Source organism: Paenibacillus sp. TAF43_2 (genome assembly GCF_052113545.1).
Taxonomy (GTDB): domain Bacteria; phylum Bacillota; class Bacilli; order Paenibacillales; family Paenibacillaceae; genus Pristimantibacillus.
The window spans coordinates 1-44,549 of the sequence record NZ_JBFRDK010000095.1 but is presented as its reverse complement, the minus strand read 5'-3'; the positions used below and the strand labels follow the sequence as shown (position 1 = coordinate 44,549).

The 44,549-nt window shown below is 47.2% G+C and carries 36 protein-coding genes and 2 pseudogenes; 4 read left to right on the top strand and 34 right to left on the bottom strand.

Annotation, left to right across the window (positions count from 1 at the left end; translation table 11 throughout):
- The 7 genes and pseudogenes from AB4Z17_RS19840 to AB4Z17_RS19810 all read right to left on the bottom strand — a co-directional run.
- Positions 1 to 1,476, bottom strand: a pseudogene (locus AB4Z17_RS19840) (hypothetical protein); the annotation flags it as partial.
- 184 nt (positions 1,477 to 1,660) lie between these two features.
- Complete coding sequence (locus AB4Z17_RS19835; protein WP_441961572.1) at positions 1,661 to 3,940, bottom strand: GH32 C-terminal domain-containing protein; 2,280 nt, start codon at positions 3,938 to 3,940, stop codon at positions 1,661 to 1,663.
- A complete protein-coding gene (locus tag AB4Z17_RS19830) occupies positions 3,937 to 6,405 on the bottom strand; it encodes a PfkB family carbohydrate kinase (RefSeq protein WP_441961570.1) in 2,469 nt (822 codons plus the stop codon). Before AB4Z17_RS19830 ends, AB4Z17_RS19835 begins: the two co-directional genes overlap by 4 nt.
- A 28-nt stretch (positions 6,406 to 6,433) precedes the next feature.
- On the bottom strand, positions 6,434 to 8,059 hold the full coding sequence (locus tag AB4Z17_RS19825; protein ID WP_441912286.1) for an ABC transporter substrate-binding protein: 1,626 nt from the start codon (positions 8,057 to 8,059) through the stop codon (positions 6,434 to 6,436).
- A 107-nt stretch (positions 8,060 to 8,166) separates the two neighbouring features.
- Entirely contained in the window at positions 8,167 to 9,063 is an 897-nt protein-coding gene (locus tag AB4Z17_RS19820) for a carbohydrate ABC transporter permease (protein WP_141501059.1), read from the bottom strand.
- 12 nt (positions 9,064 to 9,075) lie between these two features.
- Complete coding sequence (locus AB4Z17_RS19815; RefSeq protein WP_441961568.1) at positions 9,076 to 9,993, bottom strand: ABC transporter permease; 918 nt, start codon at positions 9,991 to 9,993, stop codon at positions 9,076 to 9,078.
- 279 nt (positions 9,994 to 10,272) lie between these two features.
- Complete coding sequence (locus AB4Z17_RS19810; RefSeq protein WP_441961566.1) at positions 10,273 to 11,241, bottom strand: LacI family DNA-binding transcriptional regulator; 969 nt, start codon at positions 11,239 to 11,241, stop codon at positions 10,273 to 10,275.
- Between the two features lie 337 nt (positions 11,242 to 11,578).
- Here AB4Z17_RS19810 and AB4Z17_RS19805 point away from each other — a divergent pair.
- Positions 11,579 to 11,788, top strand: a pseudogene (locus AB4Z17_RS19805) (IS3 family transposase); the annotation flags it as partial.
- A gap of 67 nt (positions 11,789 to 11,855) precedes the next feature.
- On the opposite strand, the gene AB4Z17_RS19800 reads toward AB4Z17_RS19805, so the two are convergent.
- Positions 11,856 to 13,151 (bottom strand): DUF2515 domain-containing protein, encoded by a 1,296-nt coding sequence (locus AB4Z17_RS19800; protein ID WP_441961563.1) that lies wholly within the window; start codon positions 13,149 to 13,151, stop codon positions 11,856 to 11,858.
- A 156-nt stretch (positions 13,152 to 13,307) separates the two neighbouring features.
- Between AB4Z17_RS19800 and AB4Z17_RS19795 the strand changes: the two genes are divergently transcribed.
- Positions 13,308 to 14,003, top strand: coding sequence for an SOS response-associated peptidase (locus tag AB4Z17_RS19795; RefSeq protein ID WP_076268280.1), 696 nt, complete (start codon positions 13,308 to 13,310; stop codon positions 14,001 to 14,003).
- 62 nt (positions 14,004 to 14,065) lie between these two features.
- Here AB4Z17_RS19795 and AB4Z17_RS19790 read toward each other — a convergent pair whose 3' ends face one another.
- The 5 genes from AB4Z17_RS19790 to AB4Z17_RS19770 form a co-directional block, all read right to left on the bottom strand.
- A complete protein-coding gene (locus AB4Z17_RS19790) occupies positions 14,066 to 14,353 on the bottom strand; it encodes a stage VI sporulation protein F (protein ID WP_441912282.1) in 288 nt (95 codons plus the stop codon).
- 70 nt (positions 14,354 to 14,423) lie between these two features.
- A complete protein-coding gene (recG, locus tag AB4Z17_RS19785; RefSeq protein ID WP_441912281.1) occupies positions 14,424 to 16,475 on the bottom strand; it encodes an ATP-dependent DNA helicase RecG in 2,052 nt (683 codons plus the stop codon).
- A gap of 7 nt (positions 16,476 to 16,482) precedes the next feature.
- Positions 16,483 to 17,337 (bottom strand): DegV family protein, encoded by an 855-nt coding sequence (locus AB4Z17_RS19780; protein WP_441912278.1) that lies wholly within the window; start codon positions 17,335 to 17,337, stop codon positions 16,483 to 16,485.
- A 33-nt stretch (positions 17,338 to 17,370) separates the two neighbouring features.
- Complete coding sequence (locus AB4Z17_RS19775; RefSeq protein ID WP_441912313.1) at positions 17,371 to 19,098, bottom strand: DAK2 domain-containing protein; 1,728 nt, start codon at positions 19,096 to 19,098, stop codon at positions 17,371 to 17,373.
- A 56-nt stretch (positions 19,099 to 19,154) separates the two neighbouring features.
- Positions 19,155 to 19,514, bottom strand: coding sequence for an Asp23/Gls24 family envelope stress response protein (locus tag AB4Z17_RS19770; RefSeq protein ID WP_076268275.1), 360 nt, complete (start codon positions 19,512 to 19,514; stop codon positions 19,155 to 19,157).
- Between the two features lie 293 nt (positions 19,515 to 19,807).
- Here AB4Z17_RS19770 and rpmB point away from each other — a divergent pair, with 293 nt between their 5' ends.
- Positions 19,808 to 19,996 carry a 50S ribosomal protein L28 gene (gene rpmB, locus AB4Z17_RS19765; RefSeq protein WP_053375639.1) on the top strand — a complete coding sequence of 63 codons (189 nt, stop codon included), beginning with the start codon at positions 19,808 to 19,810 and terminating at the stop codon, positions 19,994 to 19,996.
- Positions 19,997 to 20,147: 151 nt separating this feature from the next.
- Here the strand turns inward: rpmB and AB4Z17_RS19760 are convergent, their stop codons facing one another.
- The 20 genes from AB4Z17_RS19760 to AB4Z17_RS19665 all read right to left on the bottom strand — a co-directional run bounded on the left by AB4Z17_RS19760 (position 20,148) and on the right by AB4Z17_RS19665 (position 41,834).
- Positions 20,148 to 20,423 carry a hypothetical protein gene (locus AB4Z17_RS19760; protein ID WP_441912277.1) on the bottom strand — a complete coding sequence of 92 codons (276 nt, stop codon included), beginning with the start codon at positions 20,421 to 20,423 and terminating at the stop codon, positions 20,148 to 20,150.
- An 11-nt stretch (positions 20,424 to 20,434) separates the two neighbouring features.
- Positions 20,435 to 21,079 (bottom strand): ribulose-phosphate 3-epimerase, encoded by a 645-nt coding sequence (rpe, locus tag AB4Z17_RS19755; protein WP_430055067.1) that lies wholly within the window; start codon positions 21,077 to 21,079, stop codon positions 20,435 to 20,437.
- A gap of 5 nt (positions 21,080 to 21,084) precedes the next feature.
- Entirely contained in the window at positions 21,085 to 22,059 is a 975-nt protein-coding gene (gene rsgA, locus AB4Z17_RS19750; RefSeq protein WP_256710896.1) for a ribosome small subunit-dependent GTPase A, read from the bottom strand.
- Positions 22,010 to 24,118, bottom strand: coding sequence for a Stk1 family PASTA domain-containing Ser/Thr kinase (gene pknB / locus AB4Z17_RS19745; RefSeq protein WP_441912274.1), 2,109 nt, complete (start codon positions 24,116 to 24,118; stop codon positions 22,010 to 22,012). The genes rsgA and pknB overlap by 50 nt, the downstream gene beginning before the upstream one ends.
- 5 nt (positions 24,119 to 24,123) lie before the next feature.
- On the bottom strand, positions 24,124 to 24,885 hold the full coding sequence (locus AB4Z17_RS19740; protein ID WP_076268271.1) for a Stp1/IreP family PP2C-type Ser/Thr phosphatase: 762 nt from the start codon (positions 24,883 to 24,885) through the stop codon (positions 24,124 to 24,126).
- A gap of 7 nt (positions 24,886 to 24,892) precedes the next feature.
- Positions 24,893 to 25,939, bottom strand: a complete 1,047-nt coding sequence (rlmN, locus tag AB4Z17_RS19735) for a 23S rRNA (adenine(2503)-C(2))-methyltransferase RlmN (RefSeq protein ID WP_076268270.1) — start codon at positions 25,937 to 25,939, stop codon at positions 24,893 to 24,895.
- Positions 25,940 to 26,040: 101 nt separating this feature from the next.
- The gene (gene rsmB, locus AB4Z17_RS19730) at positions 26,041 to 27,555 is read right to left on the bottom strand and encodes a 16S rRNA (cytosine(967)-C(5))-methyltransferase RsmB (protein WP_441912273.1); all 1,515 of its coding nucleotides are present in this window, start codon (positions 27,553 to 27,555) and stop codon (positions 26,041 to 26,043) included.
- A complete protein-coding gene (fmt, locus tag AB4Z17_RS19725; protein WP_441961561.1) occupies positions 27,552 to 28,508 on the bottom strand; it encodes a methionyl-tRNA formyltransferase in 957 nt (318 codons plus the stop codon). The genes rsmB and fmt overlap by 4 nt, the downstream gene beginning before the upstream one ends.
- 4 nt (positions 28,509 to 28,512) lie before the next feature.
- Entirely contained in the window at positions 28,513 to 28,998 is a 486-nt protein-coding gene (gene def / locus AB4Z17_RS19720; protein ID WP_218639590.1) for a peptide deformylase, read from the bottom strand.
- A gap of 42 nt (positions 28,999 to 29,040) precedes the next feature.
- Entirely contained in the window at positions 29,041 to 31,533 is a 2,493-nt protein-coding gene (gene priA / locus AB4Z17_RS19715) for a primosomal protein N' (protein ID WP_441912272.1), read from the bottom strand.
- The gene (gene coaBC / locus AB4Z17_RS19710) at positions 31,533 to 32,744 is read right to left on the bottom strand and encodes a bifunctional phosphopantothenoylcysteine decarboxylase/phosphopantothenate--cysteine ligase CoaBC (protein WP_441912271.1); all 1,212 of its coding nucleotides are present in this window, start codon (positions 32,742 to 32,744) and stop codon (positions 31,533 to 31,535) included. The genes priA and coaBC overlap by 1 nt, the downstream gene beginning before the upstream one ends.
- Before the next feature lie 256 nt (positions 32,745 to 33,000).
- A complete protein-coding gene (locus AB4Z17_RS19705; RefSeq protein WP_441912269.1) occupies positions 33,001 to 33,525 on the bottom strand; it encodes a YfiT family bacillithiol transferase in 525 nt (174 codons plus the stop codon).
- 111 nt (positions 33,526 to 33,636) lie between these two features.
- Positions 33,637 to 34,182, bottom strand: coding sequence for an NUDIX hydrolase (locus AB4Z17_RS19700; protein ID WP_441961559.1), 546 nt, complete (start codon positions 34,180 to 34,182; stop codon positions 33,637 to 33,639).
- A gap of 24 nt (positions 34,183 to 34,206) precedes the next feature.
- On the bottom strand, positions 34,207 to 34,407 hold the full coding sequence (locus tag AB4Z17_RS19695; RefSeq protein ID WP_441961557.1) for a hypothetical protein: 201 nt from the start codon (positions 34,405 to 34,407) through the stop codon (positions 34,207 to 34,209).
- A 327-nt stretch (positions 34,408 to 34,734) separates the two neighbouring features.
- Positions 34,735 to 34,944: a DNA-directed RNA polymerase subunit omega gene (rpoZ, locus tag AB4Z17_RS19690; protein WP_053375625.1), complete on the bottom strand. Its 210-nt coding sequence runs from the start codon at positions 34,942 to 34,944 to the stop codon at positions 34,735 to 34,737.
- Positions 34,945 to 34,960: 16 nt separating this feature from the next.
- Complete coding sequence (gmk, locus tag AB4Z17_RS19685; RefSeq protein WP_441886903.1) at positions 34,961 to 35,578, bottom strand: guanylate kinase; 618 nt, start codon at positions 35,576 to 35,578, stop codon at positions 34,961 to 34,963.
- A 13-nt stretch (positions 35,579 to 35,591) separates the two neighbouring features.
- A complete protein-coding gene (remA, locus tag AB4Z17_RS19680) occupies positions 35,592 to 35,852 on the bottom strand; it encodes an extracellular matrix/biofilm regulator RemA (protein WP_005548256.1) in 261 nt (86 codons plus the stop codon).
- A 326-nt stretch (positions 35,853 to 36,178) separates the two neighbouring features.
- Entirely contained in the window at positions 36,179 to 38,068 is a 1,890-nt protein-coding gene (locus tag AB4Z17_RS19675; protein ID WP_441961555.1) for a bifunctional homocysteine S-methyltransferase/methylenetetrahydrofolate reductase, read from the bottom strand.
- Positions 38,069 to 38,098: 30 nt separating this feature from the next.
- Entirely contained in the window at positions 38,099 to 38,929 is an 831-nt protein-coding gene (dapF, locus tag AB4Z17_RS19670; RefSeq protein ID WP_441961553.1) for a diaminopimelate epimerase, read from the bottom strand.
- A 121-nt stretch (positions 38,930 to 39,050) separates the two neighbouring features.
- Positions 39,051 to 41,834 (bottom strand): calcium-translocating P-type ATPase, SERCA-type, encoded by a 2,784-nt coding sequence (locus AB4Z17_RS19665; RefSeq protein WP_441961552.1) that lies wholly within the window; start codon positions 41,832 to 41,834, stop codon positions 39,051 to 39,053.
- Positions 41,835 to 42,012: 178 nt separating this feature from the next.
- Between AB4Z17_RS19665 and AB4Z17_RS19660 the strand changes: the two genes are divergently transcribed.
- Positions 42,013 to 43,776: an Rqc2 family fibronectin-binding protein gene (locus AB4Z17_RS19660; protein ID WP_441961551.1), complete on the top strand. Its 1,764-nt coding sequence runs from the start codon at positions 42,013 to 42,015 to the stop codon at positions 43,774 to 43,776.
- Positions 43,777 to 43,941: 165 nt separating this feature from the next.
- Here AB4Z17_RS19660 and AB4Z17_RS19655 read toward each other — a convergent pair.
- The coding region (locus AB4Z17_RS19655; RefSeq protein WP_441961549.1) for a glycoside hydrolase family 18 protein at positions 43,942 to 44,549 on the bottom strand (608 nt) is incomplete at its 5' end.

The window sequence follows — 44,549 nt, the reverse complement described above, 5'->3', positions numbered from 1 at the left end:
GTCAATACCTAAGACGGTGAAGTTAATCGTCCCGGTTCCCTGAAGCGTGAAGGTACCCGAAGTCAAGGAGCCCTGTCCTCCTTCAGAGGACTTGGCATAGAAGCTTCCTTCTTTACCGGCCATAGCTTCATCAGTCACCTGAAAAGCATCACCTTCAACGGTCCAGCCTTCAAAATCTCCGGTTTCAAAACTGCGATTCTGGATTTCAGTCGGTATTATGTTATCCGCCATGACCCCATCTTCCGGGACAAGTTCATTGAAGGTGTTGAAGGAGTCCGCAAATACCACTCCCCAATCCGAGAATCCATTATCAACGATCTCCAGATACATATTCTTGCCGATATACTTGGAAAGATCGGCTTTATATTGCTCCATATTCGCGAGTCTCAAGCCCTGTGCTGGATCAGGGAACCCAGACTCGTTAAATTCAGTGTTGCCGTACCTCGCAATCAAGTCTCCCGTATCCGCATTAATAACACTTAAATACACTTGATCTGTATGCTTGCCACCGCCCAACCTGAATGTAATCCAGCCTGTTCCTCCCAGCTCGAAGGTGCTGGAGCGAAGCTTACCTGTCGCTGTCTCGTTATACTTCCATCCGTTTAAATGATAATTTCCTTCCTGGTTGTACGGGATTTGTTCAACCCAATAGGTTGTTTCGTCCGACACGCTGTTCGGGCCGAACGCTTCACCTTCAACAACCGTCCAGCCTGTCATATCCCCGGTTTCAAAGCTTGGATTCTGGATTTGATAGCGTTCAAAATCGGGCTTGATATCTGTGGCAACAATGCCCTCCAATGGCTCTGATTCATGGTACATGAAAAACGCGTCAGCAAATACCACTCCCCAGTCCGTGGATGCATTATCCACGATTTCCACATACAGATCCTTGCCCAGATATTCGGAGAGGTTGGCCTTATATTGCTCCATATTAGCAAGGCGCATGCCCTGAGAAGGGTTTGGGAAGTTAACGTCTGCAAATGCGCTATTACCGTACCTAGCAATCACTTGACCCGAATTCGCTTCCACGATATTTACATATAACTTGCCAGAATTTTTTGCGCCGCCAAGCTTAAAGCTGATCCAACCGCTGCCCTTTAATTCAAAGGTGCTGGACCGGAGTACTCCAGTAGCAGCCTCATCATACTTCCAGCCGTTTAAATGATAAGCGCCTTCCTGGTTATACGGGATTTGTTCCGCCCACCAGGTGGATTCCCCTGATATGCTATTTGTACCAAATGCATTCCCCCTGATAACGGTCCAGCCCGTCATGTCACCCGTTTCAAAACCAGGATTCACAATTTGATATACTGCTTCCGTAACAGACAATCCCTTGTTTTCCTTGTGAAGAGGGGCATCTCCTGCGTTAGTCGCTGGATCAGCGCCTGCCGAAATTACGGGAGCAACAAGCTGGAGAAACATAACCAAAATCACTACTCTGGATATCCAAGGTTTTTTAGTCTTAATTTTTCTCATTCAAGAGCCTCCTACATAATTTTTCATTCGTGCAACTTTGACATCTAATTTCGAGATGCTCTCCTTGTACAAGGATGAATTGTAACGAATCATGAAAGGAGAACAACTAATTAAAGCGCTTTCAATTAGTAGGATACAAATCTTTATGTCTGAACAAAGCGGTAAGAAGCGCAAAGCGCTCCTGTTACCAAATGGACTGCATATTCCATATTTCAACGGATTTAATCAGTGGTTCGCCATCTCCCCATATCTCTAAACCTAAAGCATCCATTCGGCTCGGATATACCCGGGTCGTCAGGCTTTTCAAACCGTTGGCATAGGCTTCGACCATGGAACGATCCAAATAAATATGAAGCTTCAGATTCTCCCCTTGAAGTTCCAGTTTACCGCCTTGAATCCCTATACACTTTTCACCCGGATTCAGTGTCGTTTTTGTTCGGTCTACCAAGAGCTTAGCTTCATTAAAATCATAAAACAGCAGCGTTTCTTCTTCTCCATCCGACGTACACCGAACTTTAATTCCAAGTTGTGCAGAATTACAAGGTTCCAGTTCCACTTGAATCTCAAGCATGTCACCTCGAACATTCCTTACCGATAGATTTGCCTCAGCCAAAGATTTGTCACGAATCGATAGCAGTTTAGTACCACGCAAAGACTCTAATTCCTGAATCGGCTCTATTCCCAACCGCCCGTCATCCCTCAGAAACACACTTAACGGCAATCCACCATTATGGGCCCAGCCCGATTGGTATTCAAGCTCTGATGTCCGATCGCCTTGAGCTATCGTAAATATAATCTTTCTGCCTGTCTTCGGATCCACCATTCCACTCGGCCCTGTAAAATGGAAATCTCCGACATCAATCAGTTCTGGCTCTACTTGATCTGGAATAAATGAAAGATTGTGTTTATCGAGTTGTCCAATCCAATAGAATACTTCGACATCAGCTCCCTTTCCTACCGGACTAACCAATAGGAGATGTTTATTATGACCATGCTTATCAGTACCAAGAGGAAGAAGCACAGGAAGTTCCCAGATAGGCCCAAGATACGGGAATTTCTGAATATCTGCTTGATAAAATGGCCCTTTGTACGTCCAGGTCAGCATATCCTTAGAGGCAAACCCAAGCGCTGCTCCACCTTCGCCTTCGATTCCAGACCCGACCAAGGCATACCAACCGTCATCGTCCTTCCAGACAAAAGGATCACGAAAATCTCCGAATGCGCCCATTCCTTTCTCCTGTACGATGAGCGGATCCGGATGTTTAACCCACTTAACCAAATCCGGCTCTTTATCTTGGGAATAAGTGCTCCGGGCAAGCGCCACACTCTGATTCGGTGAAGCACTGTCATTGCCCGCTGTAAAGAACAAGACAGGCAAGCCATCTGCATCATAAGTCGCGCTTCCCGACCAAATTCCGTCAGGTGCTAAGTGATCCTTTTCAGGGGCCAAGGCTACGGGAATATCACGCCAATGTACCAAATCCTCACTTACCCAATGTCCCCAATGGATATGATAAAAGAACGGCCCCAATGGATTGTGCTGATAGAACAAATGATATTGCCCGTCAAAAAAGATCGGCGCATGAGGTTCATTCATCCAATGAGCAGGTGGGCTGACATGATATTGCGGTCTGTGCCGATCCAGCAACAGAGGTGACCGGTCCAGCTTGATCGTGTCATAATCCACATGCGGCTTGACGCCTCCGTGTGCGGAGTCCAGCACAAGCTGATACGAAGCCGCCACTTCTTCCCTGCTAAGGACTGTGTTATAAATCTTGAGCTCATCCATCATTCCGCTGAACATCTGAAGGCTGAACACGCCTGCCAGCATGCTGCTGTGATTATTCTTGCCAATGAGCAGTTCTGTCCCGACCGCCTCTGCCAACCGTGAACCGCGGGGTAAGCCCGTCGAAGCGATTTCATTACCGTTCAAATACAGCTTGAGTTCACCCCCGTTACCATCAAACACAGCATTCACATAAGACCACTGATTCTTGGGCAGTTCATAGCCGTCCGGCGACCAAATTTCCTTCCATTCCCCTCCTTCCAGCCCAACCTGAAAGGACCAGGCGCCGTGCCGGAACATACCCAGCAGATATCCCTGTTTGCGCTCCATATCATGGCGGTTTACAATGGCTGTCAGTTTGCCTTCATGACCCCAATCATAGAACCGCGGCGCCACCCATACTCCGATACTCAGTGCCGGAAGAGATACCGGCACTGGATTTCTCTCCTCACCGTGCATGGGATGGGCAATGTATGTTGAGTAACCATCGAAGAGGAGACTGCCTCCCGCCACTCCCTGTGTCCACTGCGGATTGCGCGGTTCGGTAAATTCGGCTTGATTAAATACATATTGAATTTCATTTCGGACTTGGGATACGCTCTCTAGAGCACTTGCTCCGTTTCCTTCGTCAAAAGCCCAATGCATCATCAACCCCAGGTCGTCAGCTTTGCGGCTCATGCCTCATTCCCCCCTACAGTATGCGCCGGTGTGCCAGCCGGATTATGAATGGAGTCAAGAGTATGGATCTGAAGTGAATCTAATACAATCTGCCTTGATTTCGTGCTAATCTCACACTTCTCAATTGGTGCGTCTGGGAATATCTGATCTGTCAGCACAACCTTCCCTTGATCCGCGTATACTTCCACCGAATTGCGGTCCAGCCAGATATGAAGCTTCAGTCTTCCATTCGCAGCAGCCACAACGGCACCGTGTTTACATCCAAATTGAGAGTGGAAGTCAGTTATGCCTGATTTTGAGCGGTCGATGAACAGCCACTGCTCAGCGGGGTCATATCCGATTATGATTTCGCTCTGACTAGAAGATTTCAGGTGAACTTGCACCTCGCCCCCCGACCGGACATCGATCTCAGCCTCAATCTCTAGCAGATCCATATTTGTCTGCTGCAAAAACGGGACATCCCGCGTAACGGTGACTGCCTGCCAACTCATGGAATCCTTGCGCAGCTGCGCTACTTCCCGCACAGGCATTTGGGTTAGAACTACCCCCTCATCCATGCTGGTTAACGACAAGGTGCGGGGCAGGGTCATTGCACCTCTCCATGAACCGGTAGGCGTCTCGTTGGCATACTTCCAATTACTCATCCACCCAATCATTACGCGCCGTCCATCTTGCTCAGGAATATCCGACCAAGTAACTCCCGCATAATTGTCTCTGCCATGATCCAGCCATAAGATTTTGTCAGCAGGATTGTCATTTATAAACTTATTTCCATCGAATTCTCCAATAAAATATTGTGTACGCGATCCTTCCGGACAATCAGGATGATCCCCGATACTTATAATAAGCACCCATTTAGATAGTCCAGTCTCATCAACTGGCAATGCAAACAGATCAGGACATTCCCAAACGCCGTCATGCGAGCCGTCACTACTGCCGAATTCACCGGTCAGCGACCATTCAAGCAAATTTGTGGATCCGTAGAACCTGGCGTGGTCTCCTGCTACAATAACCATAACCCACCGCTCACTTTGCGGATGCCAGAATACCTTCGGATCCCGGAAGTCTATCAGATCATCCTCTGCTAGGACTGGATTCCCTTCATACTTGTGCCAGGTTTGGCCGTTATCGCGACTGTAAGCCAAGCTTTGCCGCTGGCGAGGCTGACTCGTCACCGGATTGATATCCGCATGGGTAAAGATCGCAACAAGTCCATGGGAATCTTCGAATAAACCGCTACTATTCTTCCAATCCACTACACAGCATCCGGAAAAAATAGCCCCATGCTCATCCGGAAATAAAGCAATAGGTGCGTGCTCCCAGTGAACCAGGTCCTTACTTACAGCATGACCCCAGTGCATCGGCCCCCATTTATTGCTGTAAGGATGATTTTGGTAAAAGAGATGATAGCTTCCCTCATAATAAACTAATCCATTCGGATCATTCGCCCAGTTGGAGGGAGGCGAGAAATGAAACCCTGGTCTGAAACGCTCGGCATTATTCTGTTGATCGGACTCTATTTTCTGGTTAATCTCATCTGTCGTCGGCATAGATCCAAGAGCCCCTTTTCGTGTTGTAACTAACGCTCCTCCAGCATTGGCAAAGGTCAGCATGCTAATCATTTGCTGGTCGGTTAGATCATGCAAAGAACTTTCGTTTTCCAGGATTTTATATAACAAGCAGCCAAGAAAAGCATCGCCTGCTCCTGTCGTGTCGATAACATTGACCTCAAACCCCTGTACATATCCATCCTGGCCGCCCATACGGTAATAGCAGCCTTTTTCCGCTAGAGTGACGACAACAAGTTTAATATCAAATTGCTGCGCCAATTCCATTGAACCTTTTTCAACATCGCTGGTACCTGTGATAAAAGAAAGCTCTTCTTCCGATATTTTCAAAATATCGGCATAATTCATGCCCCAATAAATATTTTGTCTGGCTTCCTCCGTGCTCTCCCATAACGAAAAGCGGATATTCGGATCGAAAGAGAGCAACACTCCTGATTCCTTGGCTTTGAGAACTGCCGTTTTGGTTGCGCTGCGTGCCGGTTCATGTGTCATGGACAATGAGCCATAATGTAAAGCTTTGCAGGTTTCAATCCGGTCCAGCGGGACATCCGTAGGGTCCAAGAATGTATCTGCTCCCGGCTTACGGAAGAAGCTGAACGATCTGTCTCCTTTGTCATCCAGATGGACAAAGGCCAGCGTTGTGCTCACTTCATTTGTGAAGGATACTTCAGATACATCGACACCGCTGCTTTGCAGTGTTCGGTGCAGCAAGGAACCGAATTGATCCTCCCCGACCTTGCTGATTAATGCTGTTCTGGAGCCTAATCGGGATAGTGCAGCAACCACGTTAGCCGGAGCCCCTCCCGGATTGCATTCAAACTGCTCGTTCCCACCGGCTGAACGACCTGCCGGAGTAAAGTCTATCAATACTTCTCCTATGGCGATAACATCAAGCACAGTTTCTCCCCACCTATCATCTATTTATTTATTTTTTCAAATTTGCATTATAACGATCCAGACCGGTTTGATAGATTTCCAATAATTCTTTTAGGCCCATCTTGTCCAGTGTCTTCAGATAGTTGTCCCATTCCTTATCTGCGCCACCATCCACAATGAATCTTCCTCTTTGAGTATTTACGTACTTAATAAGTTCAGGCTCAATTTTGTTGATTTTATCCAGTTCCTCCGGCTCGAAGAAGATACCCGGATAGTTTTCCTTTTCCATATATGGATTGTAGTATTGCTCCAGATCCTCAGCTCGCTGCTGGGCACGAGGTTCCATATCTACAACTTTTCCGAAGTCTTCAAAAGCAATGACGCCAGGTGCGCCCGATCCCGGAGCAACCTTTTGACGGAATTCACCTGCAGATGTTCCCTCAGGAAGCGGCAGATTGACTAATTTCCCGTTTTGGTCCTTCTTGTACACGATATCCAGCGGACCCCAGTGGATTTGAGAAGCCATGTACGGTTCAAACTGCTGGTCGATCCAGCGCATCGTGATTTCCGGATTGCTGTTCCCTTTGGTAATTACAAAAGATCCGCGACCAGGGCCACCGCCATTGGCGCGTCCAATCGTTTGATCCCCATCCGGTCCTTTCAGCGGAGACAACAGAACATAATCCTTGGCGCGTTCGGTACCGACAACCTCTTCTACTTCCCACCAGACATAGGATCCGAGCGTTTCATCGGTAGTTTTACCTTTGGCCAGATACTGAGCTGCGTCCTGAGTGAAGGATTCTGGGTCAATCAAACCCTGCTTATACCATTTTTCGTGGAAATAGTTCACAGCTTCCTTATATTCAGGCTGTGTCGCGGTGAAAATAACTTTCCCGTCGCGGACGACCCTGTGTTCCAGATTATCCGGAAGTCCAAATGCTCCGAATAGTCCGGCAATATCCATACACCACTGCATATGCATGAAACTTAACGGGATTTCATCCTGCTTCCCATTACCGTTCGGATCCTGTGTTTTAAAAGCGAGCAGAGCTTCCGTGTATTCCTCCAGTGTCTGTGGCACCTTCAAGCCGAGCTTATCTAACCAAGCTTTATTTATAACGTGAAAGAAGGGATTTGTTCCAAGGTTATTTTCCTCCCATGAAGGCAGCCCGTAAATGTGCCCATCCGGTGCCGTGATCGATGATTTGATATCAGGCCGGCGATCGAGAAGCGCTTTCAAATTAGGAGCGTACTGATCAATTAAATTCTCAAGCGGAATAATGGTCCCGTCTTTACCGTAATTGATTAACTCGTAATCAGTGAATCCTGCTGCATAAAAGGCATCCGGCAAATCACCACTGGCGAGCAGCAGATTTTTCTTTTCTGCATAATCGGTGTCAGGAATATTCTCCCAATTAACTTTTACATTGGTATCCTTCTCCAGACGCCTGAAAATTTCCATTTCCGAGAACTCTGGTGCCAATGCTGCTTTCGGGGATACCATTCTTAATGACACTGCTTCGTTAACTATCGGAAGACCGGTTTGATTAAAATTCGCTTCCTGATTCTTACTTTCAGCCTGATTATTTGCCCCGTTACCATTTCCTGAGCACCCGCTTACCGCAAGGGCTCCAGCTAGCATTACAATTCCAGCACCTTTGAATAAAGATTTCATTTGTACATAACCTCCCCTTATTTCGTTCCGCAAGCGTAAATCTTATATTCCTTTTCCTCCGTATTCATCTGCTCTTGTGCATCCCCCCCTTCAAGATCCTGCAAGCATCAGCCTTTGATCGAGCCGATCATTACACCTTTAACAAAATACTTCTGCAGGAAAGGATACAATATGAGCAGCGGCAAACTGGATACCATAATGACACCGTATTTGATCAGTTCTGTAACACGCATCTTGGCTGCGTAGGATTCCACATCGATCATCATGCCGGAGTTCACCTGATTCTGGACAAGGATGTTGCGAAGCACCAGTTGTAGCGGATACTTGCTCTCATCGTTCAGGTAAATTAAAGCATCGAAGAACCCATTCCAGAAGCCAACAACATGATACAACACCATTACCGCCAGGATGGACTTGGACAAGGGTAAGACGATACTCCAAAAGAATCTAGTGTTGGAACACCCGTCAATTGAGGCTGCTTCCCACATCTCATCCGGGATAGATGACTGAAAAAAGGTTCTTACAATGATGATATTGAATACACCGCCTGCTCCGGGTATGACAAGTGCCCACATCGTATTCAGCAAATGCAGATCCTTAATCAGTAAATAAGTTGGAATTAACCCGCCGCTAAAGAACATGGTGACCAGCAAGAACCACATAATCGCTGATTTTCCCGCCAGATTTCTACGGGCTAACGGGTAGGCCGCAAACACAGTCACGGTTACTCCAATTAATGTTCCCAGCGTTGCATATAAAATCGAATTGGCATATCCGATCCATATGGAGGAATCGCTGAAGATCCGCTCATAACCGTCTAGCGTGAAGCCTTTCGGAAACAGCCAAACCTCACCTGAGTAGATATAATTGGGATCACTAAGTGATGCAACCAGCACAAAGTACAACGGATATAATACGAGCAGCATAATGATGGTCAACAGAAAGTAATTGATGATGTCAAACCATGCGTCTCCTCTGCTCTTTCGCTTCAATAATGAATTCAAAAGTATTCCTCCTTACCAGAGACTGGTTTCTGTCATTTTTTTGGCAATCCGGTTTACGGTGAAAATCAGAATAATATTAATTAAAGAGTTGAATAGGCCAACTGCCGTAGAAAAACTGTATTGAGCCTTCTGAATCCCCATTTCATATACATAGGTTGGGATAATATTGGAGGTAGCATAATTCAAATCGCTCTGCATAAGGAACGCTTTCTCAAAGCCGATGCTCATAATGTTGCCAAGTGCGAGAATCAGCAGAATAACGATCGTCGGCAGAATGCTTGGAATATCCACATACCATACACGCTTCCATTTACTCGCTCCATCCATAATCGCCGCTTCATGTAGTTCTGGATTGACACCGGCAAGAGCAGCAAGGTAGATAATTGTGGCAAATCCTGTTTCCTGCCAGATACCTGATAGTATATACAGAGGACGAAACCAGCCTGCATCGGCCATAAACAGAATTGGATCTCCTCCGAACAAGGTGATGACGTGATTCACAATTCCGCTATTTGGAGACAAAAAAACTTTAAGCATGCCGATTAGCACAACGGTAGATATAAAGTGCGGTGCATAAATCACTGTCTGTACAAATTTCTTGTACGTCTTACCCAGCATCTGATTCAGCATAATCGCGATTATGATTGGAGCCGGGAAGCCAAACAACAACGAAAGGAAACTGAGTGAGAGCGTATTCGTGATAATGGTCCAGAAGTTATAAGAATTGAAAAAATCTATAAAGTGCTGGAATCCAACCCACTCACTTCCCCAGACCCCCCGACTTGGTGAGAAATCTTTAAAAGCAATTTGCACCCCATACATCGGATAATATTTAAATACGAGGTACAGAATAATTACCGGCAATAAAAACAGGTACAACTCATAGTCACGTTTGAACCTGCTCCACATGTTATGTTTTGGTTTGATCATTGGATGATCCCCCCTACTGGTTGTTGAATTCACGATTATTCTCCCTTTCTTTTATAAGTAATCATTTTTGAAACGTTTCCAATTTAGATTTAGAGAAACCTGGGTTGGTAAATCTATATCAAGAATCAACCGATTAAGCTGATTTTTTTCAATCATTTATAAGATCTAGGTAATTTAAGTGTTTTTGAAACGTTTCCAATTTAGGGGGAAAAACTTCAGTAAGAATTTCATTACACAAATGCGCTGAAGTTTTCCAATCCAAATGGAATCCAAATGGAATCATGTAGTTTCACCTTGCTTGAAAATAACGGGGATATGATACACTTGCTTGTCTAAAGGTATACCTTCGATTTTGTTATAAAGTAGTCTGATTGTCATGCGTGCCATCTCTTCCACCGGCTGCCTGATCGTTGATAAGATAGGATGAAAATAAGGATTATCCTGAATTCCATCATAACCTACGACTTTTACATCTTCTGGAATGCGAATCCCCTGCCTTCGTGCTTTATCTATATAGTTGGCAGCCAGCATATCGGTAATCGCAAAAATACCATCTACATCGCCATGCTCGTTAAGGAACTCGTTAATAAAGGCATTCTCATCCACYATGGGATCTGGCTTCTCGTAGATGATATAATCAATCCCCAAAGCTTCCGCTTCGTGAATGAATCCTTGTCTACGGTTCATGGTTTCGCTAAAAACAGAAGTGACGCTTCCCATAAAAGCCGTCTTCCTTGCTCCCGCTTTCACAAGCTCCCTTAAAGCAAGACGTCCTCCCTCATAATTATCTGAAGTCACACAGGTAATACTTTTGTTAAAGTGTCTGTCGATGCTTACAATCGGAATGTCATTGCTCACATTATTCTCAATATCGTTGTAAGTTATGCCAACAATGCCAGCCACTTTGTTCTGCCGAAGCATTTCCAGATAATACAGCTCCTTCTCAGGCTTCCCGCCGCTGTTGCATAACATAAGCTTAAAGCCTTCTCGGTCCAATTCATCCTCAATGTAATAAGCCAATTCAGAAAAGAATGGATTCCAGATGCTTGGAAGTAGCAGAGCTACCATCTTAGATTTCTGCATCTTGAAATTCCGAGCTACTTCATTTGGGAAATAATTCAGTTCTTGAATGGCTTCCTCTACTTTTTTGCGTGTCTTGGGTTTTACAGCGCCAGAGCTGTTAATGACTCTTGATACCGTTCCTACAGCAACGCCGGCTAAGTTTGCTACATCTTTAATACTTGTCATTTTATACCCCCAAACTCTCTAGCAAATCTATAATAACACCAAAGTGGAAACGTTTCAATAATAATTTTGGAAACGTTTCAATATTTGTAGGCTATAGTGGAATTCATCACAGAATTCCGATAGCTTAATGAAGCATCGTCAGTTAAAGCTCAAAATATCCGCTCGATAATAAATATCAAGCCTGCGCAGCGACAAGCAATAGAAACTTTAATTCAATAAGAAAGAGTGTTTGCATGAGAATAGGGACTGACCCCTGAACGTGAGACAAATCAAAGCACCTTCAAGAAAATGCAACCATGTCGTAAGATATGGAGACAACCTTGGAGGTGTTTTTACGTTGGCAACAAGAGTAAGTTATCCAGTGGAAATAAAGGCAAAAGCAATTGAAATGAGAATAGCAGGCATACCGGTCAAGGAGGTAATGGAGCAACTCAAAATACGAAATGAAACGCAAGTGAAAACTTGGATGCGATGGTRTCGTAGCGGCGAGTTGAACCGTTTAGAGCAGCCTGTTGGCAAACAATACAGCTACGGTAAAGGACCTGAGCTGTATCGCCTCCCACTTCTCCCTCAATCTCGTCCGGCACCGCCAACAAGTGTCGAAGTCCAGGGCTTCACTTATTGCCACGCTGCACCGCAAGAACAGCGAGTTCTATCTTGTTAAGCATGAGCCCATATTCATTCGTAATTTCAAAAGAATGCGGCATTGGCAGCTTTTGAAAATAAGGCGAAATATCGGCAACGGACGTAAACCAATCTCCAGGCTCCGGCATTTCTATGGGCTGATCGTTCCACGCTGTACTAAGCTCTGGGCTGTAAAGCGGCTCAGCACCAGGCTTTAACCGTGCACCCAGCAGACGCTCCTTATAAATTGGCTGTGGAGGCTGCTGACGTACACGCGTAAATATATGCGGCGCGTAGTCGGCACGCGAGCCTGTATGCTTAACCGCAGCAGCGAAGGATCTAGCTCCTTCATAGACGCGCGGTACACCGAATAACATCGCATATAAACGTTTGCCGAATTCAATTCTCTCTTCTATATTTTCAAACCGCTCCAAAATAAGACCAGAGAGCCGCAGCGCAAACGCTCCTTCCCCTTTTCCCGGGCCATTGCCATAGGGGAAAATAACCCCGTTCAGCTGAAGCAGCGATTGCAGACCAAAAAATAACGTATGCAGCACCTTCTCTCGAAAAAAGGGAAGCTGTACAACACGCTGCTCGATATAATGCTGCTCATTAACGATTAATGCGATCGTTAGCGGCACCGCGTCGCGATCTCGCCAGTACTGCTTCCAGACCGGCGCCATAAACGAGGATACGCCAAAAGCAGGCAGCAGATGGAACAAGCTCCTCCCCTCGCGCCTGCTCCGTTCATACAAGAGCAGCTGCGGATAAGCATCTTGAAATATCAATGCATTCGCCTGCTCCAAAAAACGAAACACGGCCAACCGCTGTTCCGAGTTCAGCAGCCATGGAAGCCACTCGCCTTGCAAGTCAGTCATATTCCAGCCGCCATTACGGGACACCATATGCGCAAGCAGCGCCCAGTGCAGCTCCGGAGTGCGGAAATACAAAATACGATAGGCTTCCGTTCTCGTCACATTATTCCGATTGGCAGCAGCAGTCTCAGCGCGAATTCGTTCGATTAGCGCAAGCTCCTCTTCATTCCAGCTTGGCACCGCTGAAGCATCAGCAGATTCAAAATGCTTCGACCATGCATACTTCAATTTTGCAACGGAAGAAGCTGAAAGCTGCAGCGGTGTTGCTTCCGCAATCATCGCATCCGATGCGCTCATTGCCCCCCACTTGCCGACTGCATAGTCAAACGCAGCGCTGGGGAGCGCGAGCAGCTGCCCTAGCCAGTAACCGAATGTCCGGCGATAAGACCGTCCCTCATGCTTTTTGTCCATTGTCAGTGCTCCTCCTATCGCGTCGTTGACTATACATTGCTAAACCCTATAGTATCCAGTATCAGCCACAGAGCAGTTCGTCATACTGTGTATGCAACATATGCGATTCGAGCGCTCACGATGTATAATAAAAGCATTAGAAAGGAGATGACAGCCATGTGCGGAAGGTATACACTCACGGTTACGTTGGAAGAGCTGATGGTTAGGTATATGATCGAAGAAACGATGGTACCTTTTCACCGTCCGAAATATAATATAGCTCCGAGCCAGCAGGTGCTGACCATTATAAATGATGGCCAAAATAATCGGCTAGGCGAGCTGAAGTGGGGACTTGTGCCGCCATGGGCGGATGATCCAAAAATTGGTTTCCAGATGCTGAATGCTCGATCAGAGACAGCAGCGAGCAAACCTGCCTTTCAGGCCCCGCTGCAGCGCAAGCGCTGCCTCATCCCTGCCGATGGTTTCTATGAATGGAAAACGACAGCACAAGGCAAACAGCCGATGCGCTTCGTGCTTAAGAACCGCTCCTTATTCAGCATGGCCGGTCTGTACGAGACCTGGATTTCTCCTGAAGGGACCAAAATAAATAGCTGTACGATTCTAACAACTACGCCAAACGAGCTCGTTTCCGAGGTTCATGATCGCATGCCGGTCATTTTGCGGCCCGAGGCAGAGCAGCTGTGGCTGAACCGCGCGGTAACGGACGTTAAGATGATCACTCCACTCCTTAAGCCGTACTCATCGCATGAGCTTGAAGCTTACCCTGTCTCCCTTGCAGTCGGAAGCGTCCGTAACGACGACTCTTCTTTAATCGAGCGCATTGAAGTGGACGAGCAGCTCGAGCTATGGTAGCAGCAAACCAAGCGGAACGATATTCTCGTTGCCAAATAAAAAAAAATCGCTGACCAAAGCGGTCAGCGAAACATCCCCCACAGTTTCAGCAAATGAAACGTGTTGTTCGGGTCAATCTTTTGCGCCATAATGAAAGCAACAATCTGGTCTTCCTGTGTATCCGTAAGCTGCTCCTGCAAAATAACGGACGCCGCTTTCACAAGCCGTCTAACCTTTGGCCGGTCTTGCAAATCGTATTTGGTCACATTTCCTAGCAGGTCCTTAATCCGTTCCTTCACAGCAGGGTTTTTCATTTTGTATTTAACACGCTCGACCAGCTGAGGCTTAATCCCATAGTTTTGGTAACTCACTTCGTTGACACMTCCATCAGGCAATCCAGTCACATCGTTAAACTATATGCCGAAAGGAGGTGAATATTGCCTAGTCTAGCTGTTCTCCTTGAAAAAATTGATCCTGCTCCAGCAAGCTGCGCAATCTAACGAACGACTCATTCGTCCAAAAATCATCTCGTCCTGTTAATTCAGCGGCATCATCCCTAGCAAGCTCCAGCAGCTCATAGTCAGCGACCATGTCAGCCAAACGAAACTCTGGCAAGCCGCTTTGCTTCGTGCCAAAAAAATCGCCCGGACCACGAATCTCAAGATCCCGCTTAGACACTTCAAATCCGTCATCCGTGTCCGTCATGACCTTCATTCGCTCGCGTCCCGTTTCTGATTTCGGATCGGCTACTAATATACAATGCGATTGATGCTCTCCCCGCCCTACACGTCCTCGCAGCTGATGCAGCTGGGATAATCCGAATCTCTCCGAATCCATAATGATCATAAGTGTCGCATTAGGAACGTCGACGCCCACCTCAACGACCGTCGTCGCCACAATCACATGCGTTTCATTTGCGCCAAAAGCACCCATCACGCTTTCTTTCTCCGCAGCTGAAAGGCGTCCATGCAGCAGGCCCACCCGCAAATCAGGAAACGACTGCTGCGTTTGCACATACAGATCAATCGCATTTTGTACATCGAGCTTCTCCGACTCCTCGATCAGCGGGCAGATGATGTAAGCTTGACGCCCCTTGTTTACTTCTTTCCTTATAAAAGCGAGCACACGCTCCATCATGCTGTGCTTCACCCAATACGTCTTAATCGGCTTGCGCCCATGCGGCCGCTCGCGAATCGTCGACACGTCCATATCGCCGAATGCGGTAATCGCCATCGTTCTCGGAATCGGCGTTGCTGTCATCGTAAGCACATCGGGGTTCATCCCTTTGCGCCGCAGCACGCTCCGCTGATTGACACCGAAACGATGCTGTTCATCCACAACGACGAGCCCAAGGCTCCGAAAAAAAACATCGTCCTGAATTAGAGCATGCGTTCCAACGACGATATCAATCATGCCCATTTGAAGCCCCGCAAGCACATCCCTGCGTTTGCGCTCTGTTACACTTCCTGTTAGAAGAGCAACCTCAATTCCGAGCTCTGCGAACATTTTTGTAAGCGAGCGCATGTGCTGATCAGCCAGTATTTCTGTTGGCACCATCAAAGCCCCTTGATGACCTGATTTCACCGCAACATACAGTGCAATAGCTGCCACAACCGTTTTGCCGGAGCCAACGTCGCCTTGAAGCAGCCGATTCATACAGGACGGCCTTCTCATATCGACACAAATTTCATTAACGACCTTCTTCTGGGCATCTGTCAGCTCAAACGGAAGGGTTGCGGCAAATTGACGAATCGTCTCACTCTCAATTCGATGTGCGATGCCATCATTCCGCTTGCGATTAAGAGCCCGATAAGCTTGGAGCTTCAACTGAAACAGAAACAGCTCCTCGTATACCAATCGTTTGCGCGCCTGCAGTCCTTCCTTCGTATCATCCGGCAAATGAATGCGATGCACCGCGTCGCGTCTGGGCATCAAATGATGCTGCTCCACAAGCTCAAACGGCAAAATCTCTTCAATCATCGACCCATATTGCGTCAACGCTTGACGCACGGTCTTCCGCATCCAAGGCTGTGTGATGCTTCCGCCTACCGAATAAACCGGCTGCAGCGTTCCCGATTTGGCCGGTCCGCCGCTGCCAGGAAACTCTGAGTCCGATATCGTCATTTGCAAGCGCTGTTGCTCCCACTTGCCCGTAAGCATAATCTCACGGCCAATGACAAGCTGGTCCTGCAGAAAATGCCGATTAAACCAGACTGCCGTCACGAGCCACTGCCCAACCTCAACCTTGCATGTTAATCTTGATTTGCTTTTTCCATATCGCTGCAGCATAGGAATGCCTCGGACATGTCCTAGAACCGTCACCTTCTCGCCTTCCTTTACATCCGTCAGCTCACGAATGCGATAATCCTCATAGCGAAATGGAAAATAATCAAGTATATCCGCCACTGTTCTCACGCCAAAGGCGTGAAGCTCCAATTCCTTGGGAGCACTCACGCCTTTGATTTGCCGAACAGAAATTTGATCAAGTGTCATTTTACGATCACATCCTGTACATAAACACGGCCGATGTGCCAGGTCCCGTATGCGTGCCGATAACAGCACCTACCGTCGTCCAGTTCATTTCTTGTACATTGAACTGGGCTTTCAATAGCTCACACAAATCCTCAGCTGTGTCTTTACTGAAAGAATAAGCCATAGTCATACCGACCGGCTCATCGCCATACGTTTGTTTCAATAGTTCAATAATACGAGCCATCGCCTTCTTAGAGCCGCGCACTTTATCTACAGCTAGCACAACACCATCTTTGTCCAAAGATAAGATTGGCTTTATGTTAAGAATCGAACCGATCAGCGCTGATGCTTTGCCAATTCGACCGCCCTTTTGCAAATATTCCAGCGTGTCGACTAGAAAGTATAAATTAGTACTGCGCTCAAGACGCTCAATCTCTTCGATAATCCGTTCTTTCGATTCGCCTGCTTGTGCCATTTCGGCAGCTCTCACAACACGTAGTCCGAAACCGTATGAAGCAGATTTAGAATCGATTATCGTAATATCCGCTTCTTGCTCGAGCATGGATTGAGCAATGACAGCCGATTGATACGTACCGCTGAGCGCGGCCGACAAATGAATAGAAATAATAGGTGAATCAGCGTCCTCCGCAATCAAGCGCTCATATACTTCTGAGAACTCGTTTGGTGATGGCTGAGATGTTGTAGGAAGAACAGATGACTGCGCAAGCTTCTCGTAGAATTGTTCGGACGTAATCGTCACGGCATCTAGAAACGTCTCCTCGCCAAACAGCACCTTAAGGGGAACTACCGATATCCCCAAGCGCTTCTTGACCTCTTCCGGAATATCAGATGTGCTATCCGTTACTATTCGGACCTTTCCCATGGCCATTTCCTCCCATTGTTAGAACGATTACATTTACTCCAAAGCAAAAACATACGGATACAGCGGTTGTCCGCCTTTTTGCAATTCAAGCTCCAGATCAGGATACTGCTCTCCGATCCATTCGCATAACGACGCCGTTTCTGTCGCTTCCGCATCCTCACCTGACAAAATCGTCAGCAAATCTCCACCTGCATCGAGCATGTTAGCAATGAGCGATTGGCAGGCTTCGAGCAAGCTTGCTTTGGATACAACTATCGTCTTTTCTTTAATGCCGATGTAATCACCCTCGCGAATATCCACACCTTCAATGGTCGTATCTCGCACAGCCTTTGTTACTTGTCCCGATATAACCTGCTCAGCAGCGTTTTTCATCCATGCGCTATTTCGTTCAGCCGTCTCGTCTTCCTTAAAAGCAAGTACAGCGGCTAAACCCTGAGGTATCGTGCGAGTTGGGATAATCGTAACATTCCGCTCGCTAAGCTCAGCAGCTTGTTCAGCTGCCAAAATAATATTTCCGTTATTCGGTAATATATAGATATGCTCTGCTGACAGAGCCTCGATCGCCTTCACAAAATCTTCTGTGCTCGGATTCATCGTCTGACCGCCAGACAACACCGTATCCACTTCATTTTCGAGGAAAATGTTCGTAATCCCCTCGCCTAGAGCAACAGCAATAATTCCAAACGGCGCCCATTCAAATACTTGACCAGGCGGAACTCCCTGTACGGCCTGCCCTGCAAGCAGTTCTGCTGCAGAATAGTCAACAACGGCTGAATCCTCTGCCTCATGCTCAAGCAAATCACGATGCTGCTCGCGCATATTAAGAATATGAATATCGGTTAATTCTCCGTAAGGAAGCGATAGGTTCAGTACGTCTCCCGGTTTGCGAGAGTGTACATGAACTTTAATAATATCGTCTTCTGTTATGACCAATATAGAGTCTCCATCTTTCCCAAGAGCACGTTTGTAAGCGGATTCATCAAAAAACGCTCCCGCTTGTCCGCTTAGCTTGCGATTGATAAAAAATTCCATATCGTATAAAAATTCAATAGCTTCCGTCGCTAAGCGTGCTTGTGCCGAGATCGGCTCTTGCTTGCGAATTGGTGGCACGATAATAGGAACAGCCACTTCTTCAGGTGGAGCTGCTTCTGACGGCATCGAATAAGTATCAAGCTGGCCATCGATTTCTGCTAGGCTGCGTACGAAACCCTCATAAATAAACACGAGACCTTGTCCGCCAGAATCGACTACGCCAACCTGCTTTAGTACAGGCAATAAATCAGGCGTACGCTGCAAAGCTTCATATGCCTTCTGATGCACCTCGTGCATCAACTCAGCCACGTCACTCGTTCTACGGGCGTACTGAACGGCATGCTTCGCAGCTTCCTTGGCAACGGTAAGAATCGTTCCTTCTACAGGCTTTACGACAGCTTTATAAGCGAGGTCAACACCGTATTGCAAAGCAGCGGCTATTTGCACCGTTCCCGCTTCTTCAAGACCGGCAAGCGACCTGGAGAAACCTCTGAACAGCTGTGACAAGATAACGCCGGAATTGCCCCGAGCCCCCATCAGCAGCCCCTTAGATAAGGCTTCTGTCGTTTTTCCAATGCTGCTTGACGGCTTGCTGCGCAGCTCGCGAACGCCTGAGGACATCGTTAAGTTCATGTTTGTTCCCGTGTCGCCATCCGGCACTGGGAATACATTTAATGCATTAACGTGCTCTGCGTTTCGCTGTAAATAATCCGCGCCGAGCAGTGCCATTGCGGTAAAATCAGATCCGTTTATAAAGCGCTTACTCAACGAAATTTCCCTCCCTGTTACTTAAGTACCCTGACATCCTGCACAATTATATGGACTTCTTCCACTTGTAGACCGATTACGTCGTTCAGCACATATTTTACCTTGGATTGAATGTTATGCGCTACCTCGGAAATTTTTGTTCCATAGCTTACGATGATGTAGAGATCAATATGCAATTCTTCATTTACTCGTCTAACTTCAACGCCGCGAGTCAAATTGTCTCGTCCGAGCAACTCGGCAATTCCGTCCTTTAGCTGTTTGCGTGAAGCCATCCCGACAAGTCCATAACAATCCATGGCCGCAGAGCCCGCAATAATGGCTATGCAATGGTCTGAGACATGTATGGAACCTAATTCTGTGCTTAGCTGCATTGGCATGGAAATACACTCCCTTACTGTATGTATTATGGACTAAGTATTATTGTACTATAAACGGCTCCTTTATAGAAGTCTGTTCAATAAATCCAGTTATTCTGCATGGTTGCTCGCTTTAAAAGCGATAAAGAACATCCTTGTCCTTATATTTAGGTTGAACAGAACCAATGTTTGTGATACGATATTCAAGTGTGTTTAAATGTTATTTCGCTTACGAATGAATTTTTCCTCACGCATAACGAAGCCATATTAATGGAATCCGTTTTGTTCAAGCAAGATTTAAAGGAGGTGTAGTCATGTCCCGCAAATGTTTTCTTACAGGTAAAGCACCTGGTAAAGGTAACAACGTTTCCCACGCAAACAACAAAACTCGTCGTTCTTGGGGCGTAAACGTGCAAAAGGTTCGCATTTTGGTTGATGGTAAACCGAAACGTGTTTATGTTAGCACACGCGCACTTAAAGCTGGTAAAGTTACACGCGTATAATGATGGCAATGGCCATAGACAAAATTTCATGCCTCATCCCTCCTCAGACACGCTCATCGAATTTATCCGTGACAACATTACTACGCTCATGTAAACATCCTATGCGTCGTCAGTTTGTCCTATTCCATAGTGCGTCTGAGGGAAAAGCCTATTATGCGCCCGTTATTGGCATTGGATTATCTCTTATATATATAATAGCCGCTCCAACGACAGCAATTAGTAAATAAAATACGATCGATAGCGCGAAAAAAGCGATTCGTATTCCCAGCTTTTCAAATCTCCGGAAAAACCGAATGCCCACGTACAATGCGAGCAGCGAGAAGAGATACCGATAAAAATCCGATATCATCGAGAATAGCGCTAGCAGCAGTCCGGCAAGAAATGTATACATCAACAGCCAGAGTGTTGTTTTCAACCGTTCATTCATCGCAGTACCTCCTAGCGCAATACYGCGATTGCCGCGGCTCGGTCTACCTCTGAGAACACGGCGCTTCCTGCCACAAGCACATTAGCGCCAGCTTCACGAATGACTGCTGCCGTTGTTTGATTAACACCACCGTCAACCTGGACATGAACATCATCTAGTCCTTGCTCCTCCAGCATCGCACGAAGCTGGCGCAGCTTCACTAGCGAATAAGGAATGAACTTCTGTCCCCCGAATCCAGGGTTAACCGTCATAATAAGCACAAGATCAAGATCATGCAAAATAGGCTCCAGCACAGAAACAGGTGTTGCCGGATTAATCGCTACGCCAACAGGCAGCCCTTTTTCTCTTATGTAATGAACGGTTCTATGCAAATGCACGCAAGCTTCAGCATGAATAGTAATGCGGTCCGCGCCTGCTGCAATATAATCCTCAATTGAAAGTTCCGGACGTTCAATCATCAGATGCACATCAAAAGGAAGCTTCGTCACAGGCCTGATAGCTGAAATGACCGGCGGTCCAAAAGTTAGATTGGGGACAAAATGACCGTCCATCACGTCGATGTGAATCCAATCTGCTCCTGCCGCTTCGACAGCTTGAACTTCCTCTCCTAGCCTTGCAAAGTTGGCCGATAATATGGAAGGGGCAATAATCGTCATAATTGTTAGTACCTCCGTTTTTTCTCTCTCATCTCCGTCAAAAACAGCAAGTAGTGGTCATGCCTGCTTTTTTCTATTTTCCCGCTCTCAACCGCAGCAAGCACGGCGCAGCCTGGTTCGCTTACATGCGTGCACCCACGGAATTTACAATCGGGAGACAGCTCGCGCATTTCTACAAAACAATAACCTAAATCTTCGATTCCCAGCTCCTGAAAGTCCAGCTGGCTGAAACCTGGTGTATCAGCGACTAAGCCGCCTCCAATTTCAATAAGCTCCACATGCCTCGTTGTATGCTTGCCTCGTCCAAGACGATTGCTGATTTCATTTGTCTCCAGCTTAAGACCAGGAACAATCGCATTAAGCAGTGATGACTTGCCTACGCCTGATTGTCCGGCAAATACAGCCATATGGCCTTTCAGCTTTTCTTGAAATGGAGCAATGCCTTCTCCCAAACGAGAGCTTGTCCCGAACACTTCATATCCAAGTGCTCTGTATATACGATTAACGGAGGCAGCCGCAGCTTGCGCCTCCTCCGTTTCCAAACCGTCTTTCTCTAAGTCCTGCTTGCTTAAGCATAATACTGCTGGTATGCCAGCATGCTCGATATGCACAAGGAACTTATCCAGCAATTGCAAATTGAGAGCAGGCTCTGTAACCGAAAACACAAGAATCGCAAGATCGATATTCGCAACTGGCGGTCGAATAAGCTCTGATGTACGAGGCAGCAGCTCCTCGACGGTTCCTTCACCGTTCTCCGTCAAGCTATACATCACTGCATCGCCTACAAGCGGCGTTAAGCCCTTATTCTTAAAGACGCCTCTAGCGCGGCATTGGACTGTTGCCGAGTCCGACGCCGCATTCTCCGCTCTTACGTAGTAATAACCGCTGAGCGCTTTTACTATCGTGCCTTTGAGATGACCCTCTTTGCTATTATGGCTGTTGCTGCTCTTGCTGCTGCTCTTCTTCAATTGGCTCATCATTGTTTTGGGTAACCTCCGTTTGTGTCGGCGCTTCTGTTTCCTTCACTTCATTACCCGGAATAGTCAAATTGGATGAATTCGTGCCATTGACTATTTCTTTGTACGTAATTGTTTTGATATCAATAAACTGATTGTCTCGGAATACCGTTACTCTGGCTTCCGTATCCGGTGAGACAAGAACGGTAACTACGAAGGTTTCCATTCCTGTAATTTTACGTTTCTCTGATACAATATTTTCACCGCGTGCATCGGAGTATTCAATTCGAACTTCACTTGCTTTGCCTGCTTCCGCCGGTGAAATCATAATATTAAACTTATGCTCTTTCGCATCGGCTGGCGGCCCTGAGCTGACAGTGATTGTAATTTTTTCCCCTTTGGTTACTTTCTCATTAGGTTGGAATGGACTTTGGCTAATGACATGATCCTTCTCATGCAAATAACTCGGAGCATACAAAATATCAGCTTTGTCTAATGTAAGCTCGTATGCTTTGATCAAATCCTTGGCTACGTCAAGCGGCTTGTTAATTAAGTTAGGCATCTCAACGGTCTCGCGGCCTTTGCTGACTACGAATTTAAATTCAACCGATTCAGGATTGTAGGATTCACCCGGTTTTGGCGACTGCTGAATGATCGTATCTGGAGCTTCCTCACTGAAAACAGGATCTTCAATAACGATTTGATCCTCTGTTATCCCAAGTGCAATAAGCTCATCAATAGCGGTCTGCAGCGCTTTCCCAACATAATTATCAATTTCCTCTAGCTCAGGTCCGTCACTCACCGTTAATTGAATAAGGGAGCCTTCCTTCACTCGCATATTCATCTTTGATTGACTTATAACCTGATCCTTCGGAATTTCCTTGTTATGCTCGCGAATGGTTGGATCCTCTATCTTAAGCCCCGCGCCCTCAATCATTTGACGCGCTTCAATTTCGGTTTTGCCTACGACAGTAGGCACGTCTACTTCTGCAACATCAAGCACCCCAAGAAGTTTGATGAAGCCAAATATAATAATCGCCAGTATGAGCAGTGTAACACCTACGACAGTAAGCGGTTTTTTCCAGCTCTTGGACTTTGGCTGCAATTCAACTTCTTTTTGCTGCTCATCATTTGCCGAGCTGACAGGCCGCGCGATCTCTTGTGTTGTTTCTGCTGGCCGAATATCGCCGCGAATAGCAGGCATCACTCGCGTCTCTTCCAAATCATTAACATGTGCGAATGTGATTTTGGGTTCCTTCAACCGATCGGGACGAAGGCAGGTATCCAAATCCAGCAGCATTTCATGTGCTGAATTATAACGTTCACTTGGATTTTTACGCATCGCTTTGAGAATAACATTCTCAACGCTTTGCGGAATATGCGGATTAACGATTCGCGGCTCCTCGAAATTTTCTTGCAAATGCTTCAAAGCTACGCTGATTGGGCTCTCGCCAAGAAACGGCAGCTTAGCTGTCAGCATTTGATAGAGCACGATGCCAAGCGAATATAAGTCAGACTTTTCTCCGGTATTGATTCCTTTGGCATGCTCAGGGGAAAAATAGTGAACCGATCCGATAACCGAGCCTGTCTGTGTAATCGTGGATGAAGTAACCGCCCTTGCGATACCAAAATCCGTAACCTTTACACGACCATTTTTGCCAATTAATATATTATGCGGCTTAATATCACGATGAATAATGTGATTTTGATGCGCGTGATCAAGCGCATCTGCAATTTGCATAGCAATGCGCACCGCTTCATCTGGCTGCAACGGCGCTCGTTCTTGTATAATTTCATTCAAATTATGGCCTTCAATATATTCCATAACGATATAATGCGTATCTTCTTCTTGTCCTACATCATAAATGCTGACGACATTCGGATGAGATAGCGCAGCTGCTGACTGTGCTTCACGACGGAATCGGCGAATAAATTCTTCATCATGCACAAATTGCTGCCGCAGCACCTTCACTGCGACTTTTCTATTTAGCAGCACATCATGCGCTTTATACACAAGCGCCATCCCGCCGCCGCCTATGCGAGTCAATATTTCATAACGTCCGCCTAAATCCTGTCCAATCATCCTTGTCACCCCTCTCGATTCGTGCCAGCTGCTTCTTGGAGAAGTACGACAGTTATATTGTCGTCCCCGCCTGCTTGCAGCGCAAGCGAAATGAGATGATCAGCTTTTGCATCCAGCTCAAGTTGATCCGTCGTGACCGTTTGCAGCATTTCCTGATCGCTCACCATATTTGATAATCCATCGCTGCACAGCAGCAGCACGTCCTGTGCGGACCATTCTACCGCTTGAACATCGATTTCAACTTGAGAATCCGTACCAACTGCACGAGTCAGTACGTTGCGCCTTGGGTGGTGAGCAGCCTCCTCTGCGCTAAGCTGGCCAGACTTGACCAATTCATTCACAAGTGTATGATCATTCGTTAATTGTGTAATGACGCCCTCGGTAATCTTGTAAGCGCGACTGTCTCCCACATGGCCAATAATAGCGTTGTCCTGTTTCACTAAAGCGGCCACGATCGTAGTACCCATATTCCGATACTGCTCGTTCTGGGAAGCAAGCTCAAAGACAGCGTCATTCGCCTGCGAAATCGCTTGTCTTATGAGCATTTTTCCTTCTTGCAGAGACAAGTCCTCTTTAGCGGCGCTTTTCTCCAGCATGCTTCGGAAAGCGTCAACTGCCCTTTGGCTTGCAACGTCTCCAGCCTGATGGCCGCCCATGCCATCAGCTACGATGGCAAGCGTTACTCCATTATTCAGTTGACTTACCCATGATTGGTCTTCATTGACATGACGAACCCGTCCAATATCACTGCGGTTTGCCGTTAACAATCAATCATCACCTCGCCTGAGACTCCATATGTTTTGCTCTTAATTGGCCGCATGCAGCTGCAATGTCATGCCCTTGTTCCCTGCGGATCGTTACACTCACTTTATTTTTCTCAAGTACACGCTGGAATTCAAAGATGTCCTCGCGCGGAGTCCGAACATAATTGCGTTCAGGAACATGGTTTACAGGAATCAAGTTAACATGGCACAACATTCCTTGCAGCACATCTGCCAGCTCCTGCGCATGCTCAGCTTGATCATTAACACCGCCGATCAAGGCGTATTCAAATGTTATTCTCCGGCCAGTCTTCGCAATATAGTTATGGCAAGCTGCCATTACATCAGCAAAAGGAAAACGACGGTTAACCGGCATGAGCTTTGAGCGAAGCGCATCATTTGGCGCATGGATCGATAGCGCCAAGTTGATTTGTGTATTCTCCTCGGCAAACTTGTACATGCTCGGCACGATGCCGCTAGTCGAAACCGTAATGTGGCGCTGACCGATGTTAAGGCCTTTCTCGTGGATCATAATACGCAAGAAAGCCATCGTTGCATCATAGTTCTCGAACGGCTCCCCAGAACCCATAATAACGATGCTAGATACGCGTTCTCCGGTAGCATCAAGCATCATCTGAGCTGTAACAACCTGCGCTACGATCTCGCCCGCAGTCAAGTTGCGTTTCAAGCCGCCAAGCGTCGAAGCACAAAACGTACAGCCGATTCGGCAGCCGACCTGTGTCGTTACACAAATACTGTTGCCGTAGTTATGGCGCATAATAACAGTCTCAATCGCGTGGGCATCATGGAGTCCGAATAGAAACTTCACGGTTCCGTCCTTTGATTCAAACTTTGTAATCTCATTAAGCGTAATAATTTGGAAGTTCTCCTCCAGCTTATCGCGAAGGGCTTTCGATAGGTTGGACATATCTTCAAAGCTCTTTACCCGCTTCACATATAACCAATCAAACAGCTGTCCGCCGCGAAATGCCGGCTCACCATTATCTGTCATCCATTGTTGAAGCTGTTCGAGCGTGTAGTCATATATGCATGGTTTCATTTCATCACACCTGTACCTTTATAGTAGGACGGCTCATAGAAGCTGAACACCGCCATCGATTTATTTTACCACAAACGCCCATGTTCAGCCATAAGCAGCGATTATGGACGCTTTACCATCCTTGCTATGAAAAATCCGTCACTGTCAAAATGCTGCGGAAGCAACTGAGCTTGACCATTAAAATGCTCATCGATGGCTCCAGCTTTCATCAGCTGATCGACAATAGCCTCTGGCCAATTGCGATCCAATTCAAATTCAGGATGCTCCTGCAGAAACCGAGCTACTTGCTGCTCATTTTCTTCCTTCTCTATCGTACATGTACTATAAACAAGCACACCGCCAGGGCGCACTAAATCACATACTGAATGCAATAAACGCTGTTGAATGGCAGCGATATCCGATACATCACCTGCGGTTTTGGTCCATTTGATTTCCGGCTTGCGTCTAATAACGCCGAATCCAGAGCATGGTGCGTCAAGCAGCACGGCATCCATCGATTGCGGTTTGAAGCGCTCGCCTAATTTGAGAGCATCTTCGGTAATCGCTTCAACATTGCGCAGCTTCAAGCGCTCGGTTTGCGTCACGATTAAATCACGTTTATGCGCATGCAAATCATTCGCCCACACCTTGCCTTTGCCGCCCATCAGTTCTGCCAAATGCGCGCTCTTTCCACCTGGTGCCGCGCAGCAATCCAGCACTTGCATGCCGGCTTTTGGCGCTACAACTTCAGCTACCAGCATGGAGCTTTCATCCTGTACCGACCATACTCCCTCGCGGAATCCGTCAGTATCGGCCAGATTGCCTCCGCGATTAATCGTAATACCTGCAGGAGCAATGACAGAAGGCTCAGCTTCATATCCAGCTGCTTTTAGAAGCTCGATCGCCTCTTCACGATTGCCTCTTAGCGTATTAGCGCGAACGCTTGTATGCGGATGCTCATTGCCCGCTGCGCAAATAGCTTCTGCCTGCTCATAACCGTATGCCTTAGCCCAGCGGCTTACTAGCCATTCTGGATAGGAATGCCGCAGCGCAATTTGCATAATTGGATCTTTATGTTTAATTTCAGATGGCTGCAGCTCAGCTCGTCCGCGATCGATACTGCGGAGCACGCCGTTAACCATACCTGAAATACCGGAATGTCCGCGTTTCTTTGCAATCGTAACCGCTTCATTCACAGCAGCATGTGCCGGAATGCGATCTAAGTACAATAGCTGATAAGCACTCATTCGAAGCAGCTGATGCACCCAAGGCTCAAGCTTATTCAGCCCTTTGGATACAAAGCGGCTAAGCCAGTAATCAAGCGTCACTTGTCGCTGAATCGTGCCGTAAACAAGCTCGGTAACAAGCCCGGCGTCCGCTCGCTGCAAACCTGCATCCTGCAATGTGCGATTAAGCTGCAAATTGCTGTATGCACCGGTTTGTGCGACCTTTACTAATGTATCCATTGCCAGCTCACGCGGAGATTTCACCTTGCGCGGCCCCGGCTGCTGTTGTCCATTTTGAGCAGACTGCCCGCCGGCAGCAGGTCGTTTATGACCTGCTTTCGCTCCGGATTTTCCTTTTGCCCGGTTGCTGCTATTGCGATTTGGACTTGGTTTTTGTGTACTTTCCGTCATGCTGCTCCACCATCTCCTAATCGTGTGCCCGCTTCTAATCGTGCACCCTTAAGCCAATCTGCTGCGGTCATCGTTCTTTTTCCAGCGGGCTGAATTTCTTTCAGCACTAGTACGCCTTCACCCGTTTGAACATGAATGCCGCTGCTGTCTGCTGCAACTACGGTCCCTGGCTCAGCAGCAGCATTAGCCGCTGTGGCTGCCGAAGGCACTCCGCAATTCCACACTTTGAACACTTCTCCGKTTAAGTACGTAAAGGCGCCGGCCATTGGCGACAAACCTCGCACCTGATTAAAGATGGCACGCGCAGGTCTTGTCCAATCAATTCGTTCATCATCGCGGGTCAAATTCGGTGCATAGGTTGCTTGCTCATGCTGCTGCGGCTCGGCTTTTACTTCTCCCGCAACGATAGCAGGAAGCGTCTTGCCGAGCAGCTCAGCACCTGCGATGCTCAGCTTCTCAAACATCGTGCCCGATGTATCCTCATCGGTAATTGGAAGCTCCACGACGCTAATCATATCGCCGGTGTCCAGTCCTTCTGCCATATACATAATCGTCACGCCAGTTGAACTCTCGCCATTTATGATCGACCGCTGTATAGGTGCGCCGCCGCGATATTTCGGCAGCAGCGAGCCATGCACGTTGATACATCCAAGTCGAGGGATTTCCAGCAGCGCCTTAGGCAATATTTGGCCGTAGGCTGCCGTTACGATAAGATCCGGCTGCATCTCAGCAACCATTGCAACCGCCTCCGCACTTCGCATGCGCTCAGGCTGGAGCACTGGCAGTCCAAGCGACAACGCCGCTTCCTTTACAGGCGGCGGCGTCAGCGTTTTTTTGCGGCCCTTCGGCCGATCAGGCTGTGTAACAACAGCGACAACATTATATTGCTGCTCAAGGAGCAGCTTCAAAGAGGGAACGGCAAATTCTGGCGTCCCCATAAATACGATACGCATGAAGCTATTCGCCGCCTTTTCTAGCTCTTTCCGAAATGTCGTAGATGCTCTCCGCCAAATCGGTAAACAAAATGCCGTTCAAATGATCAACTTCATGCTGGAACGCGCGAGCGAAGTAACCAGATGCTTGAACGGTAAACGTCTGTCCGCTGCTGTCTTGTCCGGTTACCACAATGCGATCAGCACGCAGCACGTCGCCATTAAGATTCGGAATGCTAAGGCAGCCCTCAGGACCAAGCTGCTCTCCTTCTTGCTCTACGATGACGGGATTAACCATCTCGACCAAACCATTCTCATCGCCTACATCTACTACAATAACACGCTTCGAAATGCCGATTTGAGGAGCTGCAAGACCTACTCCCTCTGCATCGTACATCGTCTCAGCCATATCTTTTAACAGCTTTTGCAAGTTAGCATTAAATTTCGTTACTTCCTTCGCCACTTCCCGCAATACCGGATCTGGCTCTTTTACAATTATACGGATACTCATAGTATTCCCTTCCTTTACGTTCATTAAAATAGTAATAGCTATTTATAATATAACTTGTGGATCTACGTCAATACTGAATTGCACCTGGCGCTGCGGCGGTCCATCCGTAAACGGGACGAGTGCCTTGCGAACAAGGGCCGATGCATCGATACTCCCACGATATTTTATCACACATTGAAAACGGTAGCGATCTTTCATTCTAGAAATCGGCGAAGCTACTGGCCCAAGCACCTCCAGCGCTCGACCAAAACCGCTGCTGAGCGAAATAAGGACGCCTTCATTTTCCGCTAATTCTCGCAGATCAGAAGCAAACCGTTCACTAATGGAAGATAGCAGCGGCAGCTGCTCATGAGACATCGTAACGAGAATCAGTCTGCAATAAGGCGGATAGCCCATTGCACTGCGATGACGCAGCTCTTCACTCACAAAAGCAGTATAGTCATGCTGCTGAGCGGTTACTACAGCATAATGCTCGGGAGCATAGGTTTGAATGACGACTTCGCCTGGCAAATGATGCCTGCCTGCACGTCCCGCAACCTGTGTAAGCAATTGAAACGTTCGCTCCGCTGCGCGAAAATCAGGCAAATTAAGCGATGTATCGGCAGCAATTACGCCAACTAGAGTAACAAAAGGAAAATCAAGACCTTTCGCTACCATTTGCGTACCGAGCAGTACATCCGCTTTACGCTCGCCAAACTGCTTCAGAAGCTTTTCATGCGAATTCTTTTCTGTAGTTGTATCCACATCCATGCGAATAACACGAATGCCCGGGAACAGCTTTGAGAGCTCTTCCTCAACCCGCTGCGTTCCCGTTCCAAAATAACGAATATGCTCGCTTTGACAAGAAGGACATGTGGTTGGGGCCTGCTCGGCATGCCCGCAATAGTGGCAGCGCAGCGCCCGTGATTTCTGATGATAGGTCAATGAAATATCGCAGTGGGGACAAGCTGCAGTATAGCCGCAAGACCTACACATCACAAATGTTGAGTAACCGCGTCTATTTAGAAGCAGTACGGATTGCTCTCCGCGCTCGAGCCTATCAGCAAGCGAGCTGTGCAGCAAGCGGCTGAACATCGAGCGGTTGCCTTCCTTCAGCTCCTCGCGCATGTCGATAACGGCAACCGGCGGAAGCGGTCTGTCGCCTACACGGCTAGGCATTGGCAGCAATGCCGGCTCGCGGCCTTCGTCACGGGCAGACAGCGGCCGGCTAGCCGCTGCAAAGGATTCCAGCGATGGCGTTGCCGAACCGAGAACGACTGCCGCTCCATGCTGCTTCGCTCTTCTGACCGCCACATCGCGAGCATGATACTTCGGACTTTCCTCCTGTTTATAGGAGGATTCATGTTCTTCATCAATTATAATAAGCCCAATTCGTTCAAATGGTGCAAAAATAGCGGAACGTGCGCCAATGGCTACCTGAACTTGGCGGCTGCGAATTTTTCGCCACTCATCGTATCGCTCGCCATTCGAAAGCCGGCTATGCAGCACAGCAACTGCGTCGCCAAACCGTCCTTTAAACCGCTCAACCATTTGGGGAGTCAGCGAAATTTCAGGAACGAGTACAATGGCCTGCTTCTCCTGCTCCAAGCAAAATTGAATCGACTGCAAATAAACTTCCGTTTTCCCGCTTCCCGTTACGCCATGCAGCAGCATCGTCTGAGGCTCGCCCGCATCAACAGCTCTAACGATACGGTCATAAACATCTTTCTGGCCTTCTGTCAGCTCTAGCGGAGTCGTACGTTCAAATTCTCTACCCGCGTAAGGATCGCGCTGCTGCTCTACCTCTCTAAGCTCAAGCAGTCCTTTCTCTGCGAGTGAACGAACACTTGCCGCAGAGCCCCCTGCCAAAGTGAGCAGCTGCTGCAGCGCCAGTGGTCCGCCATGCTCCAGCATAAAGGCAAGAACTTCACGCTGCTTAGCCGCACGAGAAGGCAAGGCTTCCATCTGTTCGCGTACAGCCTCCACATTATCTGGCACATATACGGTCAGCACCTTGCGTACAGCAAGTCGATCGCGAATTGAAGTYTGTTCGACCAGCACACCTTCGCGAAGAGCAGCCTTGACGGCCTTTGCATGCTCAGGAAAACGCTCCTGCAGCACTTCAAGTTTAACAAGCTGTCCACTGCCACCTAGCCACTCCAGCATAGCTGGCGGCAGATCCACTATTGCAGCTTCTTCGTCTTGAATGCCAACCAGCCGTTCTGCCTTTCCCTTCAAGGCTGCCGGAATCATAGCCTGAAGCGCTGTCGTCCATGAGCAACAATATTTATCGCTCATCCATTTCGCAAGTTCAATAAGATCCGGCAATAAAGGCGGAACATGATCGAGCAGCTCTGAAATCGATTTTAATCGATTTATAGCAACATCTGTCGTCTCCGATAATTCCGTGACAAATCCTTGCAGGACGCGGCCGCCAAAAGGAACGCCAACGCGGCTGCCGACCTCAATCCAATCTTCAAAGGCTGCAGGCACTTCATAGTCAAACGGCCGATCCGTCTGGCGGCTCGGCACATCAACAATTACTTTAGCAATCATTAGCCGTTCCCTCCAGAAGACACTAGCCGCCCTGCAATCAACTCCAGCAAGCGATTCGCAACCTCACGCTTAGACAATAGCGGCATCTTCTCCACAAGTCCTTCTGCGCCATATACTTGCACAATATTGGTATCTCCGTTAAAGCCTGCTCCGTCCTTGCTTACATCATTAGCAACGATGAGGTCGCAATGCTTGCGGCGCAGCTTGTCCATCGCATAATGCTCGATCTGCTCCGTTTCTGCCGCAAAACCAACAAGAAACTGCTTCTGCTTGCGCTGTCCCAATGTCTCCAAAATATCCGTTGTACGCTCTAGCTCGAGTACGAGCTTCTCGCCTTTTTTCTTCATCTTCTGATCGCTCACATGTGCCGCTCGATAATCGGCTACCGCTGCCGATTTCACGACAATATCCATATCGTCATAGATGCTCGTAACAGCTTCAAGCATTTGCTGCGCGGACTCCACATGAATGACCTTCACACCTGCAGGAGGCTCTGCTGAGGTACGGCCCGCAACTAAAGTTACATCAGCGCCCATCATCAGCCCCGCCTCAGCAATTGCAAAGCCCATCTTGCCTGACGAGTCATTGGTCAAATATCTTACTGGGTCCAGTCGCTCAATCGTTCCACCCGCGGTAACAAGCAATTTTTTCCCTTTTAGCTTTCCGTTTTTGCTAAACCACGAGTCGATTGCAGCTACGATATCTTCCGGTTCAGCAAGGCGTCCTTTGGCAACATAGCCGCATGCGAGCTGCCCGGTGCCAGGCTCAACAAACATCACGCCGCGCGACGCCAGCAGCTCCAAATTATGGACAACGGCTGGATGCTCATACATATGTACATTCATCGCTGGCGCTATGAGTACCGGACAAGTAGCAGCAAGCAGCGTTGTGCTAAGCATATCATCAGCGTGACCTCCGGCTAGCTTTGCTATTGCATTAGCAGTAGCCGGAGCAATGACGATTAAATCCGCATGATCTGCCAAATGAATATGAGAAACTACCGCAGGATCTCTCTCATCAAACGTATCGATATATACGGGATTGCGAGATAACGTTTGCAACGTGAGCGGCGTTATAAATTTTGTTGCCGATTCAGTCATGATGACGTTCACATTAACGCCCGCCTGCACCAGCTTGCTGCAAAGCGCTGCGCCTTTATAGGCTGCAATTCCGCCTGTGATGCCGAGTATAATTGTTTTTCCTTTTAGCATGGTGTATCTCCCGTCAAGCGTAAACAGCAAAACTCATCCTTTGGCGGCAATAGCCCGTTTCATGATGAAATATAAACTGCTTTCACAATATGTTAACATCAAATTTTATGTTTCAAATGCAAACGGCAGAAGCCGCCCAATGGCAGATAAGCTCGTTACGCGATAAAATGATAAGCCGCATAATAAGTATCTAGCTTATCATGTTATATTATTTGAAATGTGTAACTTTATTTGTCAATGATAATTACGAATTGTGCTACCAATCCTTGCGTTCCCTTAAGCTTGTAATTTGGGCAACATGATGTTTGCCATGCCAAGCTACAAATCCAAGAAAATAAGCTAATCCAATTTGACTGCCCTTCTCTGGATGATAGAACATTTTTTCGAAATCTGAAGCATTCATTGAACGAAGCAGCAATACCCAGCGTGCATAAATACCCTCTACAATCGCTAAGCTGATATCTGTCGATGCTTGCAGGCTGTCAGCGGTTTCTGCCCAGCGTTCCCCGTTAAAGGGCTTAATCGTCGGATTGAACTCCGTCAGGGCTAGCTTGAATCGTGTGAAACTATTCATTGATGCATCTGCCAAATGATGAACGACCTGGCGCAAGCTCCATCCGCCGCTTCGATAAGACGTATTCAACATGTCTTCATCCAAATCTGCCAAAGCTGCTCTTAGCTGTCCTGGGAGCTTCTCAATCTCTACAATCCATTGTTCACGCTGCTTAACCGTCATTCCCTCGAACGAGTACCTGCCAATTGGATAACGTAATTTGTCCATTCCGTTCCCTCCTGTTCATTCGTCCTGCACCTGCAAACACTGCTTCTATCATATCATATGCGGCAGAAAATTCTAAGTAATCCATTCACATTTCAAGCTGTAATTTATGTTTTATTTCGCTTGATTAAGCGCTGCTTTTCTTAACTGATGAGCAAGCTTGTACAGCTCGGCAATATCATATCTGCCTATTTGCTCGAACCTACCTACTGCCTCGTCAATATCCACGACATCAACGGCAATGACTTGCTCGCCGTCTGGCGGATTAAGCGGTGCCTCCACCAGATTAACCTCGCCATAGCCGACTAGCCGCACAAAATGCGGATGCGGAATATGCGGCCTATATGGCTCAGCAGCAAACGAGCGGCATTGAAAGCAGCCAAACAACGTATAAGAAACCAATTCTGCACCAAGTTCTTCTTTCACTTCACGAACAAGGGCGTCCATATAGTGCTCGTTAGGCTCTAAAGTCCCTCCGGCAAGTTCCCATCTTCCGTCATCTAGCTTCATTACTACATATTGGTCGCCAACCGTAGGTATGATGCTAATATTGCTAACAGATTCTTCTGCCACTTCGTAATCAAGAGAGAAACAGTTTTCAACCAAACCCCATACTATGCCTTTAGATAATGTTGGAAAAGATTGCAGGCTTATATTCATTTTGATGTACGTCCTTATCGACTATTATTGGTTATTCATCATTTTCAGAAATTCAAAGATTCCAACTGACATGCCAATCCCTACAAGCACAATAAGAAAGCCAATAACAAAGTTCATCCATCCTGAGCGTTTGCGTCTTGGCTTAGCAACGAGCCGCTTGACCTGTTGATCGAGCTTGTCTAATGTCTCTTTTATTTCGCGGAGTTCCTGTTCATCTGCCATCATTCTCGCACTCACAGCCTCTCTTTGAAACGATATGGCCTGCTCAAACTCGCTTATCAACAATATGTTTGTTCTCTTTGATTTCTTTCCTCAGCATTTGGATCTCTGTATTAAGCATTTCCACTTGCTTGGTCAATTTAGACGAGTTTATTGAATCTCGGATAATAAATGACAATAGAAACAAGAAAACAACCATAATTATAATCGTAAAAAGAATGGGATCCACAGGATTGCTCCTTTCAAAAATTGTGAGCATTAAAAAAGAAAAAGGAGTGTAATACTGTCTCCAGTATACACTCCGCTGTTCTGTTTACTATAATAAAACAGATCTTAATCCTCTTTTGTTGCTAGGTTTTCCACTTGGAGAATGTCACCGTAAATTTCTTCTAGCGCCACACCAACATACTTGCGGGAGCGCGGGTTTTTAAGCTCCGACTTGTCTCCGTTGCGAAGCATGCGTGCGCGTCTTGAAGCTGCTACGACAAGCGTGTATTTACTGTCAACTTTTTTCACCATTTCATCAATGGACGGATATAACATCGTTCATTCTCCTCACTCATGCTTTCTCAATTGCGGCAACCATTCCCGAAACGTAAGGTAAATATCTTTCTCTGCGGCAATGCTCTGCAATCATGATGCTGCGAATACGATCGCATGCAGCATCTATCTCATCATTCAATACCGCATAGTCGTAGTGACCGAGCAAATTCATTTCTTCAACGGCCACAGACATGCGATTATTGATCGTATCCAATGTTTCAGTACCACGTCCGGTAATTCGCTGCTTCAGCTCATCCAAAGATGGTGGCAACAGAAATACGAAAATACCTTCGGGAAACTTTTGTTTCACCTTAAGCGCTCCCTGTACCTCGATCTCCAAAATAACATCCTTGCCGCTTTCTAAGGTGCGTTCAACGAAATCACGCGGTGTACCGTAGTAATTACCAACATATTCAGCATGCTCCAAAAGTGCGTCACGCGCAATCATATCTTGGAACTGCTCTCTGCTTTTGAAAAAATAATTCACGCCATCCACTTCACCCTGACGCGGTAGCCTGGTCGTCGCCGACACAGAATAAACCAGCTCAGGAACCTTGTTGCGAAGAACCGAACAAACCGTTCCTTTGCCAACCCCTGAAGGGCCGGACAATACAATTAACAATCCCTTATCCATATTACTCCCCGTACTATTCGTCGTTATCGTCGTCCTTAGTGGATAATCGGTGCGCAACTGTTTCTGGCTGAACCGCCGATAAAATCACATGATCACTATCCGTAATAATTACAGCCCGTGTGCGACGACCATATGTAGCATCGATAAGCATATGTCGGTCACGCGCTTCTTGAATGATCCTTTTAATCGGAGCCGATTCAGGGCTTACGATTGATATAATGCGATTTGCAGATACAATATTACCAAATCCGATATTAATAAGTTTAATAGCCAAGCCTCGTTCCTCCTCCGCCTACGGTCTTCCCTTGTGCATCTGTCTACAAATGTTCAAATACCTTTTATATTTTATAAATGTGAATACGACAAGTTCGCGTTCTTGCCAAATACCGACAGAACTACTGCACTATTGTTGACGAAAAAAGTGTCGGACATACTTCCGTTACAGGCTTTATAAGCCATTATAAACGATTTTAGGCAGCCTGTCCTTACCACGCTGAACATGTGCGGCATCTGTATCCATGATTCATTTTAATTGATTTTTCACGAACGAACAAGCGAAAATGCGAAAACAAGCAAAAAAAGGCTGTTTTCGCATCTATTTTATCGATTTAGTTGTGTACGCTCAGTCTTCTCCCAAACGTATTTGGTAAGCTGAACACCCATATCATAGAACATAAACGGTGTGATTAAATATATGCCATTAAAATGCGGCAAAGCAACGTCGAGCAGCTCCTTTGCAATTTGCACGCCTTCCGCTCGGCCCGCTTCCCCTTCRAGACCCGCCATGCGCTGGCGAACCTCATCAGATAGCTGGATACCAGGCACCTCGTTATGCAAATATTCGGCATTCCGTCCGCTGGCCAGCGGCATAATTCCGATAAATACAGGTACTGACAAATGCTTCGTTGATTCTGCGATTCTCTCAATTAAGCTTGGGTCATAGACAGGCTGTGTCATAATGTAATCTGCACCCGAAGTAATTTTACGTTCAAGCCGTTGGACCGCTTTGTCTAAATGCTTCACATTAGGATTAAATGCGGCGCCTACAACAAACTTCGCTTTTTGCTTAAGCGGCTTGCCTGAGAAGGCTGTTCCATCATTCAACTGCTTAATCATACGAATCATCTCGAAGGAAGTAAGGTCATAAACGGAGCTCGAATCCGGCAAATCGCCAAATCGGGCAGGATCTCCAGTTACAGCGAGCACATGATCGATATCGAGTGCATCAAGACCCATCATATGTGACTGCGTACCAATCAAGTTGCGATCTCGGCAAGCGATATGCACGAGCGGACGAATGCCTACTTTCTCCTGGACAAGCGCTGCGAGTGCAATGTTGCTCATTCGCGTAACAGCCAGAGAGTTGTCAGCCATCGTAACCGCATCCGCCTTTGCTTCCTTCAAAGCAGCAGCACCAGCCATAAATTTGCGAATATCCAAATCACGCGGCGGGTCAAGCTCAACAATAACGGTGTGGCGCTTCTGGACCAAATCTACAATGTTAGGCTCCTGCACCGTTTGTTTCAATGGCGCAGCATCTGCTGTATCAGCTGATTTTTCAACTGGCTTTACAACAATTCTCTCTGCTGCAGCCGAATGAACAGCTGCTTGTCCGAGCTGCGGAATATAACCATCTAGCGCCTCGGCAATTGCCTTAATGTGCTCAGGAGTCGTACCGCAGCAGCCGCCAATCAAGCGAGCGCCGCGATCTGCAAAGCGCAAGGCTGTCTCTGCAAAATATTCAGGTCCTGCGGGATACGTATATTTGCCATCAATATAGTCGGGTATACCTGCGTTCGGATATACCGATAATGGCAAGCCAACTGGCCCCGTTATCGAGTCGATCGCTCTCATAATCCCATTCGGGCCGCTGCGGCAATTAAATCCAACCATATCAGCGCCCTCTTCTTGCAGCAAATCGAAGGCTCCCTTCATGCCATTCCCGTCCTGCGTGCGGCCAACATCCTCGACTGCAAACTGGCAAATAACAGGAACATTCGACGCTGCTCTAGCAATCTTAAGGGCAAGCAGCATTTCATCAAGATCATAGAAGGTTTCCAGCAAAAGACCATCCACGCCCTCATCAAGCAGCGCATGCATTTGCCGCTGATAGGCTTCAATTACTTTAGCTGTTCGTAAATTTTTCAGCTTGCCGTCTCGAATGGAGCCAACAGCGCCTACAACATAAGCATCATTGCCAATCGCTGCACGAGCTGCACGTACGCCAGCACGGTTAATTGCATCCATTTCGTCTTCTAAGCCATATTTCGAGAGCTTCTCAAGATTGGCTGAGAATGTGTTTGTCTCAATTACGCGTGCGCCGGCTTCATAGTAGCGACGGTGAATATTCTCGATTACATCGGGACGGTTCGTATTGATTTCCTCATAAGAAACGCCGACAGGGAACCCCATCTGATATAGATAGGTTCCCATCGCGCCGTCCCCGGTTAAGATACGCTGCTGGAGCGCTTCCCTCAAATCCGGTTTCATTATATTCATACCACCCATCTTACTTTGCTCTTAAAACTCGCCGCAGAATGATACTGCAGCTGGTCCAGACATATATACATGATTATCGGATTCATTCCACTCAATCAATAGGTCGCCGCCTTTGAGTGAAACCGTTGCTGTCCGATCTGTTGCGCCAGTGAGTACAGAAGCAACTACAGTTGCGCAAGCGCCTGTACCGCAAGCTAGCGTTGGTCCTGCACCGCGCTCCCAGACGCGCATATCGGCATGCGTACGGGAGTTCACCGTAACGAACTCAACATTTATTTTGCGTGGAAATAACGGATGTGTCTCAAGTTTGGGACCCCAAGTGCCTAGATCAAAATTCACAGCATCATCAACATAGATGACACAATGAGGGTTGCCCATCGATACAGCTGTAAAACGGAATTCACGACCGTCCACCTCTATCGGATGTTCAACGACTTGCTCCGCATCGATTGTTGTTGGTACGCGTTGGCCATTTAGAATCGGCTCTCCCATATCTACGCGCACAGATGACACTTTGCCATCTTGAACGGTGAGCTGCACTTTTTGAGCGCCTGCGCCAAGTGTTTCGATTGTAATCTCTTCTTTATCGGTTAAGCCATTATCATACACATATTTAGCGACGCAGCGAATGGCGTTGCCGCATTGCTCAGCTTCTGAGCCATCAGAATTAATAATGCGCATACGGAAATCCGCGATTTCTGAAGGCAAAATATAAACGAGACCATCTGCCCCGATTCCAAAAAACCGGTTGCAAAGCTGTATCGCTAATTCCGCAACATTTTCTGGAAGCTGCTGCTCGCCTGCAATCACCACAAAGTCATTTCCCAAACCGTTCATTTTTGTAAAATTCATCTGAATGCCCTCTCCTTGCTACATCTCTAGGTATGATAAAACTATGATTAATTGCTAATAGCATACCGCAAAGCAAGGAGAAAGGCTATTCATAATTTGTATCAAGATTTGTATTTTTTCGTTATCTTGCCGCGGTTTGAGGGCCTAACGGCCATTTCGTTTTACCTTTATTTTTCTTGGAAGTGCCGAATACACTGCCAATTCCCATTAAGAAAGTAGGAATTCCCGCAGCTACAAAGACGAGACACCATTCACGGAAGTTAAGTGGAACGGTTTTGAAGATAGGCTGCAATGCATCGATATAAAGCACTCCGACCATCAACACTAGCGAAGACAATACGGCAAGCACCAAATATTTATTTTGGAACGGATTACGGTGAAAAATGGAACGCGAGCTTCGGCAGTCAAATACATGGATGAGCTGTGCCATAACGAGAGTAGCGAAGGCTACCGTTTGCGCCTTCATCAGGTGCGCAGCATTGTTTGGACCGTCTTGAAGCGTAATCCAGAAAGCGCCAAGCGTACATACACCTATCAGAATGCCTCGGCTTATAATCTTCCAGCCCAGCCTGCGGGAGAAGATGCTCTCCTTTGCCGAACGAGGCTTTTGCTGCATTAAATCCTTTTCTGCCTGATCTACGCCAAGCGCCATTGCCGGCAGCCCGTCCGTGACCAGATTGACCCACAAAATTTGAATCGGAACGAGCGGAAGCGGCAATCCTGCCATCATCGCAAGAAACATGACGAGTATCTCACCAACGTTTGATGCTAATAAATAACGGATAAATTTTCGGATATTTTCATATATGCCTCTTCCTTCTTCTATAGCAGCTACAATTGTCGAGAAGTTGTCATCACTCAGAACGAGCGCGGACGCTTCCTTCGATACATCCGTTCCGGTAATGCCCATCGAAATTCCGATATCCGCTGCTTTGATCGCTGGAGCATCATTTACGCCGTCTCCTGTCATCGCAACAACATGTCCTTGGCGCTGCAGCGCTTTGACGATACGCAGTTTATGCTCTGGCGATACACGCGCGTATACATAAATATTGTCTACGAGCCGGTCGAGCTGTTCATCGGACATCGCCTCCAGCTGCTTGCCGCTCATTGCGATGCCTCCGCGCGGCATAATGCCTAGTTGACCAGCAATTGCTTCTGCTGTCAGCTGATGATCTCCAGTAATCATAACGGTTTTAATTCCCGCACGCCTGCAGTTCGTAATCGCTTCTTTCACTTCGCGGCGAGGCGGATCGATCATCCCAGTCAAGCCAACGAATACAAGCTGACTCTCTACGTCTTCTTCGGTCTCACAAGAGTCGGATGCGCGCAAATCCCGGTATGCAAGTCCCAATACACGAAGCGCTGACTGCGCCATAACCTCGCCTGCTTCAGCGCATTTGCGCTTCAGCGTTGCCGTAAACGGAACGACCTTCCCTTCCCAAAGAACATAAGAGCAATGATCCATCAGTAAATCAGGGGCGCCCTTGGTGCAAATAAGCCGCCCGCCTTGGTGTGATACTACAACTGACATCCGTTTGCGCTCCGAGTCAAATGGAAATTCCTTCTCCCGTTTATAAAGCGGCTCCAATGATTTGGCAGAGGAGCCCAGCTTAGCTGAAAGTACAGCAAGCGCACCTTCAGTCGGATCTCCCTTAAGTATCCACTCTTCATGCTGCTCCTTGTTTCTGCGCTTGCCCGTATCGACAGCTTCTACCTTCGACAGCTGTGCGTTATTGCACAAGGCGCTGACTTGAAGAAGACGTTTAATTGATAAATCATGCTTAATGTCAAGCGCATTGCCAGCTTCATAAATTGCACCATTTGGAACGTAGCCCTCACCGCTCACTTCAAGCTGTCTGCCGCCAATCCAGACATGGGTAACAGTCATTTTGTTTTGTGTCAGCGTCCCTGTTTTGTCCGAGCATATAACGGATGCGCAGCCTAATGTTTCAACCGAAGGCAGCTTGCGAACGATTGCCTTCCGTTTAATCATCCGCTGAACGCCAAGAGCTAAAGCGATGGTCACGATTGCTGGAAGCCCCTCTGGAATAGCTGCTACCGCCAAGCTAACACCTGCAAGGAACATGCCGTACGCTGGCTGGCCGTGCAAAATACCTGCAATGACTACCATAATCGTCAAGCCGATCGCCACAACGATTAATATTTTGCCTAACTGCTCTAAACGATGCTGCAGCGGCGTTTCCATCGATTCAGTCTGTTGAATAAGTCCAGCTATTTTGCCCATTTCCGTATCCATGCCTGTACGAATGACGACTGCGCGAGCAGTCCCCCTTGTGAGCATCGTTCCCATGAAGCCCATGTTGCGCTGATCACCCAAAGGCAAGTCTTCCTCTGCAATCGTTGCAGCGTGCTTACCAACGGGGACAGACTCCCCTGTCAAAGCGGACTCTTCCACATAGCAGCTATTGGCTTCAAGCAGACGCACATCAGCCGGAATGCGGTCTCCGCTTTCCAAATAAATAAGATCGCCTGCCACAAGCTCTTTCGCTGGAACGGTCAGTAGCTCGCCTCCGCGAATAACCTTGGCTGTCGGGGCGGATAATTCCTTAAGCGCCCGCAATGAGCGCTCCGCTCGAAATTCCTGCACGAATCCAAGTACGGCGTTGAGAGCAATGATCGCAACAATCGTAATTGCATCTAAATATTCGCCCAGCAAGCCAGAAATCAACGTTGCACCCATTAAAACGAGTACCATAAAATCCTTAAATTGATTAAGGAACAACAAAATCGGCGAGACACGCTTGCCCTCAGACAATTCGTTTTTTCCATTTTCTTCTAGACGTTGCGCCGCTGCCGACGTAGTCAGTCCTTGATCTGGGGAGCTGACTAATGCGTCAATCAGCTCAATTGTCCCCATTTGATGCCATTTCATTTGTTCCATGGTTTAACTCCCTCCTGTAATATGCCGAGCCAAGCAGCTAAGTTGTCGGCCCTTCGGACAGCCTTTATAGGGTAAATGTATTCGGACAGCCCTTAAAATATCCCATAAAAGACTTAAGTTTTTGGCTCAACTATGGCATGATAGAGAAAGACTTACAAAGGAAGCGAGGAACAACACCATGGCATTAGACGGCATCGTCACCCATGCAATTACGCAAGACCTACAGCGCTGTGTCGGAGCGCGTATACATAAGATTCACCAGCCTACCAATCATGAGCTTGTTTTCAGCATTCGCGGAGCCGGCATGCAGGGCAAATTGCTCTTGTCCGCCAACCCAAGCTATCCAAGGGTGCACTGGACAACCGGTACGTACGTCAACCCTATGGAAGCGCCTATGTTTTGCATGCTGCTTCGGAAGCATTGCGAAGGCGGACTAATTGAATCCGTTCGTCAGGTTGGTCGGGAGCGTATCATTCATATTGAGGTTAAACATCGGGACGAGCTCGGCGATTTATCGAATAAAACGATTGTTGTGGAAATTATGGGGCGTCATAGCAACATTATTTTGATGGACCCTTCAACCGGCCTCATTCACGATGGCATCCATCATGTAACGCCAGCCATAAGCAGTCACCGCATCGTATTGCCAGGCAGCACCTATACCTCTCCGCCTGAGCAAGGCAAACTTGATCCGCTTTCGATTGTGAACAAGCAGCAGTTTTTGGACGCTTTAAGCGATACGGATGAAGCCGCTCCTCTTTACAAAAGACTAGTCGACAAGCTAAGCGGCTTTAGCCCTTTGCTCGCCAAAGAGCTGGTTCATCGGGCAGGTGCAGATGTGCTACCAGAGGCTGAACAAGGTTCTGAGGAAAGCGTAGTGGCGGTTTGGAAGAGCTTCTCAACCTTTATGGAACAAGTAAAGCAAGACATTTATAAACCTACAATTAAAACCAACGCAGATACCGGTAAGTCCTTTTTCTCTGTCACTGAGCTTACGCATATCGATGGAGAAGAAACGGTATTTCCAGACATTAGTGCCTGCCTTGAAGGTTTCTACGGCAATAAGGCTGAACGCGATACCGTTAAGCAGCGTGCTGCTGACCTTATCCGATTCGTTCAAAATGAAAAAGCCAAAAATATTACTAAAATCAAAAAGCTTGAGGATACGCTCGTTGAAGCAAAGGATGCTGAAAAATATCGGGTGCTGGGCGAGCTTCTTACTGCCTATATGCATCAGATGAAGCGCGGCGACACAACGATTGAGCTCGTCAACTTCTACGATGAGGAGCAAGCTGTAATAAAGATTGATCTTGATCCGCATCTCACTCCTTCTGACAACGCTCAGCGTTATTTCCGGCGTTACACGAAGCACAAAAACAGTCTATCCATCGTGGCTGAGCAAATGGAGCTCGCTCGTACAGAAATTCAATATTTTGAAACCTTGCTTCAGCAGGTCGATAACGCCTCGCTTGGTGATATAAGCGAAATTCGTGACGAGCTCGTGGAACAAGGCTATATGAAGGAACGTGGACGCCGCGGTCCAAAGAAGAAAAAAACGCTTAAACCAACCTTGCTTTGTTATACCTCTTCCGAGGGGGTAACGATGTATGTCGGCAAAAACAACACACAAAACGAATACTTGACGAACCGCCTTGCTTCACCTTCTGACACATGGCTGCACACAAAGGATATTCCTGGTTCTCATGTCGTTATAAAAGGCGGAGACTTTGKCAATGCAACACTTGAAGAAGCCGCTATGCTCTCTGCGCATTATAGTCAGGCTCGCGACTCCAGCTCGATTCCAGTAGACTACACAACGATACGTCATGTACGTAAGCCAAGCGGTGCTAAGCCAGGGTTTGTTATCTATGACAATCAGAAAACATTGTTTATTACACCGGACGAGCGACGTATCAAATCGCTGGCATGCCAACTGAAATAAACAGTTCTAAGAGGTACTGCAACAAACTCGTTGGTGCCTGCATTCTCTTGATTTGCAGCGTCCGAAAATTTTCATCAAACAAAAGACAAAAGGGAATTTCCTTGGATAAGGAGTTCCCTTTTGTTGTATTTCAATAAAGCTTCCTGACCTCGTTTATTCCTCTATCTAATCCTCAGTGCCTAGCTCCTTGTTCAAGTTATCCGACAAGTATTGAATAATTCCATTCTCTGCATCCTGTGCATATTCCCATACCATCGCACCTGCTAGATCTTTATGCTTGATGTATTTGACCTTTTCTCGCAAAGCTTCTTTGTCTTCATAACTAATGAAGGTACTGCCGTTAAATAGGTAAGCTGCTTTTGCTTGATCGTCAAAATAACGCTTAAATCCATTTTTATCCAAATATTTATCCTCAATATTTCGATAATGAATATTTACTTTCTCGATATCGATTGGCTTACCCTTGGCAAAAAATCCATCTTCATCACTGTCCACATCTGTCCAGCCATATGAATAAGCTGGGATGCCAAGCAGCAGTTTCTTGCTATCAACTCCGTGATCCAGAAAAGCTCGCACGATCTGATCCACGCTTTGAGTCGCTTTATTCCCTTTATCTTTGTAAAGATTAGCATTAAATCCTGTCGTTTCAGACCATCTGCCAGTCAGATCGTAGCTCATGACATTGATGAAGTCGACATACTTTTCTACGGCCTTCACTTCTACATTTTTAAAATACCAATCTTGTGTACCTGCTGCAAAAGTAAGAATATACT

What these genes read in the sequence shown, in the direction of transcription:
- AB4Z17_RS19835 (WP_441961572.1), bottom strand. Translation starts at nt 3,940, where the DNA reads ATGAGCCGCAAAGCTGACGACCTGGGGTTGATGATGCATTGGGCTTTT.
- AB4Z17_RS19825 (WP_441912286.1), bottom strand. Translation starts at nt 8,059, where the DNA reads ATGAAATCTTTATTCAAAGGTGCTGGAATTGTAATGCTAGCTGGAGCC.
- AB4Z17_RS19815 (WP_441961568.1), bottom strand. Translation starts at nt 9,993, where the DNA reads ATGATCAAACCAAAACATAACATGTGGAGCAGGTTCAAACGTGACTAT.
- AB4Z17_RS19800 (WP_441961563.1), bottom strand. Translation starts at nt 13,151, where the DNA reads ATGGACAAAAAGCATGAGGGACGGTCTTATCGCCGGACATTCGGTTAC.
- AB4Z17_RS19795 (WP_076268280.1), top strand. Translation starts at nt 13,308, where the DNA reads ATGTGCGGAAGGTATACACTCACGGTTACGTTGGAAGAGCTGATGGTT.
- recG (WP_441912281.1), bottom strand. Translation starts at nt 16,475, where the DNA reads ATGACACTTGATCAAATTTCTGTTCGGCAAATCAAAGGCGTGAGTGCT.
- AB4Z17_RS19780 (WP_441912278.1), bottom strand. Translation starts at nt 17,337, where the DNA reads ATGGGAAAGGTCCGAATAGTAACGGATAGCACATCTGATATTCCGGAA.
- AB4Z17_RS19775 (WP_441912313.1), bottom strand. Translation starts at nt 19,098, where the DNA reads ATGGCACTGCTCGGCGCGGATTATTTACAGCGAAACGCAGAGCACGTT.
- AB4Z17_RS19770 (WP_076268275.1), bottom strand. Translation starts at nt 19,514, where the DNA reads ATGCCAATGCAGCTAAGCACAGAATTAGGTTCCATACATGTCTCAGAC.
- rpmB (WP_053375639.1), top strand. Translation starts at nt 19,808, where the DNA reads ATGTCCCGCAAATGTTTTCTTACAGGTAAAGCACCTGGTAAAGGTAAC.
- AB4Z17_RS19760 (WP_441912277.1), bottom strand. Translation starts at nt 20,423, where the DNA reads ATGAATGAACGGTTGAAAACAACACTCTGGCTGTTGATGTATACATTT.
- rsgA (WP_256710896.1), bottom strand. Translation starts at nt 22,059, where the DNA reads ATGATGAGCCAATTGAAGAAGAGCAGCAGCAAGAGCAGCAACAGCCAT.
- pknB (WP_441912274.1), bottom strand. Translation starts at nt 24,118, where the DNA reads ATGATTGGACAGGATTTAGGCGGACGTTATGAAATATTGACTCGCATA.
- rlmN (WP_076268270.1), bottom strand. Translation starts at nt 25,939, where the DNA reads ATGAAACCATGCATATATGACTACACGCTCGAACAGCTTCAACAATGG.
- rsmB (WP_441912273.1), bottom strand. Translation starts at nt 27,555, where the DNA reads ATGACGGAAAGTACACAAAAACCAAGTCCAAATCGCAATAGCAGCAAC.
- def (WP_218639590.1), bottom strand. Translation starts at nt 28,998, where the DNA reads ATGAGTATCCGTATAATTGTAAAAGAGCCAGATCCGGTATTGCGGGAA.
- coaBC (WP_441912271.1), bottom strand. Translation starts at nt 32,744, where the DNA reads ATGCTAAAAGGAAAAACAATTATACTCGGCATCACAGGCGGAATTGCA.
- AB4Z17_RS19705 (WP_441912269.1), bottom strand. Translation starts at nt 33,525, where the DNA reads ATGGACAAATTACGTTATCCAATTGGCAGGTACTCGTTCGAGGGAATG.
- AB4Z17_RS19700 (WP_441961559.1), bottom strand. Translation starts at nt 34,182, where the DNA reads ATGAATATAAGCCTGCAATCTTTTCCAACATTATCTAAAGGCATAGTA.
- AB4Z17_RS19695 (WP_441961557.1), bottom strand. Translation starts at nt 34,407, where the DNA reads ATGATGGCAGATGAACAGGAACTCCGCGAAATAAAAGAGACATTAGAC.
- rpoZ (WP_053375625.1), bottom strand. Translation starts at nt 34,944, where the DNA reads ATGTTATATCCGTCCATTGATGAAATGGTGAAAAAAGTTGACAGTAAA.
- gmk (WP_441886903.1), bottom strand. Translation starts at nt 35,578, where the DNA reads ATGGATAAGGGATTGTTAATTGTATTGTCCGGCCCTTCAGGGGTTGGC.
- dapF (WP_441961553.1), bottom strand. Translation starts at nt 38,929, where the DNA reads ATGAATTTTACAAAAATGAACGGTTTGGGAAATGACTTTGTGGTGATT.
- AB4Z17_RS19665 (WP_441961552.1), bottom strand. Translation starts at nt 41,834, where the DNA reads ATGGAACAAATGAAATGGCATCAAATGGGGACAATTGAGCTGATTGAC.